This is a genomic window from Peribacillus sp. FW305-BF15 (assembly GCF_058783805.1).
In genome coordinates this window covers 1-57,671 of record NZ_JBYSYV010000010.1, presented here as the reverse complement: position 1 = coordinate 57,671, position 57,671 = coordinate 1, and the positions used below count along the sequence as shown (strand labels likewise).

Sequence of the window (57,671 nt, the reverse complement as noted above, 5' to 3'; positions counted from 1 at the left end):
CTTCAGGGGATATTTTGAAAAGTGATATAGCCATTGAACCGAGCAGGAGCCCTTTTATAAAAGGGCGGGTCGACATCATGTTTGAAGGGGAAAGCATATCCGAAATCGTTGAGCAAGTAAAAGGTATTCATTTGCCTGACTCGACATTCAAAGTATTATTCGTGAAAATTAATGATTTGAATAAAGAAGCAAAGATAGATTATGATGGACAGCGTGAAATTGAACGTCAGATTGGCTGGCACATTCAGGGAAATGCCGATGTGCGTAACCCTGATCAGGTCTTTGGAATCGTGACGCTTGGCGGTCGTTGGTATTTTGGGAAGTATGTCAAACCTGAAGCGGTTTGGTTAAAACATATGAAGAAGCCCCGTGAATATTCAACAGCGCTTAGCACGAGAGTGGCGAGGGCCATTGCCAACATTGCCGTTCCACATCCGGATGGGGTGAAGGCAATTGATCCATGCTGCGGAATTGGAACGGTATTGGTGGAAGCCCTTTCGATGGGGATCAATATTGATGGCCGGGATATCAACCCGCTTGTTACCGACGGTTCAAGGGAGAACATTGCCTATTTCGGACTCGAAGGTGATGTAACTACAGGTCCGATTTCGGAGGTCACCAGTAAATATGATGTAGCGATTATCGATATGCCTTATAATCTATATACACATGCGACGCCGGAGGATCAGCTATCAATCCTTAAGCACGCAAGGAGCTTTGCTGATAAGGTCGTTGTCGTAACGATCGATACGATGGATCATATGATTGAAGAAGCTGGATTTGAGATTGCTGATCGATGTGTTGCCAGGAAAGGCATTTTTTCCAGAGAGATTGTCGTGTGCGTGTAAGTATCTTCAGCAAGAAAAGGCTGAAATTTCAGTGTCAATTAGACAAATAAAAAGAGCTTTGCTGCCATCTGGCTTCGATATTCAACCGATGCCAGATGGCGGACAAGTCCCCTTTATAATTAAGTTTCAAAATCGACTAGATTCCGGGTGTAGATGAACTTTCAGGAATTTTTTCATAGTCTGATGGATTAAGATTATGAACCGATCCATCTGTTACGCCATTGATAATACCCATTAGCCCCGTTTCAACCGTTTTTACGAGCTGGCCATTCTTTTTTTGCCCAAAGTTTTGTGTTTGACCACTAACTTCAAATAGAACCGTCCCACTTCCGTTTAAAGCAAACGTCCCTAAAGCAGTTCCTGGCAGGTCAATGGATTGATCATATAATGAAATATTTGTGAAAACTGAATTCCCTTTTGCTTGCAGTGCATTATACGCAGTAAGTGTTAACTGACGGGAGAAATCATATTTGAAATCATCTGCATACTCTGCATATTTAGCACCTTCTGGAGTGCTTGGGTTAGGAACGAATTTACCCGATATTGACATAGTTGCACGCTCATCAGTTCCTTCGAGATATGGGAATCCTTGATGATGAAGATCGATAAAAACATCCACTTTCCCGAATTTCGATTTTAACCCTTTATATGTGTCACGGAGCGTTTGCGCTTCGGGGGTAATAAACCAGCCTGGCTTTTCAGATGCCCCCGGGAAGTCTTGAGGTTTTGGTACATAATTTAGGTCTGGATTGAAGTCACGATTAACATCAAATCCCGGTTTGCTAGCATAGTCGTCTCCTGATCTGGGAGTAGTGTAATAGTTCCAAGTAGGTTTTGCATTAGAAAGTTGGGGGAATTTACCGACAACTTCAGACCATTTCATCTCATTTCCACGACGATCAAGCTCTGAGCCGTCTACGTTCATCATTGGAATGGCAACAATTGTTAGTTCATCAAGAACTTTCTTTACCTCAGGCGAGTTACTTTGACCAAGGTTTTTAAGAATGTTCAATAACGCGACAGTTCCTGTTTTTTCATTTCCATGAATTTCACTTTGAATAAGAACGACTTTGTCACCATGACCGACAGTCACTTTTTGAATGGAACGGCCCTGATTCGTTTTTCCGGCCACTTCTACATTGACTATCCCTGCACTCGCTTGCTCAAGTTGATTTAATTCTTTTACAAGTTCGTCATAATTTAGGAATGCTTCGGTAGAAAGGTTCGTTCCACCTGTCGGATTTGGTCCTCTTTCAGCTAAGCTGACATTTGGGCCAAGTAATGTTGCGGCTACTACTGTTGAACTTAAAACCTTTAAAAATTTTCTTTTCACAGCAAATCCCCTATTCTGAAAATATTTAATATTCAGATAATAAATTCTTCACATTCTAATCGATTTCCTGTTAGATTCATTAAAACACCCAAAAAGGCCTAGTATTTCAGATTCAATTATTTTGTACATTTTCCATGAAAAAGTCCCTGCTAAGTGGGGACTTTTTCAATTCAGCCTTTTTTGATGTCATTTAGCTTGATAATGAACTACATTTTCAACGAGTTGTTTCGTGACCTTCCCCTGATATTCCAAATAATCCAAATGGCCGATGATTTCTGACATGACGAGCGGGAATTCTGCTATATACTTTTGTTTGTAAAACTCCTTTGCCAGTTCATTGCCTGTAGAAATTCCGGATTCTATCAAGGCCAGGATCTTTTGTGATTTCCTCTCTATGCTGTTGAGTCTTTTTTCAATCAGATGACCGGGTTGTTCAATCACGTTACCATGACCAGGAAATAGGAGATTCACCTGTAATGCTGAACATCGTTTTAATGAATCGATATGATCTACAAGAGTCAGCATTCTATTACCGTTTTCATCAGGTTCGATCAAGGCATTGCTTGAGATATGTTCAATCAATAAATCACCGGCAAGAAGCCGTTTCCCTTCTCGGTCAAGGAAAGCAATTTGATCCGGGGCATGCCCGGGAAATTCGACCACTTCAAAATTCAGCCAGTGTTTTTCCGTGATTGCGATGATGTCACCATTCAGTTTTTGATCTTTATTATTATCGACCGCGTTGAATAGGTAAGCCACTTGTTTATCTCCAAGTTCACCACAGCCCATCTCAAGGTATAGCTGTTTATAAAATTCAATTCTCATACTTAAGAAATCAGGGTCCCTTTTTAAACGGGGAATGGATTTAGAATGGGCATAAACTGGAATCGGATGGAGTTCGGTAATCCGGTTGACCAAACCAACATGGTCTCCATGGTGATGGGTCAACAAAATTTCCGTGATGTCCCCAACTGTAAATCCATTTTCGTTTAATGTTTGCTGCAGTGCATTCCAGCAAACATCATAATTCATACCTGCATCGACTAATGTTAAAGATTCATCCTGTTTAACTAAATAAAAGTTTATACTTTTTAAAGATAAAGCGCTTGGAGCTATAATTGGATAAATTTTAAATGTTGTATTCGTTTTCATGAACGTCCCATATCCTCCTAAATCGAGATAAACTTTATCTGGAAAATTGCGATATTACTAATGACCGAATAGATGTAAATGGTTATTATTCCATGATTGGTTGAATGAATTGAAACTGTCAAGCGGAAGCTTCCAGGCAATCAAGAAATTTAATAGTAAGATTGATTGGAAATGGATGGTCTATTTATCTAGTTTATTTTAAAATTGAATAAACAAGCTAGTCATTTAGCCAATATTCTTTAAATTTAATTATTGTAATGAAAACTGAATGTGTTCCATGGAACGAAACGGTATAGGAGGTTTTGGTTTGAAGCCAAAAATTTATATTACAAGGAAATTGCCAGAACAAATCATCGAAGGTCTTAGTCGGAATTATGATGTCAGGATGTGGGATCAAGAGGATATACCGGTCCCTAGAAAAGTCCTTTTAGAAGAAATGAAAGAAGTCGAGGGGCTGCTTTGCTTATTGACGGAACAAATCGATGAGTCACTGATTGAACAGGCACCCAATCTGAAAATCATCGCGAATATGGCAGTGGGCCATAATAATATTGACGTTCAAAGTGCAACAAAACGGGGCATCATGGTAACGAACACACCGGGGGTTTTAACGGAAACAACAGCTGATTTAACCTTCGGCTTACTGCTTGCAACGGCAAGGAGGATGATGGAGGCAGAAGATTATTTAAGGAGTGGAAAGTGGGAAACATGGTCGCCGATGCAGCTTACAGGACAAGATGTACACGGTGCAACGCTGGGTATCATCGGGTTAGGCAGAATTGGGGAAGCCCTTGCAAAAAGAGCTAAGGGATTTGATATGAACTTAGTTTATTTTAATCGAAGCCGTAAATATGAACAGGAAAAAGAGTTAGGAATCGAATATCAGCCCCTTGAAAAATTGCTCCAAATCTCGGATTTCGTTTGTGTCATGCTGCCGCTCACAGCGGAAACGGCTTATATGATTGGCAAGGAGCAGCTGGAATTGATGAAAGGGACGGCCGTGCTCATTAATACCGCAAGAGGCGGAATTATCGATGAAAAAGCGTTGTACCAGGCGCTGGAAAATCGAGAGATTTGGGCGGCTGGATTGGATGTATTCGAAGAAGAGCCCGTCCCTCTGGACCACCCGCTGCTAACTTTGCCCAATGTGGTTACATTACCGCATATCGGGAGTGCTAGCATTGCCACAAGAATGAAAATGGCAACTCTTGCTGTACAAAACTTGGTGGACGGATTATCTGGTGATACTCCCCGTAATTTAGTATTGTTGAATAAATCAAAATGACGCTAAAATGGGGTTCGGATTGGTTTCATCCCGAACAAAGATTTTAAAACAAGAATAGACTATCCTTCATGTTTTTTTACTATAACCCTTATTGGATTGAAGAAATTTGCGACACTCCTGCCGAATAACTGGCTTGCCGAGACCCCACCGACGCTTGCGTCAAGGAGGCTTGGCAGACAGTCGGCGGAAAGGGAGCGGGTTTCTGAAATCACCGGCAACCTTTTTTAAATAAAAAAACTGCAGGCAAGCTCTCTTCACTTCAAGTTGATCTCGCTGAATAGAATCATGTTTAGAAAGCATCCTCATCACCTCAAGTTTTAATACTTCTATGTTAAAACAAAAATGACTCCAGGCAAAAGTGTTCTAACTAAAAGGTAAGACAAAGTTGATTGGAGCGGGTGTTCGAGACTCCCGCAGGCGAAAGCCGAGGGCCGACCGCCCGCGGAAAGCGAGTGCCCTACGTTCCAATCAACGTCCAAATTGTACAAGCCATAAAAATAGACAAACTCGATTTTCATCGAGTTTGTCTACAATCTGAAATGACCCCAAAAATGGGGTCATTTTTTTATGAGGAATGTAATAGTGTTTCTTTGGTTCGCAGTATTCTCAAATGATATTTTCTGAAATATGATTTGTCCTTTTTAGAAGATTTCTGAGTTTTGATGCACCTGTGCTTACCTGAGTGCCGAAAGGAAGAATCCCATTCAAGTGGAGCATACTTATCGTAAATTGTGCCGATCTTTTGTAAAATAAAGAAAGTCGAGTTTATTAGGAAGAACAATTAGTTGAAAGGGATAGGGTTAATAATGATTGAAATGAAGGAAACGATATCATCAGGCAACGAAATGACTAAATCCAAAAGGCTGTTGATGGCTCTTATGCTAGGGTCTTTTGCAGCGATCGGACCACTGTCACTTGATATGTATTTACCGGGTCTCCCCACACTGGCAGAGGATCTGAAAAGCAGTACGTCGTTAGCGCAGCTAAGCTTGACTGCCTGCTTGTTAGGGTTGGCTTTGGGCCAAATCTATTTAGGGCCTCTAAGTGATGCAAAAGGAAGGCGTTCACCGTTAATCATATCTTTATCCATTTATTGCATTTCATCTCTGTTATGCGCTTTTGCTCCAACCATTGAATTGCTTTTATTATTACGTTTTATCCAAGGTATTGCGGGAGCGGGAGGCATTGTCATTTCAAGGGCCATAGTTCGTGACCTTTTTTCAGGAACGGATTTGACCAAGTTCTTCTCCATGTTAATGCTGGTGAATGGGGCGGCACCGATATTGGCTCCGGTTTTTGGCGGTCAACTTTTGCAGTTCACTTCTTGGCGGGGCGTTTTTATTGTCATTTCAGTATTAAGTATCATTATGGTTGCGGCTGCATTTTTTGGGATAAAGGAAACTTTATCGTCCAATCACAGGAGTGCTGGCGGGGTAAATGATACGATCAGGACTTTTGGGAACTTATTGAAGGATCGTGTTTTTATGGGCTATGCTTTTGCACAAGGATTCATAAGTGCTGCAATGTTCGCTTATATTTCCGGATCGCCTTTTGTTCTCCAGAACATTTATGGGGTTTCCCCACAGACCTTCAGCCTGATTTTTGCAATAAACGGGGTTGGGATCATTATCGCTTCACAAGTTGCCGGGAAGCTGGCAGGCAAGGTTAAAGAAGAAAGATTGCTTCAAATGGGGTTATGCCTAGCTTTGTTTGGTGGAATATTACTTCTGGCCTCAGTTCTTCTCGAAATGGGCTTGGCCGGAATCTTGGCTGCTTTATTCCTCTCCGTCTCCAGCGTCGGTATTGTCGGTACAACGAGTTTTTCTTTAGCGATGCAAAATCAGAAAAAAACGGCAGGCAGTGCCTCGGCTTTAATTGGCTTGCTTCCCTTCATATTAGGATCGCTAATGGCTCCCCTGGTGGGGTTAGGTTCAGGTGAGTCTCCCTTGCCGATGGGAATTGTGATGGTAAGTTGTCATGTCATCGCCATGTGCGCTTATTTACTCCTTGCCCGTTGCGGGTTAAGGCGAGTTGCTTAAAAAGAAAAGCTGAAATCCTGATGTGGATTTCAGCTTTTTGCCTTTTTGATTCATAATAGTGATTCCGCTCCATCGATATAAACTTCCGTGCCCGTAACATGGGAGGACATGTCTGATGCTAGGAACAATACGAGATCACCAGCTTGTTCGGCAGTCCCCGCTTTCCTTGCCAGGGGCTGGGAGCCTTCGGGATATTCAATGGGAATCCTGATTTTTTTAAGGTTTTCTTCTTCCGGGAATGTGTTATTGTCAATGTTCGTATCGATGGAGCCGGGACAAATGGTATTTACCCTGATTTTATATCTTGCCAATTCGAGTGCAGCCATTTTTCCGAAAGCGACTTGACCAGCTTTGGATGAACTATAAGCGGAAAAACCAAAATTCTTGAAATATCGGTTTCCGTTGATGGAGCTGTTGATCACGATGCTGCCGCCTGATTCCTTCATGTAGGGAATGGCGTATTTGATGGTGAGAAAGGTGCCCTTGAGGTTAATGGTATGTGTCTGATCCCAATCTTCTGGCTTTATGTCTTCTATAGGGGCAATCACTCCGTTGATGCCTGCGTTTGCAAATACAAAATCAATTTTCCCAAAATGTTCATGGGCCGTCTTGTAGGCATGTTCAACTTGCTCAGCTTTGGAAACATCCGTTTTAATGATTAAAGCCTCTCGGCCAAGGTTCTCCACTTCTTCCTTCACTTTTTCGGCATTTTCGACTGTACGATCAAAAAAGATGATGTTCGCGCCGTTTTCAGCTAGTTTCAGTGCAGCGCCCCGGCCAATTCCCGATCCCCCACCGGTAATGATGGCAACTTTGTTTTTCATTAATTCTGTCATAAACTTCACACGCTCCTTTTAAGTCTTCTATTCCCAATTTGGGAGTATGTAGAAACATCATGGCAGTGGTAATATAGAAAAATTATAAACTAATATTGCCTAAAAAATCCAATTTAAGCAATTGCGAGTGTTCAATATACTTTGTTTTTCAGTGAAATGTCTGTATATTGAGGACATGATAAAGTTAGCTTGAAAGGGGATAGGTTGTTGATAAGATTAGGGGTAATAGGTACAAATTGGATCACGGAACGATTTTTGGAGGCTGCAAAGCATGTAGAGGGTTTATCCTTAACTGCCGTGTATTCACGTACAGAGGAGAAAGCGAAGGAATTTGCCAATAAATACGAAGTACATACGACTTTTACGAATTTAGAAACAATGGCCAGCAGCGATGAAATCGACGCTGTGTATATAGCAAGCCCTAACTCTCATCATTGCAGGCAAGCCGTGTTATTTTTACAAAATAAAAAACATGTATTATGTGAAAAACCAATGGCCTCAAATGCGGCTGAAGTAAGGGAAATGATTGAGGCTGCAAAACAAAATGATGTGCTATTGATGGAAGCGATGAAATCGACCATCATGCCGAATTTCGAAAGTATAAAGGGCAATCTGGATAAAATCGGGAAGATTAGGCGTTTCTCGGGAAGCTTTTGCCAATTTTCATCACGCTATGATTCATATAAACAAGGAACTGTGCTGAATGCATTCAACCCGAAATTCTCCAGTGGTTCTTTAATGGATTTAGGCATTTACGTCCTCTATCCACTTGTTGTACTGTTCGGTAAACCGAATAAGGTGCAGGCATCAGGAACGATGCTTGAATCAGGAGTTGATGGGCAAGGTACGATTCTGCTTTCCTATGATGAAATGGAGGCAGTCGTCATGTTTTCCAAAATTACTGAGTCCAATTTGCCATCGGAAATTCAAGGTGAACATGGAAGCATCCTCATTCAGAAAATTTCAGGACCGCAAGCGGTGGATATTCAGTATCGGAATGGAACCACTGAAAATATTTCCGTTAAACAGGATATGCCTACCATGTATTATGAAGCGAAGGAATTTGTTGATTTGATACAGCAGGGGAAAATGGAATCCGAAATAAATACATATTCGAATTCACTGTTGACTATGGAAATCATGGATGAAGCAAGAAGGCAAATCGGCATCGTCTTTCCTTCAGACCGCGGATAAGGCCAATCATGAAGGGGAAAAATGGATGTTACTGATAACCCTTAATTGGGTAGAACTCAGTACAGGGATAATTTTATTGTTGGAGGAATGGACATGAATTGTAAAATAAATCGCAATGCAGCAAAGGTCTTACAAAAAATGCTGAGCACTGAAGAAGCCGAAGGGAAAATGATTCGTGTATATATCACCCATATGCATGGCGATCATGCCCATTATGACATGAAGCTTGATACACCGGCAGAATATGATGAAATCGTAAAAACAGATAAAGATATCGATATTTTGCTTGATTCACGTGAAGAATTTCTGGATGGTGTCTGGATTAAATATTTTTATGTTCCAGAAGAAGGCTTTGAAATCACGAATCCTTCTAAAGAACCGCATGGACATCATCACCACTAATAGTAAAGGGGGAGGATTGGCATGAATCAAAAATACGAAAAGATCTTTCAACCATATATATTTCCATCAGGGGTAGAAGTGAAAAATCGTATCATGATGGCTCCTATGACCACTTATTCTTCGGATGACCAAGGGGTTGTAACCGATGATGAACTGGCCTATTACGCTGAGCGCTCGGCTGGTGTAGGTGCGGTTGTCACGGCATGTGCCTATGTATCTGCTGGAGGCAAGGGATTCCCAGGCCAACTAGGTGCAGATGACGATTCCTTTATCCCATCCTTGAGAAAACTAGCTGAAACGATTCAGTCCAACGGGTCAAAAGCAATCCTGCAAATATATCATGGAGGCCGTCAAAGTCCGCCGGAATTATTGCCTGATAACCAACCTGTTTCTGCAAGTGCCATTGCTTCCAGCGAGGAAGCACCTGTACCGCGGGAAATGAATGAAGATGAAATACAAGACGTTATTAAGGCATTTGGCGAAGCAACAAGAAGGGCCATCGAAGCAGGTTTCGATGGTGTGGAAATCCATGGTGCCAATACTTACTTGCTTCAACAATTCTTCTCGCCACACTCGAACCGCCGTACAGATAAATGGGGCGGAACATTGGGAAAACGATTGATTTTCCCGCTTACCATTGTGAATGAAGTCGAGAGAACGGTTGCCGAGCATGCAGAAAAGCCGTTTATAATTGGCTACCGCCTTTCTCCTGAAGAAGGCAGCAATCCTGGAATCACTTTAGATGATACGATCCAATTCGTTGATAGATTAGCGAATCAAAACCTGGATTATCTACATATATCGGTAGGTCACTTCTGGAATGGCTCATTCCGTGAGAGTGATAGGACAAAGTCGCGCATCGTTAAAATTTACGATAAAGTAGGTAATCGTATCCCGGTGGTCGGTGTAGGTTCACTGCATACACCCGATGAAGTTGCAGAAGCCATGGAAACGGGGGTCCCTTTTATCGCCCTTGGCCGTGAACTTCTTATGGAACCGCATTGGATTGAAAAAATCAGGTCTGGAAAAGAAGCGGAAATACGGACTACCCTCTCAAAAAAAGATCAGGGTGAACTGGTCATTCCAGATCCGCTTTGGGAAAAGTTGATCGGGATAAAAGGTTGGCTCCCGGTAGTGGAATGATTGCTAACATCTTTAATATGTGTAACCCGTCCCCAAAAGGTGGACGGGTTTTTGTATGTTCATATGCTACTAAGTATCGATCATCTTTTGCTAGAAAAAGAGAGATTGATTCAACGGAATTCTGGATTTAATCATTCCGTGATAGTAAATACTATCTATAAGGCTTATGTTTTACGTGAACTAAAAATAATATTTGTACCAATGAATAAAATATATTATTATCAATTTAATAAGCAGGTATGAAAAGGGAGGATTTTTAATGAAATTTCCACACGATTTTTTATTCGGAGCAGCTTCTGCTTCTTTTCAAATAGAAGGAGCATGGGATGAAGATGGTAAAGGTATAACGAATTGGGATGTTTTTTCAAAGATTCCGGGGAAAACATTTGAAGGTACAAATGGGGATGTAGCGATAGACCATTATCATCGTTACAAGGAAGATATTAAATTAATGGCAGAGATGGGACTTGAATCATATCGCTTCTCCATTTCATGGGCCCGTATTTTGCCAACAGGTGATGGGGAAGTCAATGTAAAAGGCTTGGAATTTTATAATAATGTGATTAATGAATGCTTAAAATATGGGATTGTCCCATTTGTTACCCTGTATCATTGGGATTTGCCTTTGACGCTTGAACAAGATGGGGGATGGACGAATAAGCGAACAGCTGAAGCATTCGTCAAGTATGCGGAGATTTGTTTTCGCGCATTCGGAGACCGAGTCAAACATTGGATCACGTTTAATGAAACGGTTATGTTTTGCGGTTTAGGGTATTTAAAAGGAGCGCACCCGCCTGGAATCCAAAACGATGAAAATAAATACTTTCAAGCGACACATTATGTATTTTATGCACATGCCAAAGCGGTAGAGGTATACAAGGCACTGAATCATTACGGTGAAATTGGGATTACCCATGTATTCCTGCCAGCTTATAGTATTGATGACAAACATGAAAATGTATTAGCTGCTCGGCATGCCAATGAATATGAAACCTTTTGGTATTATGATCCAATTTTAAAAGGTGAATATCCAGCTTATGTAGTTGAGCAGTTAAAGGAGAGAGGCTGGACACCAAGTTGGACAGAAGAAGAACTGGATACGCTAAAAAGGAATGCGGAAAAAAATGATTTTATTGGACTCAATTATTACCAGCCAATTCGGGTAGAAAAATACCTGGAAGCCGTTTCAAACATGGAGCATTCAAGAGAAACATCTACTCTGGCTCCAGGGAACCCGTCTTTTGATGGCTTTTATCGGACTGTAAAAATGGAAGATAAAACCTATACAAAATGGGGTTGGGAAATCTCACCTGAAGGATTTTTAGATGGGCTGCATATGTTAAAAGAACGTTACGGCGATATTAAAATGTATGTTACAGAAAACGGACTTGGTGATGAGGATCCGATTATCGATGGTGAAGTAGTAGATGTTCCGCGCATTAAGTATATTGAGGAACACTTAAAAGTGATTAAACGTGCAATCAAAGAAGGCATCCATTTAAAAGGGTATTACGCATGGTCTGTCATTGACCTTTTAAGTTGGTTAAACGGGTATAAGAAGCAATACGGATTTATTTACGTGGATCATCATGATCAGTTAAAACGGAAAAAGAAGCTGTCGTTTCATTGGTATAAGCATATTATCGAGACAAGAGGAGAGGAGCTGTAAATTGAAAGGAAACCTCTTGATCTTAATCAAGAGGTTTTGTCAGACTGTAGACAAACTCAATGAAAATCGAGTATGTCTACGATTTTTTATTGGTTTTTAGACTTTGGACGTTGATTTCCGCTCCAGGCACTCGCTTTCCGCGGGCGGTCCGCGAGCCTCCTCGGCTTGCGCCTGTGGGGTCTCCCAAGACGCGCTATTCCCGCAGGAGTCTCGTACCTTTCTCTCCAATCAACTTTGTTATAGCATATAATTAGAAACCAAACCTGAAGAGTTGAAGGTGTTGGTTTGGGAATATCATTTGATGAAAGATAAGTTTTCCGTCTACAAACTGTAGGTCCCGGTCTACATGATTGGGCCTATAGTTTTTTTATGGCTTGCACAATTTGGACGTTGATTTCCGCTCCAGGCACTCGCTTTCCGCTTGCGGTCCCGCCCTTGGCTTGCGCCTGCGGGGCCCTTACGCGCTATTCCCGCAGGAGTCTCGCACACCCGCTCCAATCAACTTAACTTTAGATAGAACTACTTTTGTCTACAAACTTAGAAAACCTCTTTATTTTAATCAAGAGGTTTTGTATAGGGAAGAGCATGTTTTGAGCAATCTTTCTCAAAACATGCTTTTTTCCATTGTTCACTGATCAAGTTTCCGGTATGGGGAATTAGACCAAAGTTCAAACCTCCTAATTCGTAGTCTGAATCTCCGGCTTCAAATTAACTAGACTGGAAAAATGGTCCCGGATTGTAATATTAATGTAAAAATATTCAAAAAGTTGTAAACAAATGTTAACGTTTCTAACAATGTACAGTTTTACGTTTTACTGTATAATGTTGAAGCATGGTCGAGACCATGTCAAATAACCTTACAAAAGGAGATTATATATGACTATTATTTCTTAGTTTTGAAAAGTCCCCCGCTTGGTTTGTCCCGTTGAAAAATGCCTACAATAATTTGATTAATTTCAAACAAGTAACTCCCTCTAAAATGAAAGAATGTCATTTTCATGATGATGCTAGATTCCAATCTTAAAAAACGATTAAGGATGTGAGTTTGAAAAAGATGATAAAAGATTCTAGATTTCAAGGATATAACATGAAGGGTTTTCAAAAAGACGTGACGGCAGGATTGGTCGTAGGGGTTGTAGCCATTCCTTTAGGACTGGCTTTTGCAATTGCTTCAGGCGTCGAACCGATATACGGGTTATATACGACCATCATCGCAGGAATCCTCATTTCGATTTTGGGTGGCTCCAAGTATCAAATTGGCGGGCCGACCGGGGCGTTCGTTCCTTTATTATTTGGAATCGTTATGCAATATGGGTATGAAAGCCTGCTTATTGCCGGGTTTTTAGCGGGGATAATGTTAGTCCTGATGGGTCTGCTTAAGTTAGGTAATTTGATGAAGTTCATTCCCCGTCCTGTCATCATTGGATTTACAACAGGAATTGCGATAATAATCTTTTCAGGGCAAATTGCTAACTTCCTTGGTATGAAAGTGGAAAAACATGAAGCTTTCATGGATAACATGAAGGAACTGGTGATTAAAGCAGACACGATCAATCTATATAGTGTGATTGTTGCAATTATATGTTTGGTCGTCATACTGCTGGCACCTAGACTTTTGCCACGAGTGCCAGGACCGCTTCTGGGTCTGCTGATTTCCACAATTGCAGCTTACTTTTTATTTCCCGATAAGGTGGCTACGATTGGTTCTACGTATGGAGCGATTCCGAAAGGTTTTCCGGAATTCCAAGTGCCGGAGCTATCAGTGGAAGTCATTATCACACTCCTTCCAGTTGCTTTTACGATTGCCTTGTTAGGCGGTGTCGAGTCATTGTTATCCGCTACCGTGGCGGATAACATGGGGGGTACCAAGCATGATAGTAATAAAGAGTTGGTTGGTCAAGGAATCGCGAACATCGCGACGCCATTCTTCGGCGGGATACCTGCAACAGGCGCAATAGCCAGGACAGCTACCAATATAAAAAGCGGGGCAGCCTCCCCGATGTCCGGAGTCATTCACGGAATTGTCGTTTTACTGGTTTTGCTGGTGCTTTCCCCATTTGCAGCGCATATACCTTTGGCTAGCATGGCACCCATATTGATGTTTGTTGCCTGGAATATGAGTGAAAGAAAGGAATTCGCTCATGTATTGAAAACGAAGACGGCGGATTCTGCGGTTTTGCTAGTCACCTTCCTCATCACTGTCTTCACTGATTTAATCATGGGAGTGGGAATCGGCTTATTGATTGCATTCATCACCTTCATTGCAAAAATGAGCCACACGTTAAAGGTTAGGGAAAGAAGTCATGAGATTACCGAGATTGTTCCAATTGATAATTCGGATTCGAAGATCAATGTGTATAACTTGGAAGGACCTCTTTTCTTTGGTTCGATAGACGTCCTGGAGTCATCGATATTGGAGAACTTGGATAATAAGACGAAAGTGTTGGTATTAAGCATGCGCCGGGTAACATATATGGACACTTCAGCAGAGGCAGCACTATTGGCGATCGTTAATCGCATCGGAAAATATAAGGGGAAATTGATCATTTCCGGAATTCAGCAGCAACCAAAGGAATTGTTACTCAGCACTGGATTGTATCATAAAATAGAAAAACAGCACTTTTTTAAATCGAAGGAAGATGCCCTGTATTTTGCCAAGAAGCAGCTGAAGGGCAATTCGGATAAAGTAGTCTAATAGTTTCATCTTGAAGTCACCTTTTCGGATAGATATGTTATAGTATCGTTAACAGTAGATTTTTTAAAGAAGGTGACTATCTGGATGAATGTATATCGGATTGGCCAGCTTGCTGAACTTGCGAATGTTTCGAGAAGAACCATTGACTATTACACACAATTAGGAATGCTGAACTATGAAAAAACGGGGTCAAGATATCGGTATTACACAGAAGATGCTTTGAATCGTCTTCAAATGATTAATCGGTTTAAAGAACAGAATATGCCTTTGACTGAAATCAAGGAACGGTTACAAGTCTTGTCTGAAACCACTGTTGATTCTGAGCAGGTGCTCTTGATGGTGGACAAGCTATCTACAGACCTTAGAGGACTGGAGAATGAATTGCTGGAATTAAAGCCTTTATTGGAACAGCTCGATGAACAGCAATTAACATATGCTGCACAGCAGCTTTCCGTTCGGGGCAGCTCTTTATTGAGTATCCTTGCCATGCTTGCCTAAGATTTTTGCCGAGTTCAAAAAAAAAAGACCTGATTGGGTCTTTTTTTTTGTTGAACGGGTCATTTGAAAACCATTATTTAAAATAACAATTCAAACTCCTGAGTATAACCGGAGCTTTATATACGATAGTATTCCTTTATTTTGGCTGAACTGACAATATAGATCTTTTTTCGATAAAGATGAAGGATATAAGGGAATGGAAAAAGAAGAACTTACATATCTACTACTATATGAAGAGGTGATTGGGAATGATTGGATCAATAGTTACGACGGTAAAAGGACATCTTCAAGGTACTATGGAAAACGATATATGCGTTTGGCGTGGAGTCAGGTATGCGAAAGCGCCGATTGATGGACTGCGTTTCCGTTCTCCGGAGCCAGTTGATAATTGGAGCGGTGTCATGGATGCAGTGGATTTTGGTCCAGTTCCCCCGCAGTCGATGGATCGTGCGGTAAGAACAGGGATGAGCACAAATGAAAAAATGGATGAGGATTGCTTGTTCCTGAATATTTGGTCGCCTAGAGCTGATGATAAAAAACGCCCGGTCATGGTATGGATTCCTGGGGGAGCATATATAACGGGAGCTGGATCCCTTGATATGTACAATGGACACTTACTTTCTAAAAATGGAGATGTAGTCGTGGTAAGCATCAACTATAGGCTGGGGGCACTGGGATATCTGGATTTTACCGAGTTGGCAGGTGAAGGGGAAATATTTGAAAACAATTTAGGTTTACGTGACCAAGTTGCTTCTTTGAAATGGGTTAAAGAAAATATAGAAGCTTTTGGCGGCGACCCTGATAATGTTACGATATTTGGTGAATCAGCTGGTGGTAATGCGGTGACGACTTTACTTACTGTACCTTCAGCAAGGGGGCTTTTTAAGCAGGCCATTGCAGAAAGTCCTGCTCCGACATCTGTTTACGGAAAAGGATTTGCGCGCCAATTGAGTGAAAGGTTCCTTGAGATATTGGGCATTGGAAAGGGTGAAAGCCACCGGCTAAAAACCCTTCCGGTTCAAGAGATTGTCGCTGCCTCCCACCAACTTTTACAGGAAAATTCACAGGAAATGCCGGGCTCCCTAGCATTTGGACCAGTCGTAGATGGTGACTTCCTGCCCGATTATCCACTAGATTCGATTCGATCGGGAAGAACAGGGGGTATACCCTTGCTTATAGGAACAAATAGGGACGAAGCGACATTATTCGATCAGATGGCCCCCCCTCTAATCCCAACTAATGCGGCGATGATTCATAAAATGTTCGAAAATACTGATCCGAAGGCGAAAGAGCGAATTACGAACGCTTATACAAACTACCCAGAAAAGGAAGCTGTACTAGGAATTGGCCGTGATGCGACTTTCCATATTCCCTCGGTTTGGTATGCGGAGGCATACAGCCGCTTTGAAAAAACATGGATGTATCGTTTTGATTATAAAACGGCGGCCATGCGCATAAGTAAATTAGGGGCGACTCATGGTATGGAAATCCCTTTTGCTTTCCAGACCTTCGACTCGGCATTCGGGAAACGGATTGTTTCATATGGTTCAAGGTCAGCTGCCCTAAAGGTATCCCATAGAATGCAGGGCCATTGGGTCAACTTTGCGAAATATGGAAACCCCAACCCCCCGGAAGGTGAAATTTGGCCGAAATATGATGAAACCAACCACTACACAATGATTTTTGATAAAAAGGATTATATTGAAAAAGATCCTGACGGAATGATAAGGTTGGCATGGGAAGGGATAGGGATTTACAAATGAAAAAGCCGAGATGAACGGGGAAATAGCGTTGATTGTACTTCCGACGGTTTTATATCGAAGCGGTCAGATCCTTGATATGGAAAGGTTAACGAAGGGAGCGCATGGGCGTGGAATCATGATAGGATTCGATGCCTGTCATTCTGTGGGTGCCATCCACTTGTCGCTCTTTTTACCTCTTTTCAGGAAGTCTACGAAACTGTACAGGTACTAAAGAAGGTCATGGACGGCAATTTATATGAAACTATGAAAATAAAAGGGGAATCATTGCCTAGAATGGGAGCAACATATGGAGAAAAATAAGCTTCAACGTGAATTATCATCGAATCAAATCACTATGATAGCCATGGGGTGTGCAATTGGCACCGGGTTATTTTTGGGCAGCGGCCTTGCGATTTCAACGGCTGGTCCAAGTGTACTTATCAGCTATGCAATAGGTGCATTCATTGTCCTTCTGCTGATGGGATGTTTGGCGGAAATGACTGTAGCCCATCCAACATCGGGATCCTTTGGAACCATTGCGGAAAAATATATAAGTCCATTTGCGGGTTTTGTTGTGAGGTATTCCTATTGGATAGCGAATGTTCTTGCCATTGGTGTCGAAGTGAGTGCCATCGCTGTTTATATGAAATATTGGTTTCCGGCTGTGCCTGGGAGCATTTGGATTGTCCTTTTTGCTGCACTGCTAATCTATGTAAATGCGACGAGTGTCAATACATTCGGCAATTTTGAGTATGTATTTTCAATGATCAAGATAAGCGCCATTGTCATATTCATTCTACTGGGGGCCTATGTGGTGATTGGCGCCGAACCTTCAAGCGGGATCGGTGTAGAGAACTATGCCAGTGATGGAGGTTTTATGCCTTTCGGATTTTGGGGGCTCTGGGTCGCCATATTCATTTCGCTCTTCAGCTTTTTAGGAACTGAGCTGATTGCGGTGACGGCGGGGGAAGCAAAGGACCCGGATATAGCCGTACCTAAAGCTTTGAAGGCAACTGTCTTCAGGCTTGCCACTTTTTATGTACTGACTATCGGGATCATGTTAATGATTGTTCCCTGGCAAGCTGCCGGTATTGATAAGAGCCCATTTGTGAAGGTAATGGAAATCCTGAATGTTCCCGGGGCATCTGGGATAATGAATTTCATTATTTTAACCGCTGCTTTATCTGCAATGAATAGTCAATTATATGCCTCCACCAGAATGATATTTTCATTATCCGAGCAACATCAGGCTCCGGCCCTATTTCAAAAAGTGAGCAGGAAAGGTGTCCCGCTAAGGGCCCTTCTCATATCCACTTTAGGAATATTTCTTGCTGCAGGAGTAAAAGTCCTGCTTCCGGATACTTCATATGCATTCATGATGGGGATATCGATGTTCGGAGCCATTCTAACCTGGTTCATGGTGTTCATTTCCCATTTGTATTTCAGGAAGAGGTGGGAGAAATCAGGGGGCCGCAAATTACCGGTTAAAATGTATGGATTTCCATATCTAACGATTCTGGGTGCATTTCTTTTGTTTGCTTTGACGGTATCCACCTGGTTCACTGGCCCATTTAAAATCGTACTCCAGTTCGGGGTTCCTTGGCTGATCTTTCTTTGCATCGTTTACTTATTGATGTCGAAATTCAAAAGAAAGTAAAGGGAAAGAGGGATGGTATGGATAAGGATCAAAGAGATGAACATCGTTTGGAAGAAAGTATGGTAACTGATTTTGAAAAAGATATGTCCTATGGGGACTATCTGCATTTAAATCAAATTTTATCAAGTCAGCATCGGCTTTCCGGCCATCACGATGAAATGCTGTTCATCATCATTCATCAAACAAGTGAATTATGGATGAAATTGATCCTCCATGAATTAACTGCGGCAACTGATCATATTGTGGCAGGACATTTGGAGCCGTCCTTTAAGATGCTATCCAGAGTGGCCAGAATTCAACAGCAACTAGTTCAATCCTGGAATGTGCTTTCGACCTTGACGCCAGCCGATTATATGGAATTCCGGGAGAAACTAGGAAACTCTTCAGGGTTTCAATCATTTCAGAACAGGTTGATAGAATTTGCGATGGGTCAAAAGAATTCGCAAATAATGGCCGTTTTCCGTCATCAGCCCGAGCTTTATGAGTCGATGATGGCAGCCTTGAATAAACCTAGTATTTATGATGCTGCTATAGGGGCTTTGGCTGCAAGGGGACTTCCCATTGATCAATCGGTATTGAACAGGGACTGGTCTGTCATTTATCAGGAAAATGCAAGTGTTGAAAGCGCGTGGCTGACCGTTTACCGTGATGTGCATAACTACTGGGATTTGTATGAGCTGGCCGAAAAACTCGTTGATATTGGTAGTCAACAACAATTCTGGAGATTCAATCATATGAGCACCGTAGAACGTATCATCGGCAATAAAAAGGGAACTGGCGGATCGTCCGGTGTAAGTTATCTGAAGAAAGTGGTCGAACAGCCATTTTTTCCTGAACTTTGGACATTAAGGACCAAACTGTAAGGGGGGGGAACACATGAATCAATGGTTAGATATTTCTCAGCGCCTCAATGAAAATACGCCATATTGGCCAGGAGATACGCAATATTCATATCGGCTGAATTCATCAATGGCTGAAGGGTCTTCCGTCAATGTAGGGGAAATCCGGATGAGTACACATTTAGGAACTCATATTGATGCTCCCTATCATTTTGATGAGAATGGAAAAAAAATCATCGAACTCGATCTTGATTTATATATTGGCACTGCTACCGTAGTAAAGGTGGATGCAGCTGAAAGCATTGGCATTAAAGCTTTTGAAGGCATCGAATTGACAGGGGTCCGGCGGTTGTTGGTGGCAACAGGTCAATGGAAGGACCTTAGCCGTTTTCCGGAATGGATTCCACCGGTTGAACCAGATTTAGCTCCCTTCCTTGCAAATAAAGGGGTTAGGCTCCTTGGGCTTGATTTACCTTCAGTCGACTGTCTCGACAGCAAAGAATTACCTGCCCACAATAAACTGTCAGGCTGTGAAATTCATATACTCGAAGGGCTGGTCCTTGATGGACTGGAGCCTGGGCTGTACGATTTGGCTGCATTGCCGCTGGCATTGGAAGCAGGGGACGGGAGCCCGGTCAGGGCCGTGGTGAAGAAGAAAGGCTGATGAGGGGGATAAAATGATGGGCAAAATTGGAGTTTACGGATCTTCCTTCGATCCGGTCACGAATGTGCATTTATGGACAGCATCCACCATTGCGCATCGTGCTAAGCTGGACAAGGTGATTTTTTTACCTTGCGCAAATGGCCGTATCGATAAACAGATGAAAACAAGCAATGAACACCGTTGGCAAATGCTCAAGCTGGCAATAGGGGGCAACCCGATATTCGAAGTCAGTGATTATGAAATTAATGAACGTGCCGGAACGAGTAAACAATATACTTGGTATACGATGGAATATTTTAAATCTCGATTTCCAAAAGACGAAGTTTACTTCATAATGGGTGCAGATTTACTTGAAGATATTGATAATCAGGAGCTGCCGGTACACTTACGATGGAAATTCAGGGAAAAATTGATTGCCAATCATAAATTCATCGTCATGGCCCGGGATGGAATCGATATGCTGAAAATCATATCCAAAAGTCCATTGCTAAGGAATTATGATGATGGCAATACATTTCACCTTATTGATAAAGGCCTTTCCATGGAAATCAGTTCTACATATATAAGGGATGAATTTGCAATGGGCGGGGAACCACGATATTTACTGCCCGATCAGTGTTATCAGTATATCGTGGAAAATAAGCTTTATCAAAAATCATCAAATTCATAATTATTGGCAAAGTATTAAAAAGGGCTCGATTTCCCGGTGGATCGAGCCCTTTTCGTTTAGGGAATTTTTCAACCTGCAAAATGTGAATGAATTTAATTAAAGGGACATGCAATACCTAGTTGACAACTTGGTAAACTTTGCTTTATGGTAAGGATATACAAAAATCAAAATAATTGCTGATCAGAGAACTGAAGGCATACTATCTCCCGAAAAATAATTGAAGGGAAATAGAATGCCTTTTTTGCTGTAAAAAGAGGGGGAAGCTCATGAAAAAGTTGATGTTATTGACAAGTTTGATTTTAGCCTTCGGTGTACTTGCTGGATGCAACTCGGAAAAAACGAAAGGGGACGGAACATCGAAGTCAGTAGAGCTTTTGAATGTGTCATATGATCCGACAAGGGAATTGTACCAGGAATTCAATGAAGCGTTCGTGAAGCACTGGAAAGAAGAATCAGGTCAGGATGTAACGATACAACAATCACATGGCGGATCTGGTAAACAGGGCAGGGCTGTCATTGACGGATTGGAGGCGGATGTCGTTACATTGGCATTGGCTTATGATATTGATGCCATTTATGAAGCTAGTAACCTATTAGCGAAGGATTGGCAAAAACGTTTACCTGAGAACTCGACACCATATACATCAACGATTGTGTTTTTGGTGAAAAAGGATAACCCTAAAGGCATTAAAGATTGGGATGATCTGATTAAAAAGGATGTATCCGTCATTACGCCAAACCCAAAGACAAGCGGAGGGGCAAGGTGGAATTACCTGGCTGCCTGGGCTTATGCGGAGAAAAATTTCGATAATAACGAAACAAAAGTGAAGGATTTCATGAAAAAACTTTATCAGAATGTTGAAGTCCTGGATTCAGGGGCCCGCGGTGCAACGACCACTTTTGTGGAAAGGGGAATCGGTGACGTACTGATCGCTTGGGAGAATGAAGCTTATTTAACACTGGAAGAATTTGGTGATGACAAATATGAAATCGTCAACCCTTCAATCAGTATATTAGCAGAGCCACCGGTAGCTGTTGTCGATGAAGTGGTCGAGAAAAAAGGAACAAAGGAAGTGGCCGAGGCCTACCTGAAATATCTGTATACGGATGCCGGTCAGGAAATTGCCGCGAAAAACTTCTATCGTCCAAGGGATGGGAAGGTCCTCGCTGAATATGGAGACCAATTTGCCAATATCGATATGGTGACTGTTGATGATACATTTGGCGGTTGGAAAAAAGCCCAGGAAACACATTTTAATGATGGCGGCACATTTGACGAGATTTACCAACAGCAGTAAGCATGAAGGAGAAGGTGTGGCTTTAACATCTTCTCCTTCATAAATCAGAAAAAGGGTTGAGGCGAAGCGATGAATATAGTGACTGAAGGTAAACAGACGAAAAAGAGGACCATACCCGGTTTTGGATTGACGATGGGTTTTACGCTGCTGTATCTCACCATCATCGTTTTGATCCCGTTATCGATGGTTTTTCTAAACACATTTTCAATGGGGTTCCCGGATTTTTGGGCGACCATAACTGAACCGAGGGTTCTCGCTTCTTATAAATTGAGTTTCTTGACAGCGTTAACTGCGGCCTTTGTTAACGCAGTTTTTGGTGTATTGATTGCCTGGGTGCTTACTCGTTATGAGTTTCCCGGCAAAAGGATCATCGATGGACTGGTTGATTTGCCTTTTGCCCTCCCGACTGCCGTTGCAGGAATCACGTTGACCACCTTGTATTCACCTAACGGATGGATCGGGCAATTTTTCAGCTTTAAAGTCGCTTTCACTCCCGCAGGGATCATCATCGCCCTTATATTTATCGGTCTGCCATTCGTGGTGCGGATGGTTCAACCGGTGCTTGAAAATATCGAAAAAGGGATGGAAGAAGCATCTGCCTCTTTAGGGGCGAATCGAATGCAGACATTCATTAAAATCATCTTCCCGGAATTGATTCCAGCGATATTGACGGGTTTTGCCCTTTCTTTTGCGAGGGCACTTGGAGAGTATGGATCCGTTGTCTTCATTGCCGGAAATATGCCATTTAAAACGGAAATTTCCCCGCTGATCATCATGACAAAGCTTGAACAGTATGATTATGAAGGTGCAACAGCTGTTGCAGCCGTCATGCTCATTATTACATTTTTAATTTTGTTGACCATCAATATCTTACAATGGTGGACCGGCAAAAGATATTCAGGGAAGTAGGGGGGATATGATGGAACATGATCATTCAGTGGTTGCAAAAGCGAATCACCCAGTCATTATTACGAGAAACGCAACTAAAGAGCCTAAATCCATACAGTGGATCCTCATTTCCATTGTATTGCTATTTCTCACTTTGTTTTTAGTAGTCCCATTAATCGCAATCTTTGTAAAAGCCTTTGAAAAAGGTGCCGAAGCTTATTTTGCGGCCATCGCCCATCCTGATGCCGTGGCTGCGATTAAGTTAACATTGATCGTTGTCCTCATCACCTTGCCGCTCAATGCCATATTTGGAGTGGTTGCTGCGTGGACGATAACAAAATATGATTTCAAGGGAAAAAACTTCTTAATAACATTGATAGATTTGCCTTTTTCCGTTTCACCGGTCATTGCGGGGTTGATTTTTGTCCTTCTGTTCGGCTTACATGGAACACTTGGTCCACTGCTGCAATCACTTGACATTAAAGTGATCTTTTCAATACCAGGGATTGTCATCGCCTCCATTTTCATTACCTTCCCATTCATTGCGCGCGAATTGATCCCGCTCATGCAAAGTCAGGGGACGTCTGAAGAAGAGGCCTCACTCACGCTGGGTGCGGGAGGGTTCAAGACATTTTGGTATGTGACGCTTCCCAATATAAAATGGGGACTTTTATATGGAATCATCCTTTGTAATGCCAGAATAATTGGGGAGTTTGGAGCTGTATCGGTCGTATCAGGCCATATACGGGGCATGACCAATACGATGCCGCTTCATATTGAAATCTTATATAATGAATATCAATTTTCGGCCGCTTTTGCGGTTGCATCCCTGATGTCCATCTTTGCAATCATAACGTTGATCATTAAAAGCTTCATAGAATGGAAAACGGACTTTAAATCGACCAAAGCAAGGTAGGAGGAATGAAATGAGTATCATCATTGAAAATGTTACAAAATATTACGGGTCCTATCAAGCACTCCAAAACATCGATCTGGAAATAAAGAGCGGTGAACTCGTAGCCCTGCTTGGCCCTTCCGGATCGGGAAAAACGTCATTACTGCGTATCATCGCAGGCCTTGAACAGGCTGAGAACGGAAAAATCCTTTTTAATGAAGAGAATTACACGCATAAGCATGTAAAAGATCGAAATGTGGGTTTCGTCTTTCAGCATTATGCCCTTTTTCGTAATATGACCATTTTTGATAATATCGCCTATGGATTAAAGGTTCGCCCAAGAAAAACAAGGCCCAGTAAAGAAGTTATCGAACAAAAGGTTACCGAATTGCTTCAACTCGTCAAGCTGGAAGGATATAAAGATCGTTATCCATCGCAATTATCAGGCGGCCAGCGCCAGCGTGTCGCATTGGCAAGGGCACTTGCCGTTGAACCGAATATCCTCTTGCTTGATGAACCATTCGGGGCATTGGATGCCAAGGTGCGCAAAGAACTTCGTCGTTGGCTAAGAAGACTTCATGATGAATTCAATGTTACGAGCGTGTTCGTGACTCATGATCAAGAAGAGGCGATGGATGTTGCTGATCGGGTCGTAATCATGAATGAAGGGAAAATTGAACAGATTGGAACCCCGGAAGAAGTATATGATCACCCTGAAAATCCCTTTGTTTATGATTTTCTAGGCAGTGTCAATCTATTCAAGGGCAACGTGCATAAAGGGAAATTGGTTACTGGCAATGTAGAAATGAATGCCCCGGGCAGTGAAGATGGAGCGGGCACTGGTTATGTAAGGGCCCATAACTTTATCATAGAAAGAGAACCAGCGGAAAAGGATTCGATCGCATCCATAGTTGACCACATCCATACAATTGGCCCCATCGTCCGGATAGAAGTCATTCGTCAGGATACAAACGAACCGCTGGAAATCGAACTGACGAAGGAACAATATTTGAATCTGGAAATAAGCAGAGGGGAAAGGGTATTCGTCCGACCGAAAGAATTGAAAGTTTTTGTCGACTTTATGGCTGGAATTTAAGTGTGGGTCGAATTTTGACGAAAAAACCGCTGAAAGCGGTTTTTTTTAATAGACTGTCAGTAAACCTTCCTCCAAGATTGGTAAATGAGCTGAAATCTGTTCCAAAAGGGCTACCGTGCCTTCACAGGTGGTGAGTTTTTGCCTGCCAATAGTCCATGGTCCCTTGGTGCTAAACACTAGATAGAAAGTCTAGCATCAAAATGTGAAGGTGATTATGTAAGATATTGGATGTTTTATCACGTGAAAAAGTCGAATCTTTATGTTTAATGTTAAAATTGAAATATAATTGTAATATTGTTATTACGTATTTGACAAAATCTGATGATATACTACGACTTAGATGAAAACATAGTAGAGTTTAAGAAATGTATTTAATATTATCTCAACCTTAGAAGATTACATAAAGAGTAAAAAAAATAGAGAAGAGTTCCCAGCAAATTGTTTTGACTAATCATTTTTCATAGAGAAAAAGAAGTGGGTCGATGGAAATGCAAGGGGAGGAAAGCAGGGGAAATGAGTTTGAAGAAAAAACTTATCGTATTGAACACGACAATTATGCTTGGATTAGGAAGCGCTTTTGCCATACCGTCTGTAAAAGCTGAATCTATCACGGATATTCAATCGCAACGTACTGGAATACAATCAGATATTTCAGAGGCAGAACAAGTTATTCAGCAATTGAAAAAAGAACAATCGAAAATGAATGCCCAAATTGCCCAGATCGAATCGGCAATGAAAGAAAACGACCAAAAAATCAAAGATACTAAACAAGAAATTAATGACACCGAAAAAGACATAGAATCTTTAAAGAAAGAAATTAAAGCGTTGGAAGAAAGAATCGCAAAACGCGAGGAAGTCTTGAAAGAGCGCGCACTTTCTTTCCAAGAGAGCGGCGGGGACGTTGAGTACCTGGAAGTTGTTTTAGGTTCTAAAAGCTTTGGTGAATTCGTTAATCGTGTTGGGGCGGTAGCTACTATCGTGGAAGCTGACCAACAGATTCTTAGCGAGCAGGAAGCGGATAAAGCTGACTTAGAGAAAAAACAAGCGACAGTTGAGAAGAAATTGCAAAGCCTTAAGGATATGGAAGTAGAGCTTAAAGGCATGCAATCTCAAATTGAAGATCAAAAAGCTGAAACTGTCAACATGAAGGCTAAGATCGAAAAGAAAGAATCGGAAACAGAAGCGCTTAAACAATCTTTAGAGAATAAAGATGCTGGTCTAGAAGCACAAATAGCTTCCATTCGTGAAAATATCAAAAAAGAGGAAGAACGTAAAGCATCGGAAAAAGCAGATCTTGACCGTGCTGCTGAAGAAGTGAATTCTTCAAATGCTTCCAGTGAAGGATCTTCAAGTTCTTCTAGCGAAGAATCATCAAGTTCGTCTAAAGGAGAGGCTTCTGTAAAAAGTTCTTCTAAAGCTGAATCATCTTCAAATTCATCTAAAAACAGTTCTGATAAACCTGCGGTAGCTAGTAAGCCTGCAGCCAGTAAAACCGTAACATCTAGCAAGCCAAGCAGTGCAAATACAGGCTCTGCCATTACTGCAGGTTATAAATATATCGGTAACTCCACATATAAATTTGGTGGCGGAAGATCGGCATCCGATATTGCTAACGGTCTTTTCGATTGCTCAGCATTCGTTGCATGGGCTTATAAACAAGCTGGTGTGAACCTTCCAGCCAGTACGGATGCATTGAAAAATGCGGGACGTCAAGTATCTGATAGTCAAAAACAACCTGGAGATTTAGTATTTTTCAATACCTATAAAACGGATGGGCATGTCGGAATTTATGTCGGCGGCGGCAAGTTTATCGGTTCCCAAAGTTCAACAGGTGTTGCGATTGCCAATATGGATAGTGGATATTGGGCAGGTGTATACAACGGCCGTGTCGTTCGTGTAAACTAATAGTTCAAAAATAAGCAGGGGAGAAAATGCCCCTGCTTATTTTTTTTGAAAAAAAGTCAAAAAAAATGAAACTTATTTTGATATTCAACGTAAATACTATAAGATAAAATAAGGATAGGTGATGTGGACTTTCAGTAATCTGGGTAAAGATATAATGAAACAACATTCCATACTATTAAACGGAGGCAAAAAACATGATGAAAAAATTTATGGCTGCATTACTTACAATTACACTAGCATTCTCGCCAGTCGGCACTTATGTATTCCAGGATCATACGGAGTCAGTCGATGCAAGGGGTTACAAGTCCGGAAAAAGAAGCTTTAACAGCAACAACAATAATAATTCGAATTTCCAAAATAAACAAACGAAGAAATCCGATGCCACTACTGCCAATAAAGCCAAGAGTGGAAACACATTCGCAAAAGGCGGCTTAATGAAAGGACTTATGCTAGGAGGATTGGCAGGTTTACTTTTTGGTAGCCTATTTGCCAATATGGGAGCCCTTGGTTCTATACTTGGTCTATTAATCAACGTGATGGCGGTTGTAGTATTAATCGTTGTAATCCGTAAAATATTCACATATTTCAAAGATAAGAAGAAGAAAGAAGATCCAAACCCATGGAGAGGCTAAAGATTTCCGAACAAGATATCATCAATGCGGTTTGTGTTTACATTGCCCGTAAAAAGCAGGTACAACCTAATGAGGTGGAAGTGGAATTAATGTATGATGATGATTATGGCTTTTCGGCGGAAGCGTTTGTCGATGGCCGGAAACAAGTGTTAATCACCATCAACTTGATAGAAGCGCTTCGTCTATGGCTGGATGAATATATGAATAAAGATCCATACTCAGGTATTGAACTTGTTTTGGATGATGATGAAGGTATAGTGGCTTTGGTAAGTGAAAGTAATAGATGAGTAAAAAAGGATGCCGTAACGGCATCCTTTTTTTATTTAAAAAGCTACAAGTCGTCAGGGAGAAGGAAAAGGATAAAAAGAAAATAGAAAAATAGCAAAGTAAATTAAGCAAAATCCTCGATTATACATACTATTTCAAACTTAGAAAGAGTAAGGACGAAATATATTTTCCATTTGTTGCAATAAATGGTCCGTGGAAGTAGGATGGATATATGTTCAAGTCAAAGGAGGAGAAAAAGTGAAAGGGTATATAGAAGATATCACTTTTTTAAATGAAAAGGCCATAAAGTTCGGCAATGAAAAAGTGGAAGCGATCCTTGTACCATCTTTAGGAAGCAATCTGCTTTCATTGAAATACAAGCATAAGGATATTGAGTTGCTGCGAACTCCGGATAGTGTGGAGGAGTATAAAAAAGCTTCCATTTTATACGGAATGCCAATCCTGTTTCCTCCTAATCGAATAGAAGATGGTCAATTTACATATAAGGGGACTTCGTATAAGTTTCCAATCAATGAAATAGAAAAATCCAATCATATTCATGGGTTTTTGCATGACATGCCGTGGAAAGTCCGCAAAAAGGAAGTGAACGGGAAAGAAATCGTGATTAATACTGAATTCTCAAGCAGTGATTTTGATCTGAAAGGTAGCTTTCCACAAGATATCACTGTGAATATGTCTTTATCTTTAAGGGATGAAACATTGGAAATACAATTGGAAATCACCAACAAGGGCATTGAACCATTTCCGTGGGGAGCAGGTTATCATACTGTATTCAATTTTCCATTTGGACCAGTGAGTAAATGGGAGGATTGCAGAATATCTCTTCCCGTCAATAAACATTGGGAGTTGAATGAAAGATCATTGCCCACAGGTGCAATTCGTGAAACGGCCAATACATTGGAAATCCAAAACGGTATTAGCTTGGACGGCCGGCAATTTGATGACTTATTTGGCTATGATAAGGAAAGAAATCCGGAAAACGAGTGCATTCTCACTGATCAAGAGGCTGGCATACAAGTCATCTATCAAGGCGATCAACATTTTAAGTTTTGGGTATTGTTCAATCAGGAAGGGTTCGTCTGTCCTGAACCATATACTTGGGTAACGAATGCTCCTAATTTGGATTTGCCTGCAAAATTGACTGGATTGAGGGAGTTATGCTCAGGGGAAACGGTACAGCTGAAAACCAGATTGATTGTGAAAGATATATAAAAAACACCTAGGCATTTAAAAATGCCTAGGTGTTTAAGGTTATGCTTTTTTTCTCATCCAGAGTGGGTATAGGATGATTCCGAATACATATAAGGCAATGCCTAGTATGAATGTATTCATATCCGCTGTACCTGTCTTGATGACCCAGATCGAGTAGATTAACGCCAAGATTGTAATAATGCCATCACGTACCCTTGAGCCTTTCATGATGTCATAGGTTTCCCCGGTCATCACAAGTTTCAATTGATACAGAACGGATGCAAGGTACGGGATCAAGTAAGCGAGTGTAGCGACGATCATCGAAAATTTATAAGCCTCCAAAATCGTACCTGAAATAGTGGAGAATAAGAATATCTGTGTCATGATATTTGTTATTGTCATAGAACGGACAGGTGTGCCATTTTTGTTTGCTTTCGCAAAATAGGCCGGGAACAAATCCGATTTCGCTGCCTGGTAAGGAACTTCCGAGGCAACGACAATCCAACCGATCGTCGATCCCAATAAGGAAATGACGGCTAGAGCAGCCATTATATACGTGCCGCTTGAACCAACTACTGCTTGTAGTGCGTCAACAAGCGGTTTTTGTGATATTTTCAACTCGTCTTGTGATATGGCACCCATCGTCAATAAAGTAATGCCGATATAAATGGCAACAGCGATTAGTAAACCAAGAATCGTCGCTTTCTTTACATCATTTTGTGACTTGGCACGGTTTGAAAGCATGACGGCAGCTTCGATACCGATGAAGGCCCATAATGTTGAAATGGCAGCAGCGTTCACTTGATCACCTAGGGAGATTGCAGTTCCCGCCTTATCATAAAATTCAGCTCCGTTTCCTAGATTGGAAGTATCGAAGATGAATATCGTGATAATGATGAAAAATAAGAATCCAAGCACTTTGGTAACTGTAGCAAAAAGATTCATTTTCCCGGCACTGTTAAAACTTCTTACCAAGATTGCCTGAATCCCCCAAAGGGCAACGGAACATACCGCAAACGTTAATGCTTTACCTAGTTCAAGTTGAAACGAACCCGCTGTATAAATCACTTTTGGACTATGCATCACAGGGAAAAACGTTGAAAGGTAACCAGCAAATGAAATGATGACAGAAGCTGTCGCAGCCCAATTCGCAGCCCAATACCCCCAAGCCATGCTATACCCTGAAACCCTTCCTTTAACAGGAGATTTAAATAAAGACTGAGCATAACTTTGAGGTCCAGCCTTCAAATCAGGTTTCCGGACTGCCAGGTTACCAAACACCAAAGCTATTAGAAAAACTCCTAGTCCAGTAACGATCCATGCCAATGTGGACCCTAACGGACTGGATACCTGTGCTAATTGAGCAGGGAGCATGAAAATTCCGCCGCCGACCATATTTCCAATTACGAAAGTGGTCAAAATCAATAAACCCCATTTTTTATTTACCATTTATATCGAACCTTTCTTATATACAAAGTGTGTGTTTATACCGACAACTTATACTAAAATAGTATATCTCAAATAGTTTAGTTTGGTAAAGTGGTAAATAAGTAAAATGTAAAAGGCGGACTAATCAGAAAATTTAAACACAGGATTGACAAAAGGATAAAATTGGATTATAGTAGTTAATACCAAGTTAGTTGGTAAGAATAATGTGGTTTGCCACATTAAATCGTATTTTTCTATATCATTTGCCATTCCCGAATATTGCCGATTAGTCAACTAAAGGCACCCTTACATCTAATCTGTTAGATGGCGGGTGCCTTTTATTTTTTATAGGGAAGGGAGGGAATATGGAGTTCCTATTAACTGGTTATTCTTATACGGAAAGTTAAGTGATGAGGATATGATAGGTAAACCAAGTTCCCAAGAAAACATTGAAAGTGGGAAGCGCACATGTGCTTGTCGTGCGAACCTTTTTTACATTAGGTGAAAACGAAGCTTTATTACCAGTAGTGAAGGGGAGATATTATGGAAAAGAAAGAAGAATTGAAAATCAGGCATATCATTTCAAGCTTGGAGGATCTGCAATATGGATCGGTTTTAATTACCGTACATGATGGTGAAATCACTCAAGTGGATACCACCGAGAAGAAACGATTCCCATTAGTGAAGGGCCGTGCCGTTAAAGCTAGATGAATGACAGGTATTAAGGGAGCCTTCAATATGAAGGCTCCTGTTTGTAGACTTATGGGGTTCGGAATCAGTTTAACTAAAATAACTGGATCAATACTTGGGCTTCCTACCTTCGAATACATATCTTTCACCAAATCATAAATGAAAGTGAAGTCAATGGAAGCCTGCATTTTACGAACCAAATGGTTCGCCTGCACCAGTTGATCTAAAGTAATCAATTCAAGTTGATCTCGTTGAATAGAATGATGTTTCGAAAGCATCCTCATCACCTCAAGTTTTAATAAATTTATTTTAAAACAAAAAAGATTGTAGGCAAAAGGAGTTCTATCTAAATTTTTAATAGTTGACTGGAGCGGGTGTGCGAGACTCCTGCGGGAATAGCGAGTCCAAGGGAGACCCCACAGGCGCAAGTGCGCCGAGGGCGGACCGTCCGCGGAAAGCGAGTGCCTATGTTCCAATCAACGTCCAAATTTGTACAAGCAAAAAAACTGTAGACTTCAAATATGAAGGCTATTTTTTTATACAAAAATTTATTCAATTTGGAATTTCTAATAAGATTGTACTGCTTTTAACATGGTAGAATAAGTTAGGGTATAAGGGAGTTTTTTATAGGGGTTTAAATGATATCTAAGGGAGGAACAGGGAGTAGATGACCTTACAAACTATAGAACATGATATCTTGGCATTAGTTGAAACATTTAATGGGAGAATCGCATATAAAATTGAAAATGGTCTTGGGGACACGATTGGATATCACGAGAATGAATCCTTTCAATCAGCGAGTTTGATCAAAATACCAATGATCATCGAAGGTTATCGTCAAAGTGAACAAAAGAAAATCTATTTGAACCAACCAGTGACCATCCCGCCTAGTGAAGTGACTGGGGGATCTGGGGTCCTGCATGTCTTATCGAATAAGGTATTTTTGACCGTAGAGGATTTACTGACATTGATGATAACTGTTTCCGACAATACATCCACGAATATGATGATGAACCTGTTGGGCTTTGAAGAAATCAATCAATGCATCAAGGAACTTGGTTTGAAAAATACTGTCCTTGAACGGAAAATGCAGGATTTTAAGGCATTAAAAGAAGGGCGCGACAATACCATTTCGGCAGAAGATACGATTACCTGCTTAAAGGCGATACATACAGGCAACTTTTTAACGAAAGAAAGCCGGGAAAAAATATTGCATGTATTTGACAATCAGCAATTAAGGGATAAACTTCCATCTCTGATGGGCAGAGGAGTCAAGGTCGCAAGCAAAACGGGCGGAATTCGGGGAGTTGCCCATGATTGTGCAATCATTCGGTCAGAAACACAAACTGTTTATGCTACAGTTCTTACTGAAGATATGAAATCAGAGGAAGAAAGCCGTCAAGTAATCAGTAAAATTGGAAAATTGATATATGATGATATGGTCGCAGAATAAACTGTCCGATTGAGAAGAGAGGGAAGTCTTTCATGATCTCCCTCTCTTCGATCTTAGTTATATAGGAGTTAATGGTAATGAAAGTTATATATGATAAGAAACTGAAGCGGGGAAAAAATTTGAAAAAGACGATGAAACTTTTTTGTGTAATATGTGTCATTGCGGTACTTGGGTATTTTGGATTTTTGCACATGAAAATTCAGGAAAGCATTCACCAGCAAATTCCGGAAAATGCCGATTACCTCATGATTCTTGGAGCAAGGGTCAAAGGTTCGGTTCCATCATTATCCTTACAATACCGGATTGATAAAGCTGCAGAATATTTATCGGCGAATAAACATACAGTGGTCATTGTATCTGGCGGCAAAGGACCGGGAGAAGATATATCGGAAGCAAAAGCAATGCAACAGGGGCTAATCGCCCAAGGAATTGAAGAAGCACGCATCATGATGGAAGACAAATCTACAACAACTCACGAAAATATCGTTTTCTCAAAAGAGCTCATTCCTGATACAGCAGCTTCAGGGTTGATCGTTAGCAATGACTTTCATATCTACCGGGCAGTCGAAATAGCAAAAAAAGAAGGCTTGGACATGAAGGGATTGCCGGCAAAGACACCAAAAGTGTCACTGTTGAAGTCATATACCCGTGAATATCTGGCAATTACCAAATACTATTTGACCGGGTTGATTGGGAGGTAACATCGAATTCTCCTAAAAGGTGGGGTGCTTTCATTATTCGACTTCCACGACAACATTAGGAACTTGCCAAAAATCTTTCTCTTGATATAGCTCCTTAAGTGTCTTATAAACGGGAAAACCGGTATAGGAAATCTCGACTCGTTCATCAGCATCCACTTCTTCCACATCTATATCATCAACAAAACCAAGTTGATCATCGATTTCCATTAAATAATACCCGAGTGCCTCATACCCGCTATAGGCTACAATGACCTTACTGTCAAAACCGCTATTAGAAACTTTGTAATATTTCATTGAGTGTCCTCCTTGTTGATAATTCTTTAAGTGAAAATCGTACTGTTTCTTATTACTCTGATATACCCATTAATTACTATCTGAATCATTAAATTGGATAAATAAAGAAATTAAGAAGGCAAAAAGAATGTGGCCATCTTTAAATTATCACTGGAAAATTTGCTATCTGCGTCAATTCATGTTAATCTAATAAAGAATTGTTTTTGGTTGTGGAAGAGGATACTCGTTATTTTCCAAATGATTAAAAATAGTAATACAATGTGTGTTATGCACTAGGAGGCAACAACAATGGAACAAGGTACAGTTAAATGGTTTAATGCAGAAAAAGGTTTTGGATTTATCGAACGCGAAAACGGAGACGATGTATTCGTACATTTCTCAGCTATCCAAAGCGAAGGCTTCAAATCTTTAGACGAAGGTCAAAAAGTAACTTTCGAAGTTGAGCAAGGTGCACGTGGAGCTCAAGCTGCTAACGTTCAAAAAGCTTAATTTTAAAATTAAATCGTAACCTATATGAACAGACTTCCTCGATGGGAGTCTGTTTTTTATTGTGCTATAAAATGAAAGCAAAAAAAAAAAATCCCACTCTGACTGAGTAGGTTTTTAGTGACTTGTCATTAAGCTTTTTTAAATTCTTCTTCAAAGAAAAAAGTAGTCGGATGTTCTTTAACAGTATAAGAATATCTCTTCATGTTTTTTACATATGCCCATTTATTAATGGTTACTGATTCATTAGTATCCTGAATGGTTACTGTTTCACCAGTATTATACTTATTGCTTTTCAATTTAGCCACCCTCTTTACTAATAGTATAACATATTTGGCAATGAAAGATGTGTTCAACATATTCCAATAATACATTGCGTATAAAAAACAGACTAAGCATATGGCAATGAGCCTAATAATTTTGAATGTTGTATAGAAAAAGTCAATGGGTCATGTTTTAGGATGAACAAGGAGTGGATGTCACAATATGGGATTAAGCGGGGGCAAGCCAAGTTATAGCGAATGAACTTACTCGAAAGCAAGGAGTCGATATTACTATGGGCTTGTCCCCCTTTTTGGGCATGAAAAAACAGCCACATGTTCCCAGGTACTGCAGAAATCACGTGGCTGAAGGTTTTCAAGTGATGGAAGGGGCTTAAAGCGGTTAATTAAAACGCCCAGTCCCCATTACGGAAGACAGGTTCTGAAGTGCCGTCCTGTTTGATGCCGTCGATGTTCATTTTCTCAGATCCAATCATGAAATCGACATGTGTAAGGCTTTCATTCAGTCCATTTTCTGCAAGTTCTTCTGGACCCATGTTTTTTCCGCCTTCAATACAGAAAGCATAGGAGCTGCCGATAGCGAGATGGTTTGATGCATTTTCATCAAATAATGTGTTGAAGAATAAAACATTCGATTGGGAAATGGGTGAGTTGAATGGAACAAGCGCGACTTCACCAAGGTAGTGTGAACCTTCATCCGTTTCAACCAATTGCTTTAGGATTTCTTCTCCTTCTTCTGCTTTTACTTCAATGATCCGTCCTTCTTTAAACGTCACGGAAAAATTATTGATGATGTTTCCGCCGTAACTAAGTGGTTTCGTACTGGAAACCGTACCGTTAACGCCTGTTTTCAATGGAACTGTAAACACTTCTTCGGTTGGCATATTAGCCATGAATTCATGCCCCTGTACGTTAACGCTTCCTGCCCCTACCCATAGATGTTTGTCGGGTAATTCGATTGTCAGGTCGGTTCCGGGAGCCGTATAATGCAATTTTTTGTAATGCTTATCATTTAAATAATCAACCTTTTCATGCAGGGTATCATCGTGTTTTTTCCAGGCTTCCACAGGATCTTTCACATCAACACGAACTGCTTTAAAAATGGCTTCCCATAGGAGGTCAACACGTTTTCCTTCTGCTTCTTCAGGGAATACTTTATCGGCCCAAGCCTTTGAAGGGACGGCAACTATGGACCAGCTCACTTTATCGGATTGCATATACTGACGCCACTTCTTCAGTGCTGTCCCGGATGCTTTTTGGTAGTTGGCAATCCTTTCAGGTTTTACACCTTTTAATAAGTCAGGGCTGGAGGAGATGACGGAAAGATAAGCAGCTCCGTTTTCTGCGAGTTCGATCGTTTCTTCTGCGCGCCACTTTGGATATTCGTGGAACACTTCATCTGGAGCCAATTCATATTTGGTACGTGAAACGATATCGTCATTCCAATTAACGATGACATTGCGCGCACCGTTCTCATATGCCTTTTTTACAATGAGACGCACAAGGTCAGCACCCTCTAATGTTGTGTTTACGACCAAGGTTTGATCTTGTTGGATGTTTACACCGACTTTTACGGCAAGTTCTGCATATTTTTCTAAATTCGTTTGAAAATCACTCATCATTTAAAACTCCTCTTTTCCATTTTCTACATTTTTAATTGTACTTTTTGTCATATAAAAAAGAAACTTTTTACATCGTTTGTGAAAACTACTCGTATACGAAGGAGTTCATTATAACCGGCAGGGAGCTGCTCCAGCAGCATTTTGTCTATCTTGCATTTTACCAAAACTAAAGAAGGAAAGACTATTGAAAAGGTTTGAATAGTTGAATAATTTGATGATTTGGTGCAGTGGATCAATGGACTGAAAGAAAGAGGGCCTCTTTGAGACCCTCTTTCTTAATAGTCAGTAAATCATTTACCCAAATTAATCCAGACACTTTTCACTTCAGAATAGTTGTCCAGTGCATAAGATCCCATTTCACGTCCGATTCCGGATTGTTTGTAGCCGCCGAACGGAGAAGCTGCGTCGAACGCGTTATAACAGTTCACCCATACGGTACCGGCACGGAGTTTTCCTGCAACATAATGGGCATTGGCTATATCGCTTGTCCATAAGCCGGCAGCCAAACCATATTCACTGGCATTTGCACGGTTAATGACATCATCTAAATCCTCGAATGGCATTGCCGCTATGACCGGTCCGAAAATCTCTTCTTTAGCAATCGTCATATCCTCTTCAACACCAGCGAATATAGTAGGAGAAACAAAGTAGCCCTGTTCACCCGGTTTATTTCCGCCGACAAGAACTTCCGCACCCTCGTTTTTCCCTTTTTCAATATAGCCCATTACCCGATTTTGCTGCTCCTCGGAAACAAGCGGCCCAATTTGGGTACTTGGATCCAGGCCTATCCCTTGTTTGATGTTTTTTGCATGGCTAGCCATATCGGCAACAACATTATCATAATGTTTCTTTTGGATATAAACCCTTGAACCGGCACAGCATACCTGGCCTTGGTTAAACATGACCCCATTCAAAGCTCCAGGGATGGCTTTTGAGAAATCCGCATCAGGCAGGATGATGTTTGGCGATTTTCCTCCAAGTTCCAATGTGACCCGTTTCAATGAATATGAAGCGGAACGCATGATCAATTTTCCAACTTCGGTCGAGCCGGTAAATGCGATTTTATTTACTTGCGGGTGGTCGACTAGCGCTTGTCCAGCCGTTTCACCAAAACCTGGAACGATATTGACGACCCCATCAGGGAAACCGGCTTCAGCCAATAATTCAGCCAGGTAAAGAGCGGAAAGAGGTGTTTGCTCAGCGGGCTTTAATATGACCGTACAACCTGTAGCAAGTGCCGCTCCCAGTTTCCACATCGCCATAAGAAGCGGAAAGTTCCATGGGATGATTTGGCCGACAACACCAACAGCCTCGTGTTTCGTGTAGTTAAAGTAATTTCCGCTTACCGGGATGGTCTGTCCAACAATCTTGGTGGACCAGCCAGCAAAATATCTCATATGTTCAATTGCTAAAGGAATGTCGGCATTTGTAGTTTCACTGATTGGTTTCCCATTATCCAACGTTTCCAATTGAGCAAGTTCAGTTTTATTTTCTTCCATTAAATCGGCTAGTTTATACATCAGTCTACTGCGTGCAGCTGCGCTCATTCTTGACCAAGGACCTTCATCGAATGCTTTGCGTGCAGCTTTGACGGCTAAGTCGATATCTTCTTTATCAGCTTCATAAACATCGGCAAGTTTTTGTCCTGTAGCAGGATTAGGAGTGGAGAAGGTTTTTTTTGAAGCACTTTCTACAAACTGACCATTAATATAGAGCTTTTTTGGTCCTGTTAAAAATTTTTGCAGCTTTCCACTTACTTCTAACGTTAGATTTGTCATTAATTACCCTCCTGAATAAAATGTTTATCTTGGGCAAAACATGATGACTTATTGTTAACGCTATGATTGCCAATTTTTATGATAAATGAAAAAAAGGGAATATTCAATCTATAACATTCGACAGAATATCCAAGATTTCTTCATCTATTAAAAAAATGTAGTATTATTTTGTCAAGACATGTGTAATTACTATAGCAAAAATGAAAGTTAATAGTTAAAATGAAAAAGGATAAAATAACAAGAAGGTCTAAAGTTCTTCAGGAGGAATATATGGGAAATAATGCGAAAATGATATCGCAGCGTAAGTTACTTGGTGTTGCGGGTCTTGGATGGATGTTCGATGCACTTGATGTCGGTATGCTTTCTTTCATCATTGTTGCATTAAAGCAGGATTGGAACTTAACCAGTGAGCAGGTTGGCTGGATTGGGAGCATAAACTCCATAGGAATGGCTGTTGGCGCCGTATTCTTTGGTGCGATGGCCGACAGGGTCGGACGAAAGAATGTCTTTATCATTACTTTATTATTGTTTTCGATCGCAAGTGGCCTGTCTGCAGCAGTCAGTACACTCAGCCTGTTCTTGATATTGCGTTTTTTGATTGGAATGGGACTTGGGGGAGAACTTCCGGTTGCCTCGACATTGGTCTCTGAAAGTGTTGAAGCGAGTAAAAGGGGAAGGGTTGTCGTCCTTCTTGAAAGCTTTTGGGCGGTTGGCTGGATTTTGGCAGCACTCATATCCTATTTCATCATACCGGCTTATGGTTGGCGGGTTGCATTATTATTGAGCGCAGCTCCTGCTTTATATGCGCTGTACCTGCGCTTGAAACTGCCGGATTCACCAAAGTATACGGAACTTGAAAAAAAGCAAAGACCATCTGTATTAAGCAATATGAAAAGTGTCTGGAAAAAGGATTACTCCCGTCAGACCCTTGTATTGTGGATTCTATGGTTTTGCGTGGTCTTTTCCTATTATGGGATGTTTTTATGGCTGCCAAGTGTGATGGTCCTTAAAGGCTTCAGCATGATTCAAAGCTTTGAATATGTTTTGATCATGACTCTCGCACAGCTTCCGGGTTATTTTTCAGCTGCATGGCTGATAGAGAAGATGGGACGTAAATTCGTTTTGATCACATACTTAATTGGGACGGCCGTCAGTGCCTTTTTCTTTGGATCGGCAGAGGGGCTGGCACTGCTGATAGTTTCCGGAATGTTCCTCTCTTTCTTCAACCTGGGGGCATGGGGTGCACTTTATGCGTACACACCTGAACAGTATCCAACATCAGTTCGCGGTACAGGGGCTGGGTTAGCTGCAGGGATCGGGAGGATTGGCGGTGTTCTTGGACCTTTGCTTGTTGGGTATTTAGTTGCCGCAGACACCCCGATTTCTTCGATTTTCACCATTTTTACAATTACTATTTTAGTGGGGGCAGTTGCCGTGGCTTTTGGGAAGGAAACAAAGAATACCGTTTTGACATAAACAAAGGATGGGGACTGCATGCAGTCCCCATCCTTTTGTTATTTAAAGTCTTTTATGATTTTTAAAAGGGATTCGGAGGCAGTCTTCGGATTATCTGCATTCATGATGGCCGATACGACTGCGGTACCTGATAGTCCGCTATCAGAAAGAGCGGAAATGTTATCGGCAGTGATACCCCCGATGGCTACTGCGGGAATGGATACGCCGCGGCAAATTTCCCCCAGATCCTCAAGTGCCATTAGGGTTGCATCTTGTTTGGTCTTGGTGGGGAAAACGGAACCGACTCCGATATAATCCGCTCCATTTCGTTCGGCTTCGAGTGCTTCTTCAAGAGTGGAGACAGATACACCGACAATCATATCTTCAGGAACCATTTTTTTGACGATAGGCAGTGGAAGGTCATCTTGCCCAATATGAATTCCGTCCGCTCCAACCGCAAGTGCTATATCCACCCGGTCATTGATGATAAGGGGAATGGAAAGCTCATTCAATAACTGTTTTAATGCAGATGCTTTTTCATAAAAGGAGAGGGAGGAATTGTTTTTCTCTCTAAGTTGTACGATCGAGACTCCTCCTGAAACCGATTGTGCAATGATTTTGGTCAATTCTTCTATTGCTATGGACTCTTCCGTAACTAAATACAGGCTTAAATCAATTTGGGACTTCTTCACTTATTTTCACCTCATGCATCCAGATTTCCTTATCCATTCTTGATATGGCATCGATTAATCGCACACGGAAAGTACCTGTTCCTTCATCCTTTTGAAGGGTTGCGGCTGCTAGTTCCCCTGAAATGCTCATTGTTGAGATACCGGCAATTGCTGCAGAATAGAAATCATCGGTGACTCCGGAAAAAGTTCCGATAAGAGCAGTGGACATGCAACCGGTACCTGTAACATTAGTTAAAAGGAGGTTCCCGTTATCGATGATGGACGTATGTTTTCCATCGCTGACCGCATCCTTAGCTCCGCTGACCACGATGATGCTATTCAATTCATTTGCCGCTCGTGAAGCCAGCTCTGCATTGCTAATCGCAAGTTCCCCCGAATCCACCCCGCGAGTAACGGTATCCCCACCCATCAATGACAGGATTTCACTCGCATTTCCGCGAATGATTTGGAAAGTAACCTTACTTAGGAGCTCTTTGACTTGCTCTGTACGATAGGAGGTGGCACCAACGCCCACCGGGTCCAAAATGACCGGGATGTCCAGGACATTTGCCGTTTTACCGGCAATCTCCATTGCTTCCAAGGCCTTATCATCGATCGTACCGAAATTCAGGACCAATGCATCTGCTAATTTGACCATATCCGCCACTTCTCTTGGGCTCGATGTCATTACTGGTGAACCTCCGATGGCAAGGGTGGCATTTGCACAGTCATTGACCGTAACAAAGTTGGTGATTTGGTGAACGAGTGGTTTCCTTTCTCTTACCTTCATAAATAAATCGGCTGAAGAAACCTTCATAATAAGTCACTCCTTTCTTTTTTTGAATATGAATGAAAATGATGGACAGGTCCATGACCTTTACCGATTGAAAAGCTATTGAGTATCGCTTCGGAAATATAGGTCTTGGCTTGTTCGATCGACACTTGCAATGGCAGTCCATTTGCCAGGTTAGATGTAATGGCGGATGATAGGGTACAGCCCGTACCATGAGTGTTTTTTGTATGAATGCGCTCTCCCTTGATCCAGTGGAAGTCAGTCCCATCATAAAAAAGATCATTTGGATTTCCTGCTGCATGGCCGCCTTTAAGTAAAACGGCTTTGGAACCCATTTCTTGTATCGAAATGCATGCCCTGTAGAAATCTTGTTTCGTCCGAATCGGGAAGCCAGTAAGTACTTCCGCTTCTGGTACATTGGGTGTTACAAGATTTGCAAGCGGAAGCAATTCCATTTTTAAGGCAGAGACGGCCTTTTCGTCGAGCAAATGGTGGCCGCTTTTGGAAATCATGACAGGGTCAAGGATAATGATGGCAGGCATGAAGGTTTTAAGGGACGCAGCGACCGTTTCCACGGTTTCTTTTGATCCAAGCATGCCTATTTTTACTGCATCGACAGGAATATCTTCAAAGATAGCTGCAATTTGATCCGATATGATAGCAGTTTCAATGGGCTGTACAGAACGGACTTCCATTGTGTTTTGGGCGGTTACGGCTGTGATGGCAGACATTCCAAATACACCATGTGCAGAAAATGTTTTTAAATCCGCTTGTATTCCAGCACCGCCCCCTGAATCAGAGCCTGCGATCGTTAATGCTGTTTTCATAAAAAAACCCCTTCATATAAGTATTTTTTAGCAATATTTTAAGTAATATGAAAGCTAAAATCGCACCTGCGAATGAACTGAACATAAAAGCCGGTAAAAAACCAAAAAGAGCAGCTTTTTCTCCCAATAGGAGGGTTGCAAGCGGATAACAGGCCAGGGAACCGAGAAAGCCGGTCCCGATCACTTCCCCTAAACAGGCGAATTTTAAGCTTTGTGTTTTTCGGTAAAGGATGGCGGCCAAAAGTGCACCAATCATGCTGCCGGGAAAGGCGAAAATTGAACCGGTACCAATCATGTTTCTAATGATGGAAACTAAAAAAGCTTGTGTCACCGCATATGCAGGCCCCAATAGAACCGCCGTCAGGACATTTGCCAGATGTTGAATAGGAAAGATTTTTGCAAATCCTGCAGGGATGAAAATAAATGAACTGGTAAGCGTCGTTAAAGCCGTGATCATGGCAGTCAATGTCAGTTTCTTGATAGGGTTCATCCTCATGTCAACCACCTACAGAGGCCAATCCTGCTCATTTTGAACCATGTCCCAGAATAAATATTCATATCGGGAAGTAACCAAAAAGTGCTTTTCTAATCTAAGAAGTTCCTTTTCAGGCATGCCTTCCGTCAATTCTTCCAACAAAGCGATCAGCCACTTGTGTGCTTCCCCGAATTCAGGAGATGAATAGGACCTTATCCAATCTGCGTAGCGATTGTTTTCCAGTGCTGCTCCATTTTGTTCTTTTAATAGCAAACCGATTTCGTAATAATCCCAAGCGCAGGGCAGGAGACAGGCGATCAAGTCTGCCAAAGTCCCATGCTGAGCTGCATTTAGCATGTAACCTGTATAGGCTAGAGTGGTTGGAGTAGGTTCTGTATTTTCCAATTCCTTGGAGCTGATCCCGAATTCGGAAGCATAATGCCGATGAATATCCATTTCCACTTGAAGGGTTTCATTTAAAATGCTCGCAAATTTTGCCATGGTTCCGATGTTATGGGCTTTGATGACACCTAAAGCAAAGAGCTTGGAATAATCCATGAGATAGACATAGTCCTGCTTCAGGTAATAGGCAAATTTCTTTTCAGGAAGTGTGCCGTTTCCAATTGCCTGGACAAAGGGATGTGAATGATTCCTTTTCCAAATCTCTTTTGCCCGTGCATGCAGTCTATCACTGAATGTTTCTAATTTTGTATTCTCCATTGTTCATCCTCCTATAGAATGGCTCCCTTTGCCTTTGTTAAATAAAAAACCCCGTTCCTGAATACGGAACGGGGTAGATGGATATAGTCTGTGAAATGGACGATATCATCCACTTCCCTCCGCCGGTATGAGCCGGTTCAGGTTCAAAGGGTCCGGAACTAATTCCATCTCAGTCTTAAAAAAGACTCCCCTAGTGGTGTGAATTGTATGTAATTACTGACATCATATCAGAAAGACAAGAAAATGCAACCCGTATTTGAAAGAGGAATCACTTTATGTCCAGGAAAAAAGGGAGAACCAGGTAATTGACTTTTGAAGATTATTAGGATAGAATCATTTCTACATCATTATATATTGAATTCTTATCCAGAGAGGTGGAGGGACTTGGCCCTATGAAACCTCGGCAGCGGACCCGTTTAGGGAACTGTGCTAAATCCAACAAGCATATGCTTGGAAGATAAGAAGAGCCGAACGGACACTGTCAGCCTCTTCTTAAATTAGAAGGGGCTTTTATTTTTGGGAAATAACGTTTAGTGACATACTAGAAAAGGTATATATAATTTGGTGAAATCAAACAAGTTGATAAAGTTTAGCTAACTAGAAGCAGGCACTAGGACGGAAAGGAGCCATTTACATGGCAGAATTATTTAAGAGGATTGAACAGAGGAAGGCAAAACTCATTGAAGAGCTATTGGCCAATGGAGTATACAAAACCTCTGATGAAAGGCACCTTTATGATGCCCCATTAAAAGTACTTGAAGATGAATATAAGATTGTTATAAATAGACCTAATAACGAGTCACCTTCTGAATGGATGACATAGTAATCGGAATACAATATTTGGATTTTTGGATAAGGGATATGATGTAAGCATTCGCAGTCTACACTAGTGGATGCTTTTTTGCGTTTATAAGAAAACGACACAAATTATACATAATTAAATAATAAAATAGGTGTTTTGTCACATTTGACCTATAAAATAACACATTTAATTTCTGGAAAATAGTTGATTTTAACTAGTGATTTCATTATGATGAAAGTGTAAAAATATTGAATAAATGGGAGGTGGCTATGATGCCTTGCCGTAAGGTAACTATAGAAAAAGTAGAAGAGAAGAGACAGGAAATGATAAAGTTGGGAGCGATTTACGGCTTAACAAGTCTGCAGACTGTACAAGCTAGCCAAGAATTGGATACGCTATTGAATGCGTTAGCAAGTAAAAGAGATTCTGAATATTTTTCCCTTCAAGAAGCATATAGGTATTTTTAAAACCTGTATTAATCTGAAAAAGCTACTGCTCAAGGCAATAGCTCTGAAGAATTATATTTAAATATCGACACGTTTACCTAGAATGATCAAATCCCGCTCAATGCCATCCATCTCGGCAACTTGAGGTAAATGTGCCCATTCTTCAAACCCGAATTTAGAAAAAAGCTTAAGGCTTGGTGTATTATGGGCGAAAATGAAACCCAATAAAGTCTTAACACCTAATTTTGGACTCAATTCAATTGCCTTTCGAATCGAAATTTGTCCAATTCCTTTTCCCCGGAAATAATCATCAATGTAAATGCTGATTTCGGCAGTGGAATTATATGCCGGTCGGCCATAAAAGGATTGAAAGCTCATCCATCCAGCGGTTTTCCCTTCTATAGTAATGATATATAGCGGTCTACTTTCTGAATGATGTTCCTCAAACCATTTAACCCTCGATTGGACGGATACAGGTTCCGTATCTGCCGTGACCATCCTTGAAGCAATTGTCGAATTATATATTTCAACAATTCTGGGTAGATCAGATAGTTCTGCCTCTCTAAACTCTATGTGTTCTTCCATGATTTAAACTCCTAACTATCATTTATTCAATCTCCAGAATGAAGGGTAATCCCGTTTTTGGTTTTAGGGACGTTGAATGAAACCCAATCCATTGAAAGTTTTATATTATCATACACTCTTTATTCTTTATCTGACAATTCTTTTTTATGTTAGTACTGCAGATTTTTTGGGTATGAAAAAGATTAAATACTTCTAGTAAAAAGACAAGAGGAGAACCAAATGAAAAAATTGGCAGGTATATTGATTATCGTACTGGTTATATGTTTTGCTGCATATGAATTTCAGGCCTCGGAGTCGGAAGATGTGCAAAGGGTCATGGCTTTTGGAGATTCATTAACCTATGGAAAAGGGGATAAGGACGGGGAAGGATATATAGATGGCCTTGAAGATGAATTGAATAATCCCCAATCGGAGCAAAAAGTGAGTTTTTGGAATTACGGTATTAAAGGCCAGGAAACGGATGGGGTGATGAAACAGCTAGATGATTACCGAATTAAAACGAAACTTGATGAAGCCGATACTTTCATTGTTTTTATTGGAACGAATGACTTGATCAATAGTAATGGCGGGAACTTGGAGAAAATAAGTGACCGAAAAATCAATGAGGGTAAACGGGAATATATCAACCATCTGAAAAAGATTACATCAACACTGATAGAGGCAAACGATAAAGCGGATATTCTGGTAATAGGACTTTATAACCCAATTAAAGACAATCAAAAACTTGAAAAGCACATTCGCGATTATAACGAGTCAATAAAGGGATTAGCGGATAAAGATGAAAGGATGTTATTCATTCCTACAAATGATCTTTTTGAAGATGAAAAGAAAACAAAGTATTTCAGTGATAAGTTACATCCGAATGAAAAAGGGTATCAGCTCATTGCGAATCGGGTTTTGGAAAGTTATGATTTCAAATGAAACCAAACATGCACTGAAAGGCTTTCTGTGCATGTTTGCCTGCTAAGTTGCTAGGTATTTGAAATCGCTTAGTTGAGGGAACTGTAAGTCATGGAGCTGCTTGTATCGGCCGTTGTTTAGCATTAACTGGTCATGTGTTCCTTTTTCAAGAACCTGCCCTTTTTCCAGAACGATGATTTGATCGGCATCATGAATGGTCGATAAACGATGTGCAATGACTATTGAAGTCCGTTTTTTCATTAAACGTGACAAGGCTTGCTGGATCAAATGTTCAGATTCTGTATCCAAGGCCGCCGTTGCTTCATCAAGAATGATGATTTGCGGATTTTTCAAAAGTGCCCTGGCAATGGCAATGCGCTGTTTTTGTCCGCCTGAAAGCTTGACTCCACGCTCTCCAATCTGAGAATCATAACCATCAGGAAAGGCACAGATAAAGTCATGAGCATTTGCCGCTTTGGCGGATTCGATGATTTCATAATCTGTAGCATTAAGTTTGCCATACACGATGTTATCACGGATGGAACCATTGAATAGAATGATATCCTGAGAAACAATTCCCATTTGTCCCCGTAATGACTTCAGTGACACATCTTTGATATTATGTCCATCCATTTTAATCGTTCCATTTTGCGGATCATAAAATCGGATCAGTAGGTTCGTGATGGTCGATTTTCCTGCGCCGGAGGAGCCGACCAAAGCGGTTACTTGACCAGCTTTCATGGTCAGGTTTAGATTGCCGAGAACAGGAACAGTCTCATCATAAGCAAAATCAACACTTTTAAACTCAATTTTCTTTTTTATGGCATGGAGTTCAATGGCATTTCCCTTGTCACTTATTTCAGGTTTGGTTTCCAATATTTCAGTTATCCGCTCAAAGGCGGCGGCTGATTGCTGGACAATGCTGATTACCCGGCTAAAGTTGCGAACGGGACTCTGCAGTAACCTCAAATAGGCGAGAAAGGCCACGATTAATCCTATTGTGAATTCACCTTCCATCACTTGCCAAGCACCGAACACAATGACTGCTACAAGACCGATATTGTTCAATAAATCAATAATCGGCCCGAACATGGAACGCAGCCGAACGGACTTAAGGTTTGCAGTCATATTTTCCTGATTACGCTCCGCAAACCGCCTTGATTCGAATTCTTCATTTGTAAAAGATTGAATGAGCCGCATTCCTGAAATCGAATCCTGTAACTGGTTGCTGACATCTCCTGCGGAACTTTGTACAGACCTAAATGACATCCTGATGCGTTTCCCGAATACCCTTGTGATATAGAACATGAAAGGGAATGTAATAAGAAGGACAATGGTAAGCTTCCAGTTAATGAAAAGCATATATACCGCTACGGCAATGAAGGTCACCGTGTCAGTCAAAACCTGAAGCATGCTCGAAGAGATGAGCTGCTGCAGTAAATTGACATCATTGGTCAACCGCGACATTAAGTCACCAGTCCGGTTTTTATCAAAGAATTTCATATCCAGTGTTTGAATATGTTCATACATGCTATTGCGTATATCCATGATGGCCTTTTGACCGACCTTGGAAACGATATAGCTGTTAAAGTAGTTCAGTATAGCCAATAAGATTGCAGCACAAAGAATTCCTGCACCAATCCAGATCAACGAGTCATATCTTTTTTCGGGAATGATTTTATCAATCGTAAACTGTGTCAATTGGGGGATGGAGAACTCAAGCAATGAAATGAAAAGCATGATACATAAAACCAAAGAGCAAAACTTCCATTTCGACGGGACCCGATTGAACATTTGTTTAAGCATCAACCATATGCTTCCTTTTGAGGGTATTGCATGTATTGCACTGCGCCCTTTGTGGCTGAATGGAATATGTCCTCCACTCATAACGATCACTCCTATTTTACTGTCCTAGATGATTTTTGCCTTTATGACTATCATAGGGCTTTTCGAAAAATAGACAACTTTTAATCGGTTCGTTTTGTCAAAAAAGAATTATTATTTTACACTTTCCTATAGGACATGGAATAATTAAAGGAGATTAGCGAGGCTGATAAGAGGAGATGCTAAAATGAAGGAAAATGAAAAAATCAGGGGAGAACTTTTAAATGCGGTCAACGGACTATCGGATGAACAGCTGAACGCCCAACCTGAAACAGGAAGATGGAGCATCATCCAGGTTTTGGATCATCTATACTTAATGGAGAGGGCCATAACAAAGAGCATTTCCGATAAATTGAAAAGCGATGAAAGCATTCCTGCTGTGGATAAACCGATAGAACTTACGTTAAATCGTAAAATGAAGGTCCAGGCCCCGCCATTTGTCACTCCGTCGGAATCATACCAAACTTTGAGTGAAGTTAAGGAGAAGTTGTCCGAATCCCGAAAAGCTTTTGTACATGTCGTTGACCATGCAAAGGAAATTGATCTCGAACAAAAGTCTTTTCCGCATCCTTTGTTCAAAGATTTAAGCCTGAAGCAATGGATTCCGTTCGTTGGACTGCATGAAAAACGGCATTTATTGCAAATTGAAGAATTAAAAGCAAAGTTATAATAGAAGATAAACTCATCCGTCTCTGGTTGAGTTTTTCATTTTCAGATAGATATTTTCGTAAAGGAAGGATTTTTTAAGTGAAAGCCACTTGGATAAGAACATGTTTGGTATTGGGCTTTTTCGGATTGCTGCTGTGGCTCTTGTTCAAGTATATGCTTCCGCCTGATCTAGACGAAATCGAACTGACTGACGAGCTGAATCCGATCGTCGCCGAAAAAAAAGACGAGCTCATTCAACTGGCTAAGGACAAAGGCATCCCGGTAATCATTACGGCCGGATTCCGGTCTTTAGCCGAGCAAAATGAACTCTATGAAAAGGGCCGATCAGACCCGGGCAACATCGTAACGAATGCAAGAGGTGGCGAGTCGCTGCATAATTTCGGTTTGGCGATAGATTTTGCCCTCCTTGACAAACAAGGCGAGGCCATTTGGGATATGAGTTATGACGGTAACGATAATGGAAAGTCGGATTGGATGGAAGTCGTAACAATCGCTAAAGGGTTAGGTTTCGATTGGGGAGGGGATTGGGCAGGGTTCAAGGATTATCCGCATTTACAAATGACATTTGGCTTAAGCCTGCGTGAGCTGCAGCAAGGCAAGCAGCCAAAAGGGCAGTGAAAGTGGTTGGCTTCATCATAAGCCGCATAATTTTGACTAATAGCAGGAAAATAAGCATGTGAATTGCTTTACAGGTAAGAATTCGATAAAGTGAACTAGTGAGAAATCAGACATAAAGGAGTGCAGTCACCATGGAAGAAACAAAAAATTGCCGGGACTCTTTGGTCATAAAAACAAGCCTGGTCCTCCCGCCGGATACAAATAACATTGGTACGATGTTCGGAGGCAAATTAATGGCATACATTGATGATGTAGCGGCTATATCAGCCATGCGTCATGCGCGAAGCAACGTCGTTACGGCATCAACTGATTCCGTCGATTTCCTGCACCCTATTCACGAAGGAAATGCAGTTTGCCTTGAAAGCTTCGTGACTTATACGGGCAGAACATCAATGGAAATCATCGTAAAGGTGATTGCAGAGGATTTAGTTACAGGAGCCCGAAATTTATGCGTCATTTCCTTCCTGACATTTGTTGCCATTAATGAAGAAGGTAAACCAATTCCTGTTCCCCGTTTGGTTCCGGAAACGGAGATGGAAATGAATTTAAATGAATCAGCAAAACAACGGGCCCAAATAAGGAAAAAAAGAAGGGAAGATACACAGTTCATTGCAAGTACTTTCGGTGTGAAACTGCCATGGACCGATCAATCAAATCCAGGATTATATAAATAAGATAGGCATCCCTTCAGCTGTTCTTATTGATGATCGAGACATTAAGTAAAAAGACGCTTGGATAATTCCAAGCGTCTTGTTTATGTTCCCTTGTTAGGTCTTTTAGTCATCGCTAGCTAAAATACCAAAGAAGCGCAAGATGTTAATGAATAGGTTAATGAAATCAAGATATAGATTCAACGCCATGAGCGGTACTTCTTCGGCTGTTACCCCGTAATGCTTCATTCGATTGAAATCATATAAAATATAACCGCTGAAAACTAAAATCCCTATAAATGAAAAGACCAGCATGGCTGTAGAACTTAATGGAAAGAAAATGTTGAAAATGCTAATAACGACTAAAGCTAGCAAGGCCGCAAATAACATTCCCCCCAAGAATGAAAGGTCCCTTTTGGTGGTTGTGGCATAAACCGCCAGTCCTCCAAATACGACTGTCGTCGTAACACCTGCCAGGATCACCACATTTGCCCCTGCTGCGGCTAGGTAGTGGGCAATGATCGGATAGGTCGTAATTCCGGAAATCAACGTGAAAATATACAAAAATGTGTAACCGATGGCTTTTTTCCTTCGCAATATGAATGCTCCAATCAACATGGCAATCTCAAGTATCGCCAAGGGAAGAAACAAGGATGGCGGAACAAGAGTGCCGAGAGCCATACCTAAAACGGAAACGGCAAGAGATAAAGCGAACGTCCGCATGACGGACGGCATATATGTTTGTACAGTTTGTGAATACATTCAATCACCCCATCATTTATTTTCTACCGTTTTCTACGAATCTGTTTTAAAAAGGTTTCATTGCATACAATGAAAATTTGGTGTTTTTTTAAAAGTATTGAAATATATATGAAGTAATTACCTTTTCTATGATATTCTTACAAATATACTAATTTTTCTGAAATATTAAAATACTTTAAACGAAACCTTTCCGCGGTAAGTAAAGCGCTAAGGTCAATAAATAGACATAAACTTCAAAAAAAGCTATCTCGAAATAATAAATCCGAAATTATTGATTCTATATATTTAATAGGACTTCAAAACTTTACTGTATAACAGTTATAAAGGAAACGTTTTTATGTTGCAGAAAATTATTCCTAAAGTTATAAATTATGAAAAAAAATGTGATTATTTTCTATAAAAACTATTGTATAATTGTAAAAAAATGATTAAAATTTTAAATAATTATCAGAAGATTAATTATTTTCCCGATAAAATAGTTTAGGGGGAGCAAGGATGAAGAAAGCTATTTTACAAATAGAAAACCTAACTACCTCATTCCGAATCGGTAACAAATATCATGCAGCGGTGGATGATGTTTCGTTTACGGTGAATGAAAATGAAATTGTAGCAGTTGTTGGAGAATCAGGGTGTGGAAAGAGTGCATTGGCCTTATCCATCATGCAATTACATAATAAGCAGAGAACGAAATCCGAAGGAAACATCCATTATAAAGGCCAAAATCTCCTTAAGTTGAATGATGTACAAATGAATAAAGTCCGTGGTAAGGAATTGGGTATGATATTCCAGGAACCTTTAACGGCTTTGAACCCTCTCATGACCATCGGAAAACAGATCGAGGAGAATCTTGATTACCATACTGAACTCTCCAGTGCTGAAAAAAAGAAAAGGACGATCGAACTTTTGACACAAGTGGGAATTCCATACCCTGAACGGACGTACAAGCAATATCCGCATGAGCTCTCGGGCGGAATGCGGCAAAGGGCAATGATCTCGATTGCCATTGCTTGCAACCCTGCACTGGTCATCGCCGATGAACCCACGACGGCATTGGATGTTACGATCCAAGCGCAAATACTTGATCTGCTGAAGGATATCCAAAGCAGGACAAAAATGGGGATCATCTTAATTACACATGATCTGAGCGTTGTAGCAGAGGTCGCTGACAGGATTGTTGTCATGTATGCAGGTCAGGTAGTGGAAACGGGAAGTGTTAAAGAGATATTCAGCAATCCGCTGCATCCATATACAAGGTCATTATTGAATTCGATTCCTTCGGCCGCAAACGAGAAAAACCGTTTGCATGTTATCGAGGGAATCGTTCCATCGATAGCCAAAATGGATCGGATCGGATGCCGCTTCCAAGATAGGATTCCATGGATACCAAAACATGCGCATGAAGAGACACCCCGGCTTCACGAAGTGGGCAACGGTCATTTTGTCCGCTGTACCTGCTATAAAGCATTCTATTTTCAAGCTGAAGGAGATGCATCGGCTCATGACATTACTAAAATTAGATAATCTAAAAGTGCATTTTCCAATAAGGGGCGGTTTTTTTCGAAGGGTGGTCGATCACGTAAAGGCGGTTGACGGTGTCTCCTTTGAGTTGCAGCAAGGGGAAACATATGGTTTGGTCGGGGAATCCGGAAGCGGCAAGTCCACGACAGGCAAGGCAGTGGTCAAACTGAATGAGGTGACATCCGGACAAATCCTGTTTGAAGGCAGGGATTTAGCATCTTTAAGTAGAAGAGAAATTAAACCGTTCAGAAAAGATATCCAAATGATTTTCCAGGACCCGTATTCATCATTGAATCCCAAGAAGAGGGTACTTGACATAATAGCCGAACCGCTGAGGAACTTCGAACGGTTATCCCCTTCAGAGGAAAAGAAAATCGTACAGGACTTCTTGGACAAAGTCGGACTGAGTCCGGAATCGATTCACAAGTATCCTCATGAATTTTCTGGGGGGCAGCGCCAGCGAATCGGGATTGCCCGATCTTTGACATTGAAACCTAAACTGATCATTGCGGATGAACCGGTGTCAGCACTGGATGTTTCCGTTCAGGCACAAGTATTGAATTTTCTTCAGGATCTCCAACAGGAGTTCAATTTGACTTATTTATTTGTCGGGCATGATTTAGGTGTAATCCGGCATATGTGTGACCGGATGGGTGTTATGTATCGAGGTAGATTGGTAGAGGAAGGCAAAAGCGAGGAAATCTATGAAAATCCCCAACATATATACACGAAGCGCCTGATTGCCGCCATTCCTGATTTAGAGCCGGAAGTCCGCGAAGATAAAGTGCAGCTTAGAAAAAAACTCACCTCGGAATATGAGTCTACTTATTCAAAATATTTCGATGAGAACGGACGTGCTTACGATTTGAAGCCAATCTCATCGACACATAGAGTCGCATTACAATAAGGAGGTGGAAGGTATATGTGGAAATTTATCCTAAGACGATTATTAGTAATGATCCCGCAGCTCTTTTTATTGAGCATCATCGTTTTCATGATGGCAAAAGCAATGCCGGGAGATGCACTGTCCGGCCAGGAAATCAACCCTAGGGCCAATCCAGCCGAGCTTGATAGGATCAGGGAAGAGCTGGGTTTGAATGATCCTTGGTACCAACAATATCTAAGGTGGGCATCCAATGCAGTACAGGGGGATTTCGGTGTTTCCTATACACATAAGACGCCCGTTATGGATGTGATCGAAGACAGGCTTTGGAATACGGTGTTCCTCGCGTTGGTCACGCTGATCTTTACATATATGCTTGCGATACCATTAGGCATACTTAGCGGAAGGTATAACGATACCTGGGTGGATAAAACCGTTACGGGTTATAGCTATTTAGGGTTTGGCACGCCAATTTTCATCTTTGCTTTAATCATGTTATTCGTTTTCGGATTTGCCCTTGATTGGTTCCCGTCTGGAGGCAGTGTCGATTCAAAAGTGGATGAAGGAACATTCGCCTATGTTTTAAGCAAGATCAATCATTTAATTTTACCAGCGTTAAGTACAGCTTTAATTGCAACAACAAGTACGATCCAATATTTGCGAAATGAAATCATCGATAATAAAATCAAGGATTTCGTAAGGACAGCGCGTTCGAAGGGAGTGCCCGAATCAAAAGTGTATTCACGGCATATCCTGAGAAATTCCTTTTTACCGATAGCGGCATTCTTAGGTTATGAAATTACTGGATTGGTCGGCGGCGCGGTCATAATCGAGACCATTTTCAGTTATCCGGGGCTTGGGCAGCTTTTCCTTAGTTCAGTCAGTCTGCGGGACTTCAGCGTTGTCACGGCCATCGTCATGATGACGGGATTTGCCACTCTGCTTGGCACCCTTCTTTCGGACATCATACTTAGTGCGGTCGATCCGCGTATACGGATAGAATAGGAGCGGGGTGAGTCGTATGGAAATGAAAGTGGAAACCGGTAAGAACATACAAGTTAATGATGTGAGCCCTTCAGGTATCAAGATCATCTGGCAGGAAATCAAGAAAGACAAGCTTGCCATGGGCTCATTGATTATATTAGCAGCCATATTGCTTTTTGTTTACGGTGCGTCGTTTTTCATGGACGCCAAGGAAATAGCCAAGGTCGATTTTCTCTCCATTTATTTGGAACCATCCTCAGACTATTGGCTTGGAACCGATTATGGCGGCCGGGATGTATTCGGACAACTGATAATCGGTACCAGAAATTCATTCACGATCAGTTTATTGATTACATTATTCACGGCAATCATTGGTTTATCATTAGGGCTTCTTGCCGGTTATTTTGGCGGGGCAACCGATAATGTGATCATGCGTATTATTGATTTCGTGATTGCCCTGCCGCAAATGATGTTCATCATCGTTGTAGTTGTGATAGTACCGATCTTCAATGTATATGTTTTCATTTTAATCATGACGATGTTTTTATGGACAGGAAAGGCCCGGCTGATTCGTTCAAAGGCTTTGTCAGAGCGTGAGCTGGATTATATCCATGCCTCACAGACACTCGGGACGCCACATTGGAAAATCATCCTGTTTCAACTGCTGCCCAATGTCAGTTCACTGATCATCGTCAACTTCATTTTGAACCTTGCAGGCAATATTGGCTTAGAATCCAGTTTGACTTTCTTAGGGTTCGGCCTTCCGGAGAGCACCCCGAGTTTAGGGACGCTCATCAGTTATGCTCGAAATCCAGATGTTCTGGAAAACAAGTGGTGGATATGGGTACCCGCATCACTCATGATTTTAGTGTTGATGCTGAGTATAAATTTCGTTGGTCAGGCGTTAAAACGCGCAGCCGATGCAAGACAAAGAAGAGGATAAAAAAAGGGGAGTGTATGATATGAAAATCAAAAGCTACAGTAAGGTATTAAGTGCATTGGCCATTTCGTCTCTACTGCTTGCTGCATGTTCGAATGATACGGAGAAATCGTCAACGAAAGAGAAAAAAGGGAAAGATGTCGAACAGGTCGATACCTCTAAATTCCCGACAAAGACGACAAATCAAGGAGAGCCGATTAAAGGCGGCCATTTGACATATGGTTTGGTATCAGATACCCCGTTTGAAGGGATATTAAACAAGGTTTTCTATCAAGGTGAACCCGATAACCAAGTTATCACATTCTTTGATGAGGATTTATTGGATACAGACGAAAACTATGTATATACGAATGAAGGTGCCGCTTCCTATGAGATATCGGACGATCATAAAACGGTCACGCTGACGATTAAGGATAATGTAAATTGGCAAGATGGAAAGCCTGTGACAGGTGCCGATTTGGAATATGCGTACCTTGTCATGGGAAGCAAAGATTACAAAGGTGTCCGCTATGATGAACAAATGGCTTTGATCGAGGGTATGGAAGAGTATCATGAAGGGAAAGCCGATAAGATTTCAGGCATTAAAGTCGACGGCAAAAAAATCATTTTCACATTCAAAAAGGCGAATCCTTCCGTCACGACTGGATTATGGACATACCCGCTTCATAAAGAATACTTAAAAGATGTTCCGATTGCAAAGCTGGAATCTTCTGATAAAATTCGTAAAAATCCGATTGGTTTTGGACCATTCAAAGTGAAGAAAATCGTTCAAGGGGAAGCAGTCGAATTCGAAGCAAATAAAGATTATTACCGCGGTGAACCTAAATTGGACAGTATCACATTGAAAGTCGTGAATCCGTCTATTGTCGTCAAATCACTTGAAAATGGTGACCTCGATGTAGCTGAGGTCTTGGCTGAGCAATATGAGCAAGCCAAGGAATTGGATAATGTCGAGTTATTGGGGAAAGTTGAATTGGCTTATTCCTATATTGGTTTCAATTTCGGCTACTATGATAAAGAAAAAGAAGAAAATATTATGGATGAGAATCCGAAATTCGGAGACAAACGCCTTCGTCAGGCGATGGCATATGCCATCAATAATGAAGAAGTTGGCGAAAAGATGTACAAGGGTCTGCGCTTCCCTGCCAACTCTGTCATTACCCCGAACTTTAAATATAACAATAAAGATTTAAAAGCATATGAATATAATCCTGAAAAAGCAAAAAAACTTTTGGATGAAGCAGGATTTGTAGATACGAATAATGATGGCATTCGTGAAGATGCTGATGGAAAAGAGTTCAAAATCAACTTTGCTTCCATGAGCGGTTCCGATGTTTCCGAGCCACTGGCAAGATATTATATCCAGCAATGGGAACAAGTAGGGTTGGACGTCGAATTGCAGGACGGAAGGCTGCATGAGTTCAATTCATTCTACGACCTGCTGAAAAAGGATAATGACGAAGTTGATGTTTATTCAGCAGCATGGGGCGTCGCTTCAGATCCGGATCCATCAGGAATATGGTCCAGGTCTGCAGAATTTAACTATACCCGCTGGGTGAGTGAAAAAAATGATGAGCTTCTTGCTAAAGGGATTTCAGAGGAAGCCTTCGATGATCAATATCGAATCGATACGTATAATGAGTGGCAGGAATTGATTCATGAAGAGGTTCCGGTCATTCCGACATTATTCCGTTATCAATTGGCTGGAGTGAATGAACGCGTTACAGGTTACGATTATCTCGCAGGCCGTCAATATCAATGGCATAATGTTGGGGTAACGAAATAATTTAAGCTGACTATCGGCTGCCTTTATGGCGGTCGATTTTTTGCGTTTCAATGGAGTGGATAAAGGTTATATAGATAATAGTAAGTAATTGGAAGGGTGATATTGATGGAAGTGAGAAATCCTAATGAAACAAAGAGAGAGTTAGAAATATTGTTTACTGAATCGGTTGGCCGTTTACTGAAACCTCTCGAAGAGGAAATCATTGCAGACATTGTAGCCTATCCAGACGAAAAGAGAATTGCCTTCTTGGAATATATGAAGGAAATGTCCAACAAACAAAGACAATTGAAGTGAAGTTGAACTTTCATCACTAAGGAGGTTTTTTTATGAGAAACGAAGATATGGACAGATACAAGGTATGGCGCGATAAGTGGAAAAGAAGAGTGAATATGGAGAATTTAGCGTTATATGGAATTGCGACATTAGCTATGGCCATCTTGCCTGTCATGGCTTTCATGAGTTAAATCTATTAAAGGGCCGCCTTTTGGCGGTCTTTTAATATGTTAAAATTTGCCATGAAAAGATATAATGAACAAAGAGGAAAGGAGAGATATGCATGAGCGTGATCGAAGAAAAAGAAATCGTATCTTACATAAAAGAATTGGTGTCCATACCCAGCCCCTCCGGCTATACGGAGCAAGCCATTAAATACGCGGCCGATTTCATGGAGCAGAGGAAGGTTTCATATAACATCACGAATAAAGGGGCACTGCTTGCTACATTAAAAGGCGAAGATGATAACAAACATCGCTTGCTGACTGCCCATGTCGATACATTGGGGGCCATGGTAAAGGAAATCAAAGCGAATGGCCGCCTTAAATTGACGATGATCGGCGGATTCCGCTGGAACTCGGTGGAAGGGGAATATTGTAAAATCCATACAGCTGACGGAGCCATTATCACCGGGACCATTTTAATCAACCAGACCTCTGTCCACGTATATAAAAATGCCGGCGATGCGAAGCGTGATGATGAGACAATAGAGGTCCGGATAGATGCTGTCGTGAAAACCAAAGCGGAAACCGAGGCCATTGGCATTTCTGTTGGAGATTTTGTCTCCTTTGAACCGAGAGTGGAAGTGACGGATACAGGCTTTTTGAAATCAAGGCATTTGGATGATAAAGCTAGCGTGGGCATCCTCCTTCATATCATTGACCTCATTTCCACAGGAAAGATAAAATTGGCATATACGACCCATTTCCTGATCTCCAACAATGAAGAAATCGGCTATGGCGGAAATTCCAATATCCCTGAGAAAACAGTCGAATATCTTGCTGTCGATATGGGAGCGATCGGTGATGGACAAACGACGGATGAATTCAGCGTTTCCATTTGCGCAAAAGACTCCTCGGGTCCTTATCATTATAAACTGCGTCAGCATCTGGTCTCACTTGCCCAAGCAAATGCCGTCGACTACCGTGTCGATATTTATCCATTTTACGGATCGGACGCTTCCGCTGCCATCCGGGCAGGATATGATGTCGTCCATGGCCTGATCGGACCGGGAATCGATGCATCACATGCCTTCGAGCGGACACATGTCTCTTCATTAAAGCATACAGCCAATCTGATTTTGCATTATATCCAATCAGAGTTGGTATAATCGTGAGAAAAGCCCGCACTCTTGTGCGGGCTTCAGTTTGTAGACAAAAGGGGTTCGGAATTAAAAAATTCCGAACCCCTTTTTGAGATTCCCTTTGAATTTTTTCCT

57 protein-coding genes, 2 pseudogenes and 2 riboswitches (1 of these 61 running past the window's edge) are annotated in these 57,671 nt (G+C 41.3%); of the genes and pseudogenes, 42 read left to right on the top strand and 17 right to left on the bottom strand.

Annotated elements, in window-relative coordinates:
• On the top strand, nt 1-848 hold the 3' portion of the coding sequence (locus tag AC3WLU_RS12425; RefSeq protein ID WP_492597330.1) for a TRM11 family SAM-dependent methyltransferase. The gene continues 124 nt to the left of window position 1, outside the view; the window shows 848 of its 972 coding nt (coding positions 125-972); the start codon falls outside the window, past its left edge; the stop codon is at nt 846-848.
• A gap of 136 nt (nt 849-984) precedes the next feature.
• Here the strand turns inward: AC3WLU_RS12425 and AC3WLU_RS12420 are convergent, their stop codons facing one another.
• Both AC3WLU_RS12420 and AC3WLU_RS12415 read right to left on the bottom strand, forming a co-directional pair.
• Nucleotides 985-2,181 carry a M14 family metallopeptidase gene (locus AC3WLU_RS12420; protein WP_063577030.1) on the bottom strand — a complete coding sequence of 399 codons (1,197 nt, stop codon included), beginning with the start codon at nt 2,179-2,181 and terminating at the stop codon, nt 985-987.
• 186 nt (nt 2,182-2,367) lie between these two features.
• The gene (locus AC3WLU_RS12415; RefSeq protein ID WP_492597329.1) at nt 2,368-3,333 is read right to left on the bottom strand and encodes an MBL fold metallo-hydrolase; all 966 of its coding nucleotides are present in this window, start codon (nt 3,331-3,333) and stop codon (nt 2,368-2,370) included.
• A gap of 307 nt (nt 3,334-3,640) precedes the next feature.
• Between AC3WLU_RS12415 and AC3WLU_RS12410 the strand changes: the two genes are divergently transcribed.
• Nucleotides 3,641-4,618 (top strand): 2-hydroxyacid dehydrogenase, encoded by a 978-nt coding sequence (locus AC3WLU_RS12410; protein ID WP_492597328.1) that lies wholly within the window; start codon nt 3,641-3,643, stop codon nt 4,616-4,618.
• An 806-nt stretch (nt 4,619-5,424) separates the two neighbouring features.
• Complete coding sequence (locus tag AC3WLU_RS12405) at nt 5,425-6,657, top strand: multidrug effflux MFS transporter (RefSeq protein ID WP_413002188.1); 1,233 nt, start codon at nt 5,425-5,427, stop codon at nt 6,655-6,657.
• Between the two features lie 50 nt (nt 6,658-6,707).
• On the opposite strand, the gene AC3WLU_RS12400 is transcribed toward AC3WLU_RS12405, so the two are convergent.
• The gene (locus tag AC3WLU_RS12400; protein ID WP_063577027.1) at nt 6,708-7,493 is read right to left on the bottom strand and encodes an SDR family oxidoreductase; all 786 of its coding nucleotides are present in this window, start codon (nt 7,491-7,493) and stop codon (nt 6,708-6,710) included.
• Between the two features lie 207 nt (nt 7,494-7,700).
• Here AC3WLU_RS12400 and AC3WLU_RS12395 point away from each other — a divergent pair, with 207 nt between their 5' ends.
• The 20 genes and pseudogenes from AC3WLU_RS12395 to AC3WLU_RS12300 all read left to right on the top strand — a co-directional run bounded on the left by AC3WLU_RS12395 (nt 7,701) and on the right by AC3WLU_RS12300 (nt 28,880).
• The gene (locus AC3WLU_RS12395; protein WP_492597327.1) at nt 7,701-8,687 is read left to right on the top strand and encodes a Gfo/Idh/MocA family protein; all 987 of its coding nucleotides are present in this window, start codon (nt 7,701-7,703) and stop codon (nt 8,685-8,687) included.
• Nucleotides 8,688-8,780: 93 nt separating this feature from the next.
• Nucleotides 8,781-9,089 (top strand): iron-sulfur cluster assembly accessory protein, encoded by a 309-nt coding sequence (locus AC3WLU_RS12390; protein ID WP_057278928.1) that lies wholly within the window; start codon nt 8,781-8,783, stop codon nt 9,087-9,089.
• Between the two features lie 21 nt (nt 9,090-9,110).
• Nucleotides 9,111-10,232 (top strand): NADH-dependent flavin oxidoreductase, encoded by a 1,122-nt coding sequence (locus AC3WLU_RS12385; protein WP_283930208.1) that lies wholly within the window; start codon nt 9,111-9,113, stop codon nt 10,230-10,232.
• A gap of 259 nt (nt 10,233-10,491) precedes the next feature.
• On the top strand, nt 10,492-11,901 hold the full coding sequence (locus AC3WLU_RS12380) for a GH1 family beta-glucosidase (RefSeq protein ID WP_106027755.1): 1,410 nt from the start codon (nt 10,492-10,494) through the stop codon (nt 11,899-11,901).
• A gap of 1,054 nt (nt 11,902-12,955) precedes the next feature.
• Nucleotides 12,956-14,596 (top strand): SulP family inorganic anion transporter, encoded by a 1,641-nt coding sequence (locus AC3WLU_RS12375; RefSeq protein WP_369315639.1) that lies wholly within the window; start codon nt 12,956-12,958, stop codon nt 14,594-14,596.
• An 84-nt stretch (nt 14,597-14,680) separates the two neighbouring features.
• The gene (locus tag AC3WLU_RS12370) at nt 14,681-15,094 is read left to right on the top strand and encodes a MerR family transcriptional regulator (protein ID WP_057278932.1); all 414 of its coding nucleotides are present in this window, start codon (nt 14,681-14,683) and stop codon (nt 15,092-15,094) included.
• Nucleotides 15,095-15,342: 248 nt separating this feature from the next.
• Nucleotides 15,343-16,857, top strand: a complete 1,515-nt coding sequence (locus tag AC3WLU_RS12365) for a carboxylesterase/lipase family protein (RefSeq protein WP_492597326.1) — start codon at nt 15,343-15,345, stop codon at nt 16,855-16,857.
• 10 nt (nt 16,858-16,867) lie between these two features.
• Nucleotides 16,868-17,011 (top strand): annotated as a pseudogene (locus AC3WLU_RS12360) (kynureninase); the annotation flags it as partial.
• Between the two features lie 132 nt (nt 17,012-17,143).
• A complete protein-coding gene (locus tag AC3WLU_RS12355; protein ID WP_034314336.1) occupies nt 17,144-18,493 on the top strand; it encodes an amino acid permease in 1,350 nt (449 codons plus the stop codon).
• Between the two features lie 17 nt (nt 18,494-18,510).
• Nucleotides 18,511-19,356 carry a tryptophan 2,3-dioxygenase gene (gene kynA, locus AC3WLU_RS12350; RefSeq protein ID WP_413002135.1) on the top strand — a complete coding sequence of 282 codons (846 nt, stop codon included), beginning with the start codon at nt 18,511-18,513 and terminating at the stop codon, nt 19,354-19,356.
• Nucleotides 19,357-19,369: 13 nt separating this feature from the next.
• Nucleotides 19,370-19,996 carry an arylformamidase gene (kynB, locus tag AC3WLU_RS12345; RefSeq protein ID WP_492597325.1) on the top strand — a complete coding sequence of 209 codons (627 nt, stop codon included), beginning with the start codon at nt 19,370-19,372 and terminating at the stop codon, nt 19,994-19,996.
• 16 nt (nt 19,997-20,012) lie between these two features.
• Entirely contained in the window at nt 20,013-20,666 is a 654-nt protein-coding gene (nadD, locus tag AC3WLU_RS12340; RefSeq protein ID WP_057278937.1) for a nicotinate (nicotinamide) nucleotide adenylyltransferase, read from the top strand.
• Nucleotides 20,667-20,932: 266 nt separating this feature from the next.
• A complete protein-coding gene (locus AC3WLU_RS12335; protein WP_492597324.1) occupies nt 20,933-21,964 on the top strand; it encodes a sulfate ABC transporter substrate-binding protein in 1,032 nt (343 codons plus the stop codon).
• A gap of 69 nt (nt 21,965-22,033) precedes the next feature.
• Entirely contained in the window at nt 22,034-22,873 is an 840-nt protein-coding gene (gene cysT / locus AC3WLU_RS12330) for a sulfate ABC transporter permease subunit CysT (RefSeq protein ID WP_492597323.1), read from the top strand.
• Nucleotides 22,874-22,883: 10 nt separating this feature from the next.
• The gene (gene cysW / locus AC3WLU_RS12325; RefSeq protein ID WP_095390066.1) at nt 22,884-23,768 is read left to right on the top strand and encodes a sulfate ABC transporter permease subunit CysW; all 885 of its coding nucleotides are present in this window, start codon (nt 22,884-22,886) and stop codon (nt 23,766-23,768) included.
• 10 nt (nt 23,769-23,778) lie between these two features.
• Complete coding sequence (locus AC3WLU_RS12320; RefSeq protein WP_063577011.1) at nt 23,779-24,843, top strand: sulfate/molybdate ABC transporter ATP-binding protein; 1,065 nt, start codon at nt 23,779-23,781, stop codon at nt 24,841-24,843.
• 519 nt (nt 24,844-25,362) lie between these two features.
• A complete protein-coding gene (locus AC3WLU_RS12315) occupies nt 25,363-26,748 on the top strand; it encodes a C40 family peptidase (RefSeq protein WP_492597322.1) in 1,386 nt (461 codons plus the stop codon).
• 197 nt (nt 26,749-26,945) lie between these two features.
• Nucleotides 26,946-27,380: a hypothetical protein gene (locus AC3WLU_RS12310; protein ID WP_063577813.1), complete on the top strand. Its 435-nt coding sequence runs from the start codon at nt 26,946-26,948 to the stop codon at nt 27,378-27,380.
• Nucleotides 27,368-27,667: a YxcD family protein gene (locus tag AC3WLU_RS12305; protein WP_034314323.1), complete on the top strand. Its 300-nt coding sequence runs from the start codon at nt 27,368-27,370 to the stop codon at nt 27,665-27,667. The genes AC3WLU_RS12310 and AC3WLU_RS12305 overlap by 13 nt, the downstream gene beginning before the upstream one ends.
• A 238-nt stretch (nt 27,668-27,905) precedes the next feature.
• Nucleotides 27,906-28,880 (top strand): aldose 1-epimerase, encoded by a 975-nt coding sequence (locus AC3WLU_RS12300; protein ID WP_492597321.1) that lies wholly within the window; start codon nt 27,906-27,908, stop codon nt 28,878-28,880.
• 39 nt (nt 28,881-28,919) lie between these two features.
• Here AC3WLU_RS12300 and AC3WLU_RS12295 read toward each other — a convergent pair whose 3' ends face one another.
• Complete coding sequence (locus AC3WLU_RS12295) at nt 28,920-30,308, bottom strand: amino acid permease (protein WP_034314319.1); 1,389 nt, start codon at nt 30,306-30,308, stop codon at nt 28,920-28,922.
• Nucleotides 30,309-30,830: 522 nt separating this feature from the next.
• Between AC3WLU_RS12295 and AC3WLU_RS12290 the strand changes: the two genes are divergently transcribed.
• On the top strand, nt 30,831-30,998 hold the full coding sequence (locus AC3WLU_RS12290; RefSeq protein ID WP_065311211.1) for a YezD family protein: 168 nt from the start codon (nt 30,831-30,833) through the stop codon (nt 30,996-30,998).
• Nucleotides 30,999-31,063: 65 nt separating this feature from the next.
• Here AC3WLU_RS12290 and AC3WLU_RS12285 read toward each other — a convergent pair.
• A pseudogene (locus tag AC3WLU_RS12285) lies at nt 31,064-31,255 on the bottom strand (transposase); the annotation flags it as partial.
• A 389-nt stretch (nt 31,256-31,644) separates the two neighbouring features.
• Between AC3WLU_RS12285 and AC3WLU_RS12280 the strand changes: the two are divergent.
• Together AC3WLU_RS12280 and AC3WLU_RS12275 are read left to right on the top strand one after the other, a co-directional pair.
• Nucleotides 31,645-32,430 (top strand): serine hydrolase, encoded by a 786-nt coding sequence (locus tag AC3WLU_RS12280; RefSeq protein ID WP_492597320.1) that lies wholly within the window; start codon nt 31,645-31,647, stop codon nt 32,428-32,430.
• Between the two features lie 77 nt (nt 32,431-32,507).
• Nucleotides 32,508-33,131 carry a YdcF family protein gene (locus AC3WLU_RS12275; protein WP_492597319.1) on the top strand — a complete coding sequence of 208 codons (624 nt, stop codon included), beginning with the start codon at nt 32,508-32,510 and terminating at the stop codon, nt 33,129-33,131.
• 33 nt (nt 33,132-33,164) lie between these two features.
• Here the strand turns inward: AC3WLU_RS12275 and AC3WLU_RS12270 are convergent, their stop codons facing one another.
• The gene (locus tag AC3WLU_RS12270) at nt 33,165-33,425 is read right to left on the bottom strand and encodes a hypothetical protein (protein WP_283930219.1); all 261 of its coding nucleotides are present in this window, start codon (nt 33,423-33,425) and stop codon (nt 33,165-33,167) included.
• A 288-nt stretch (nt 33,426-33,713) separates the two neighbouring features.
• Here AC3WLU_RS12270 and cspC point away from each other — a divergent pair, with 288 nt between their 5' ends.
• Nucleotides 33,714-33,914, top strand: coding sequence for a cold shock protein CspC (cspC, locus tag AC3WLU_RS12265; RefSeq protein ID WP_034314312.1), 201 nt, complete (start codon nt 33,714-33,716; stop codon nt 33,912-33,914).
• A gap of 128 nt (nt 33,915-34,042) precedes the next feature.
• On the opposite strand, the gene AC3WLU_RS12260 is transcribed toward cspC, so the two are convergent.
• The 3 genes from AC3WLU_RS12260 to AC3WLU_RS12250 form a co-directional block, all read right to left on the bottom strand.
• Entirely contained in the window at nt 34,043-34,210 is a 168-nt protein-coding gene (locus tag AC3WLU_RS12260) for a hypothetical protein (RefSeq protein ID WP_164468809.1), read from the bottom strand.
• A gap of 368 nt (nt 34,211-34,578) precedes the next feature.
• Nucleotides 34,579-35,811, bottom strand: coding sequence for an aminopeptidase (locus AC3WLU_RS12255; RefSeq protein WP_492597318.1), 1,233 nt, complete (start codon nt 35,809-35,811; stop codon nt 34,579-34,581).
• A 293-nt stretch (nt 35,812-36,104) separates the two neighbouring features.
• Nucleotides 36,105-37,592, bottom strand: a complete 1,488-nt coding sequence (locus AC3WLU_RS12250; RefSeq protein WP_034314306.1) for an aldehyde dehydrogenase family protein — start codon at nt 37,590-37,592, stop codon at nt 36,105-36,107.
• Between the two features lie 270 nt (nt 37,593-37,862).
• Between AC3WLU_RS12250 and AC3WLU_RS12245 the strand changes: the two genes are divergently transcribed.
• Entirely contained in the window at nt 37,863-39,068 is a 1,206-nt protein-coding gene (locus AC3WLU_RS12245) for an MFS transporter (RefSeq protein WP_492597317.1), read from the top strand.
• Between the two features lie 38 nt (nt 39,069-39,106).
• Here AC3WLU_RS12245 and thiE read toward each other — a convergent pair whose 3' ends face one another.
• From thiE to tenA, 5 genes are read right to left on the bottom strand one after another with little or no spacing between them, the layout of a single operon-like run.
• Entirely contained in the window at nt 39,107-39,739 is a 633-nt protein-coding gene (thiE, locus tag AC3WLU_RS12240) for a thiamine phosphate synthase (protein WP_264640590.1), read from the bottom strand.
• Nucleotides 39,720-40,535, bottom strand: coding sequence for a hydroxyethylthiazole kinase (thiM, locus tag AC3WLU_RS12235; RefSeq protein WP_487373031.1), 816 nt, complete (start codon nt 40,533-40,535; stop codon nt 39,720-39,722). The genes thiE and thiM overlap by 20 nt, the downstream gene beginning before the upstream one ends.
• Nucleotides 40,532-41,338: a bifunctional hydroxymethylpyrimidine kinase/phosphomethylpyrimidine kinase gene (gene thiD, locus AC3WLU_RS12230; protein ID WP_492597316.1), complete on the bottom strand. Its 807-nt coding sequence runs from the start codon at nt 41,336-41,338 to the stop codon at nt 40,532-40,534. The genes thiM and thiD overlap by 4 nt, the downstream gene beginning before the upstream one ends.
• Nucleotides 41,307-41,828 carry an energy coupling factor transporter S component ThiW gene (thiW, locus tag AC3WLU_RS12225; RefSeq protein ID WP_063577812.1) on the bottom strand — a complete coding sequence of 174 codons (522 nt, stop codon included), beginning with the start codon at nt 41,826-41,828 and terminating at the stop codon, nt 41,307-41,309. The genes thiD and thiW overlap by 32 nt, the downstream gene beginning before the upstream one ends.
• Nucleotides 41,829-41,843: 15 nt before the next feature.
• Entirely contained in the window at nt 41,844-42,533 is a 690-nt protein-coding gene (gene tenA / locus AC3WLU_RS12220) for a thiaminase II (protein WP_492597315.1), read from the bottom strand.
• 97 nt (nt 42,534-42,630) lie between these two features.
• Nucleotides 42,631-42,735, bottom strand: a riboswitch (TPP riboswitch).
• Between the two features lie 157 nt (nt 42,736-42,892).
• Nucleotides 42,893-42,997, top strand: a riboswitch (SAM riboswitch).
• Nucleotides 42,998-43,167: 170 nt separating this feature from the next.
• On the opposite strand from tenA, the gene AC3WLU_RS12215 reads away from it, so the two are divergent.
• Together AC3WLU_RS12215 and AC3WLU_RS12210 are read left to right on the top strand one after the other, a co-directional pair.
• On the top strand, nt 43,168-43,356 hold the full coding sequence (locus AC3WLU_RS12215) for a Fur-regulated basic protein FbpA (RefSeq protein WP_034314291.1): 189 nt from the start codon (nt 43,168-43,170) through the stop codon (nt 43,354-43,356).
• A 248-nt stretch (nt 43,357-43,604) separates the two neighbouring features.
• Nucleotides 43,605-43,802 (top strand): Spo0E family sporulation regulatory protein-aspartic acid phosphatase, encoded by a 198-nt coding sequence (locus AC3WLU_RS12210; RefSeq protein WP_492597314.1) that lies wholly within the window; start codon nt 43,605-43,607, stop codon nt 43,800-43,802.
• Between the two features lie 57 nt (nt 43,803-43,859).
• On the opposite strand, the gene AC3WLU_RS12205 is transcribed toward AC3WLU_RS12210, so the two are convergent.
• Complete coding sequence (locus AC3WLU_RS12205) at nt 43,860-44,366, bottom strand: GNAT family N-acetyltransferase (protein WP_034314287.1); 507 nt, start codon at nt 44,364-44,366, stop codon at nt 43,860-43,862.
• A gap of 219 nt (nt 44,367-44,585) precedes the next feature.
• Here AC3WLU_RS12205 and AC3WLU_RS12200 point away from each other — a divergent pair, with 219 nt between their 5' ends.
• A complete protein-coding gene (locus tag AC3WLU_RS12200; protein WP_413002116.1) occupies nt 44,586-45,287 on the top strand; it encodes a DUF459 domain-containing protein in 702 nt (233 codons plus the stop codon).
• 42 nt (nt 45,288-45,329) lie between these two features.
• Here AC3WLU_RS12200 and AC3WLU_RS12195 read toward each other — a convergent pair whose 3' ends face one another.
• Nucleotides 45,330-47,153 carry an ABC transporter ATP-binding protein gene (locus tag AC3WLU_RS12195; RefSeq protein ID WP_492597313.1) on the bottom strand — a complete coding sequence of 608 codons (1,824 nt, stop codon included), beginning with the start codon at nt 47,151-47,153 and terminating at the stop codon, nt 45,330-45,332.
• 184 nt (nt 47,154-47,337) lie between these two features.
• Between AC3WLU_RS12195 and AC3WLU_RS12190 the strand changes: the two genes are divergently transcribed.
• The 3 genes from AC3WLU_RS12190 (at nt 47,338) to AC3WLU_RS12180 (ending at nt 49,111) form a co-directional block, all read left to right on the top strand.
• Complete coding sequence (locus AC3WLU_RS12190; protein WP_413010677.1) at nt 47,338-47,820, top strand: DinB family protein; 483 nt, start codon at nt 47,338-47,340, stop codon at nt 47,818-47,820.
• Nucleotides 47,821-47,972: 152 nt separating this feature from the next.
• Nucleotides 47,973-48,437 carry a M15 family metallopeptidase gene (locus tag AC3WLU_RS12185; RefSeq protein ID WP_082854780.1) on the top strand — a complete coding sequence of 155 codons (465 nt, stop codon included), beginning with the start codon at nt 47,973-47,975 and terminating at the stop codon, nt 48,435-48,437.
• Between the two features lie 131 nt (nt 48,438-48,568).
• The gene (locus AC3WLU_RS12180) at nt 48,569-49,111 is read left to right on the top strand and encodes an acyl-CoA thioesterase (RefSeq protein ID WP_034314279.1); all 543 of its coding nucleotides are present in this window, start codon (nt 48,569-48,571) and stop codon (nt 49,109-49,111) included.
• Between the two features lie 102 nt (nt 49,112-49,213).
• Here the strand turns inward: AC3WLU_RS12180 and AC3WLU_RS12175 are convergent, their stop codons facing one another.
• Nucleotides 49,214-49,849, bottom strand: coding sequence for a Bax inhibitor-1/YccA family protein (locus AC3WLU_RS12175; protein WP_034314277.1), 636 nt, complete (start codon nt 49,847-49,849; stop codon nt 49,214-49,216).
• Between the two features lie 495 nt (nt 49,850-50,344).
• On the opposite strand from AC3WLU_RS12175, the gene AC3WLU_RS12170 reads away from it, so the two are divergent.
• The 8 genes from AC3WLU_RS12170 (at nt 50,345) to AC3WLU_RS12135 (ending at nt 57,563) form a co-directional block, all read left to right on the top strand.
• The gene (locus tag AC3WLU_RS12170; RefSeq protein ID WP_492597312.1) at nt 50,345-51,370 is read left to right on the top strand and encodes an ABC transporter ATP-binding protein; all 1,026 of its coding nucleotides are present in this window, start codon (nt 50,345-50,347) and stop codon (nt 51,368-51,370) included.
• Nucleotides 51,348-52,274: an ABC transporter ATP-binding protein gene (locus AC3WLU_RS12165; RefSeq protein ID WP_053534228.1), complete on the top strand. Its 927-nt coding sequence runs from the start codon at nt 51,348-51,350 to the stop codon at nt 52,272-52,274. Before AC3WLU_RS12170 ends, AC3WLU_RS12165 begins: the two co-directional genes overlap by 23 nt.
• A 15-nt stretch (nt 52,275-52,289) precedes the next feature.
• On the top strand, nt 52,290-53,255 hold the full coding sequence (gene opp4B, locus AC3WLU_RS12160) for an oligopeptide ABC transporter permease (RefSeq protein ID WP_057278962.1): 966 nt from the start codon (nt 52,290-52,292) through the stop codon (nt 53,253-53,255).
• Nucleotides 53,256-53,277: 22 nt separating this feature from the next.
• Nucleotides 53,278-54,177, top strand: coding sequence for an ABC transporter permease (locus AC3WLU_RS12155; protein ID WP_492597363.1), 900 nt, complete (start codon nt 53,278-53,280; stop codon nt 54,175-54,177).
• 19 nt (nt 54,178-54,196) lie between these two features.
• The gene (gene opp4A / locus AC3WLU_RS12150; protein ID WP_492597311.1) at nt 54,197-55,960 is read left to right on the top strand and encodes an oligopeptide ABC transporter substrate-binding protein; all 1,764 of its coding nucleotides are present in this window, start codon (nt 54,197-54,199) and stop codon (nt 55,958-55,960) included.
• A 105-nt stretch (nt 55,961-56,065) separates the two neighbouring features.
• Nucleotides 56,066-56,254 (top strand): hypothetical protein, encoded by a 189-nt coding sequence (locus AC3WLU_RS12145; RefSeq protein ID WP_034314269.1) that lies wholly within the window; start codon nt 56,066-56,068, stop codon nt 56,252-56,254.
• A 32-nt stretch (nt 56,255-56,286) separates the two neighbouring features.
• The gene (locus AC3WLU_RS12140) at nt 56,287-56,424 is read left to right on the top strand and encodes a hypothetical protein (protein WP_156319562.1); all 138 of its coding nucleotides are present in this window, start codon (nt 56,287-56,289) and stop codon (nt 56,422-56,424) included.
• A gap of 92 nt (nt 56,425-56,516) precedes the next feature.
• A complete protein-coding gene (locus AC3WLU_RS12135) occupies nt 56,517-57,563 on the top strand; it encodes a M42 family metallopeptidase (RefSeq protein WP_239860598.1) in 1,047 nt (348 codons plus the stop codon).
• Nucleotides 57,564-57,671: the final 108 nt, after the last annotated feature.

Coding starts and splice junctions, on each gene's coding strand:
- AC3WLU_RS12415 (WP_492597329.1), bottom strand. CDS start 3,333: ATGAAAACGAATACAACATTTAAAATTTATCCAATTATAGCTCCAAGC.
- AC3WLU_RS12405 (WP_413002188.1), top strand. CDS start 5,425: ATGATTGAAATGAAGGAAACGATATCATCAGGCAACGAAATGACTAAA.
- AC3WLU_RS12400 (WP_063577027.1), bottom strand. CDS start 7,493: ATGACAGAATTAATGAAAAACAAAGTTGCCATCATTACCGGTGGGGGA.
- AC3WLU_RS12390 (WP_057278928.1), top strand. CDS start 8,781: ATGAATTGTAAAATAAATCGCAATGCAGCAAAGGTCTTACAAAAAATG.
- AC3WLU_RS12385 (WP_283930208.1), top strand. CDS start 9,111: ATGAATCAAAAATACGAAAAGATCTTTCAACCATATATATTTCCATCA.
- AC3WLU_RS12380 (WP_106027755.1), top strand. CDS start 10,492: ATGAAATTTCCACACGATTTTTTATTCGGAGCAGCTTCTGCTTCTTTT.
- AC3WLU_RS12375 (WP_369315639.1), top strand. CDS start 12,956: ATGATAAAAGATTCTAGATTTCAAGGATATAACATGAAGGGTTTTCAA.
- AC3WLU_RS12370 (WP_057278932.1), top strand. CDS start 14,681: ATGAATGTATATCGGATTGGCCAGCTTGCTGAACTTGCGAATGTTTCG.
- AC3WLU_RS12365 (WP_492597326.1), top strand. CDS start 15,343: ATGATTGGATCAATAGTTACGACGGTAAAAGGACATCTTCAAGGTACT.
- AC3WLU_RS12355 (WP_034314336.1), top strand. CDS start 17,144: ATGGAGAAAAATAAGCTTCAACGTGAATTATCATCGAATCAAATCACT.
- kynA (WP_413002135.1), top strand. CDS start 18,511: ATGGATAAGGATCAAAGAGATGAACATCGTTTGGAAGAAAGTATGGTA.
- kynB (WP_492597325.1), top strand. CDS start 19,370: ATGAATCAATGGTTAGATATTTCTCAGCGCCTCAATGAAAATACGCCA.
- nadD (WP_057278937.1), top strand. CDS start 20,013: ATGGGCAAAATTGGAGTTTACGGATCTTCCTTCGATCCGGTCACGAAT.
- AC3WLU_RS12335 (WP_492597324.1), top strand. CDS start 20,933: ATGAAAAAGTTGATGTTATTGACAAGTTTGATTTTAGCCTTCGGTGTA.
- cysT (WP_492597323.1), top strand. CDS start 22,034: ATGAATATAGTGACTGAAGGTAAACAGACGAAAAAGAGGACCATACCC.
- cysW (WP_095390066.1), top strand. CDS start 22,884: ATGGAACATGATCATTCAGTGGTTGCAAAAGCGAATCACCCAGTCATT.
- AC3WLU_RS12320 (WP_063577011.1), top strand. CDS start 23,779: ATGAGTATCATCATTGAAAATGTTACAAAATATTACGGGTCCTATCAA.
- AC3WLU_RS12310 (WP_063577813.1), top strand. CDS start 26,946: ATGAAAAAATTTATGGCTGCATTACTTACAATTACACTAGCATTCTCG.
- AC3WLU_RS12305 (WP_034314323.1), top strand. CDS start 27,368: ATGGAGAGGCTAAAGATTTCCGAACAAGATATCATCAATGCGGTTTGT.
- AC3WLU_RS12295 (WP_034314319.1), bottom strand. CDS start 30,308: ATGGTAAATAAAAAATGGGGTTTATTGATTTTGACCACTTTCGTAATT.
- AC3WLU_RS12290 (WP_065311211.1), top strand. CDS start 30,831: ATGGAAAAGAAAGAAGAATTGAAAATCAGGCATATCATTTCAAGCTTG.
- AC3WLU_RS12280 (WP_492597320.1), top strand. CDS start 31,645: ATGACCTTACAAACTATAGAACATGATATCTTGGCATTAGTTGAAACA.
- AC3WLU_RS12275 (WP_492597319.1), top strand. CDS start 32,508: ATGAAAGTTATATATGATAAGAAACTGAAGCGGGGAAAAAATTTGAAA.
- AC3WLU_RS12270 (WP_283930219.1), bottom strand. CDS start 33,425: ATGAAATATTACAAAGTTTCTAATAGCGGTTTTGACAGTAAGGTCATT.
- cspC (WP_034314312.1), top strand. CDS start 33,714: ATGGAACAAGGTACAGTTAAATGGTTTAATGCAGAAAAAGGTTTTGGA.
- AC3WLU_RS12255 (WP_492597318.1), bottom strand. CDS start 35,811: ATGAGTGATTTTCAAACGAATTTAGAAAAATATGCAGAACTTGCCGTA.
- AC3WLU_RS12250 (WP_034314306.1), bottom strand. CDS start 37,592: ATGACAAATCTAACGTTAGAAGTAAGTGGAAAGCTGCAAAAATTTTTA.
- AC3WLU_RS12245 (WP_492597317.1), top strand. CDS start 37,863: ATGGGAAATAATGCGAAAATGATATCGCAGCGTAAGTTACTTGGTGTT.
- thiM (WP_487373031.1), bottom strand. CDS start 40,535: ATGAAGGTTTCTTCAGCCGATTTATTTATGAAGGTAAGAGAAAGGAAA.
- thiD (WP_492597316.1), bottom strand. CDS start 41,338: ATGAAAACAGCATTAACGATCGCAGGCTCTGATTCAGGGGGCGGTGCT.
- thiW (WP_063577812.1), bottom strand. CDS start 41,828: ATGAACCCTATCAAGAAACTGACATTGACTGCCATGATCACGGCTTTA.
- tenA (WP_492597315.1), bottom strand. CDS start 42,533: ATGGAGAATACAAAATTAGAAACATTCAGTGATAGACTGCATGCACGG.
- AC3WLU_RS12215 (WP_034314291.1), top strand. CDS start 43,168: ATGGCAGAATTATTTAAGAGGATTGAACAGAGGAAGGCAAAACTCATT.
- AC3WLU_RS12210 (WP_492597314.1), top strand. CDS start 43,605: ATGATGCCTTGCCGTAAGGTAACTATAGAAAAAGTAGAAGAGAAGAGA.
- AC3WLU_RS12205 (WP_034314287.1), bottom strand. CDS start 44,366: ATGGAAGAACACATAGAGTTTAGAGAGGCAGAACTATCTGATCTACCC.
- AC3WLU_RS12200 (WP_413002116.1), top strand. CDS start 44,586: ATGAAAAAATTGGCAGGTATATTGATTATCGTACTGGTTATATGTTTT.
- AC3WLU_RS12195 (WP_492597313.1), bottom strand. CDS start 47,153: ATGAGTGGAGGACATATTCCATTCAGCCACAAAGGGCGCAGTGCAATA.
- AC3WLU_RS12190 (WP_413010677.1), top strand. CDS start 47,338: ATGAAGGAAAATGAAAAAATCAGGGGAGAACTTTTAAATGCGGTCAAC.
- AC3WLU_RS12185 (WP_082854780.1), top strand. CDS start 47,973: ATGCTTCCGCCTGATCTAGACGAAATCGAACTGACTGACGAGCTGAAT.
- AC3WLU_RS12180 (WP_034314279.1), top strand. CDS start 48,569: ATGGAAGAAACAAAAAATTGCCGGGACTCTTTGGTCATAAAAACAAGC.
- AC3WLU_RS12175 (WP_034314277.1), bottom strand. CDS start 49,849: ATGTATTCACAAACTGTACAAACATATATGCCGTCCGTCATGCGGACG.
- AC3WLU_RS12170 (WP_492597312.1), top strand. CDS start 50,345: ATGAAGAAAGCTATTTTACAAATAGAAAACCTAACTACCTCATTCCGA.
- AC3WLU_RS12165 (WP_053534228.1), top strand. CDS start 51,348: ATGACATTACTAAAATTAGATAATCTAAAAGTGCATTTTCCAATAAGG.
- opp4B (WP_057278962.1), top strand. CDS start 52,290: ATGTGGAAATTTATCCTAAGACGATTATTAGTAATGATCCCGCAGCTC.
- AC3WLU_RS12155 (WP_492597363.1), top strand. CDS start 53,278: ATGAAAGTGGAAACCGGTAAGAACATACAAGTTAATGATGTGAGCCCT.
- opp4A (WP_492597311.1), top strand. CDS start 54,197: ATGAAAATCAAAAGCTACAGTAAGGTATTAAGTGCATTGGCCATTTCG.
- AC3WLU_RS12145 (WP_034314269.1), top strand. CDS start 56,066: ATGGAAGTGAGAAATCCTAATGAAACAAAGAGAGAGTTAGAAATATTG.
- AC3WLU_RS12140 (WP_156319562.1), top strand. CDS start 56,287: ATGAGAAACGAAGATATGGACAGATACAAGGTATGGCGCGATAAGTGG.
- AC3WLU_RS12135 (WP_239860598.1), top strand. CDS start 56,517: ATGAGCGTGATCGAAGAAAAAGAAATCGTATCTTACATAAAAGAATTG.